The 57,671-nt window shown below is 58.1% G+C and carries 53 protein-coding genes and 1 tRNA gene (1 of these 54 running past the window's edge); 22 read left to right on the top strand and 32 right to left on the bottom strand.

Annotated features, from left to right (window positions below; genetic code table 11):
- The 9 genes from Absy_RS01410 to Absy_RS01370 all read right to left on the bottom strand — a co-directional run.
- Window positions 1-529: the 5' portion of an ion channel gene (locus Absy_RS01410; RefSeq protein ID WP_084596789.1), read on the bottom strand. It extends 479 nt beyond the left edge of the window; the window shows 529 of its 1,008 coding nt (coding positions 1-529); its start codon is at window positions 527-529; its stop codon lies beyond the left edge, outside the window.
- A 240-nt stretch (window positions 530-769) separates the two neighbouring features.
- Window positions 770-1,708, bottom strand: a complete 939-nt coding sequence (locus Absy_RS01405; RefSeq protein ID WP_048852949.1) for a hypothetical protein — start codon at window positions 1,706-1,708, stop codon at window positions 770-772.
- Window positions 1,705-2,655 carry an MlaD family protein gene (locus Absy_RS01400; protein ID WP_048852948.1) on the bottom strand — a complete coding sequence of 317 codons (951 nt, stop codon included), beginning with the start codon at window positions 2,653-2,655 and terminating at the stop codon, window positions 1,705-1,707. Before Absy_RS01400 ends, Absy_RS01405 begins: the two co-directional genes overlap by 4 nt.
- Window positions 2,655-3,356 carry a P-loop NTPase family protein gene (locus tag Absy_RS01395; protein WP_048852947.1) on the bottom strand — a complete coding sequence of 234 codons (702 nt, stop codon included), beginning with the start codon at window positions 3,354-3,356 and terminating at the stop codon, window positions 2,655-2,657. Before Absy_RS01395 ends, Absy_RS01400 begins: the two co-directional genes overlap by 1 nt.
- Before the next feature lies 1 nt (window position 3,357).
- Window positions 3,358-4,257 (bottom strand): MlaE family ABC transporter permease, encoded by a 900-nt coding sequence (locus Absy_RS01390; RefSeq protein WP_084596787.1) that lies wholly within the window; start codon window positions 4,255-4,257, stop codon window positions 3,358-3,360.
- Window positions 4,254-6,572: an adenylate/guanylate cyclase domain-containing protein gene (locus tag Absy_RS01385; protein ID WP_048852946.1), complete on the bottom strand. Its 2,319-nt coding sequence runs from the start codon at window positions 6,570-6,572 to the stop codon at window positions 4,254-4,256. Before Absy_RS01385 ends, Absy_RS01390 begins: the two co-directional genes overlap by 4 nt.
- Before the next feature lie 174 nt (window positions 6,573-6,746).
- A complete protein-coding gene (locus Absy_RS01380) occupies window positions 6,747-8,237 on the bottom strand; it encodes a Ppx/GppA family phosphatase (RefSeq protein ID WP_048852945.1) in 1,491 nt (496 codons plus the stop codon).
- A gap of 90 nt (window positions 8,238-8,327) precedes the next feature.
- Window positions 8,328-10,616, bottom strand: coding sequence for an RNA degradosome polyphosphate kinase (locus Absy_RS01375; RefSeq protein ID WP_179287779.1), 2,289 nt, complete (start codon window positions 10,614-10,616; stop codon window positions 8,328-8,330).
- Window positions 10,617-10,773: 157 nt separating this feature from the next.
- Window positions 10,774-11,550 carry a P-loop NTPase family protein gene (locus tag Absy_RS01370; protein WP_048852943.1) on the bottom strand — a complete coding sequence of 259 codons (777 nt, stop codon included), beginning with the start codon at window positions 11,548-11,550 and terminating at the stop codon, window positions 10,774-10,776.
- A 106-nt stretch (window positions 11,551-11,656) separates the two neighbouring features.
- Here Absy_RS01370 and purM point away from each other — a divergent pair, with 106 nt between their 5' ends.
- The 6 genes from purM (at window position 11,657) to Absy_RS01340 (ending at window position 18,585) form a co-directional block, all read left to right on the top strand.
- The gene (purM, locus tag Absy_RS01365) at window positions 11,657-12,739 is read left to right on the top strand and encodes a phosphoribosylformylglycinamidine cyclo-ligase (RefSeq protein WP_048852942.1); all 1,083 of its coding nucleotides are present in this window, start codon (window positions 11,657-11,659) and stop codon (window positions 12,737-12,739) included.
- Entirely contained in the window at window positions 12,736-13,359 is a 624-nt protein-coding gene (gene purN / locus Absy_RS01360) for a phosphoribosylglycinamide formyltransferase (RefSeq protein ID WP_048852941.1), read from the top strand. Before purM ends, purN begins: the two co-directional genes overlap by 4 nt.
- A 42-nt stretch (window positions 13,360-13,401) precedes the next feature.
- Window positions 13,402-14,727: an RsmB/NOP family class I SAM-dependent RNA methyltransferase gene (locus tag Absy_RS01355; RefSeq protein ID WP_048852940.1), complete on the top strand. Its 1,326-nt coding sequence runs from the start codon at window positions 13,402-13,404 to the stop codon at window positions 14,725-14,727.
- 92 nt (window positions 14,728-14,819) lie between these two features.
- Window positions 14,820-15,482, top strand: a complete 663-nt coding sequence (rpe, locus tag Absy_RS01350; RefSeq protein WP_048852939.1) for a ribulose-phosphate 3-epimerase — start codon at window positions 14,820-14,822, stop codon at window positions 15,480-15,482.
- A 104-nt stretch (window positions 15,483-15,586) separates the two neighbouring features.
- Window positions 15,587-17,446, top strand: coding sequence for a heparinase II/III family protein (locus Absy_RS01345; RefSeq protein WP_084596785.1), 1,860 nt, complete (start codon window positions 15,587-15,589; stop codon window positions 17,444-17,446).
- 8 nt (window positions 17,447-17,454) lie between these two features.
- Window positions 17,455-18,585 carry a glycosyltransferase family 4 protein gene (locus Absy_RS01340; RefSeq protein WP_048852938.1) on the top strand — a complete coding sequence of 377 codons (1,131 nt, stop codon included), beginning with the start codon at window positions 17,455-17,457 and terminating at the stop codon, window positions 18,583-18,585.
- 15 nt (window positions 18,586-18,600) lie between these two features.
- On the opposite strand, the gene Absy_RS01335 is transcribed toward Absy_RS01340, so the two are convergent.
- The 6 genes from Absy_RS01335 to Absy_RS01310 all read right to left on the bottom strand — a co-directional run bounded on the left by Absy_RS01335 (window position 18,601) and on the right by Absy_RS01310 (window position 22,509).
- Window positions 18,601-19,086, bottom strand: coding sequence for a hypothetical protein (locus tag Absy_RS01335; protein ID WP_048853049.1), 486 nt, complete (start codon window positions 19,084-19,086; stop codon window positions 18,601-18,603).
- A 95-nt stretch (window positions 19,087-19,181) separates the two neighbouring features.
- A complete protein-coding gene (gene dnaQ, locus Absy_RS01330; protein WP_048852937.1) occupies window positions 19,182-19,859 on the bottom strand; it encodes a DNA polymerase III subunit epsilon in 678 nt (225 codons plus the stop codon).
- Window positions 19,856-20,443, bottom strand: coding sequence for a dephospho-CoA kinase (gene coaE / locus Absy_RS01325; RefSeq protein ID WP_048852936.1), 588 nt, complete (start codon window positions 20,441-20,443; stop codon window positions 19,856-19,858). Before coaE ends, dnaQ begins: the two co-directional genes overlap by 4 nt.
- A gap of 39 nt (window positions 20,444-20,482) precedes the next feature.
- The gene (locus tag Absy_RS01320) at window positions 20,483-21,352 is read right to left on the bottom strand and encodes a shikimate dehydrogenase (RefSeq protein ID WP_048852935.1); all 870 of its coding nucleotides are present in this window, start codon (window positions 21,350-21,352) and stop codon (window positions 20,483-20,485) included.
- Entirely contained in the window at window positions 21,349-22,119 is a 771-nt protein-coding gene (locus Absy_RS01315) for an N-formylglutamate amidohydrolase (RefSeq protein WP_048852934.1), read from the bottom strand. Before Absy_RS01315 ends, Absy_RS01320 begins: the two co-directional genes overlap by 4 nt.
- Before the next feature lie 81 nt (window positions 22,120-22,200).
- The gene (locus Absy_RS01310; RefSeq protein WP_048852933.1) at window positions 22,201-22,509 is read right to left on the bottom strand and encodes a hypothetical protein; all 309 of its coding nucleotides are present in this window, start codon (window positions 22,507-22,509) and stop codon (window positions 22,201-22,203) included.
- Window positions 22,510-22,767: 258 nt separating this feature from the next.
- On the opposite strand from Absy_RS01310, the gene argH reads away from it, so the two are divergent.
- From argH to Absy_RS01285, 5 genes are all read left to right on the top strand, one after another.
- On the top strand, window positions 22,768-24,219 hold the full coding sequence (argH, locus tag Absy_RS01305) for an argininosuccinate lyase (protein ID WP_048852932.1): 1,452 nt from the start codon (window positions 22,768-22,770) through the stop codon (window positions 24,217-24,219).
- A 5-nt stretch (window positions 24,220-24,224) separates the two neighbouring features.
- Window positions 24,225-24,365 carry a hypothetical protein gene (locus Absy_RS01300; RefSeq protein ID WP_173957317.1) on the top strand — a complete coding sequence of 47 codons (141 nt, stop codon included), beginning with the start codon at window positions 24,225-24,227 and terminating at the stop codon, window positions 24,363-24,365.
- Between the two features lie 108 nt (window positions 24,366-24,473).
- Window positions 24,474-25,817 carry a diaminopimelate decarboxylase gene (lysA, locus tag Absy_RS01295; RefSeq protein ID WP_048852931.1) on the top strand — a complete coding sequence of 448 codons (1,344 nt, stop codon included), beginning with the start codon at window positions 24,474-24,476 and terminating at the stop codon, window positions 25,815-25,817.
- Between the two features lie 3 nt (window positions 25,818-25,820).
- Window positions 25,821-28,619, top strand: a complete 2,799-nt coding sequence (locus tag Absy_RS01290) for a DUF4175 domain-containing protein (protein ID WP_048852930.1) — start codon at window positions 25,821-25,823, stop codon at window positions 28,617-28,619.
- A 203-nt stretch (window positions 28,620-28,822) separates the two neighbouring features.
- Window positions 28,823-29,806, top strand: coding sequence for a zinc-dependent alcohol dehydrogenase family protein (locus Absy_RS01285; protein WP_048852929.1), 984 nt, complete (start codon window positions 28,823-28,825; stop codon window positions 29,804-29,806).
- On the opposite strand, the gene Absy_RS01280 is transcribed toward Absy_RS01285, so the two are convergent.
- Window positions 29,803-30,117: an ArsR/SmtB family transcription factor gene (locus tag Absy_RS01280; RefSeq protein ID WP_048852928.1), complete on the bottom strand. Its 315-nt coding sequence runs from the start codon at window positions 30,115-30,117 to the stop codon at window positions 29,803-29,805. The genes Absy_RS01285 and Absy_RS01280 overlap by 4 nt on opposite strands.
- Window positions 30,118-30,216: 99 nt before the next feature.
- On the opposite strand from Absy_RS01280, the gene Absy_RS01275 reads away from it, so the two are divergent.
- Window positions 30,217-31,308 (top strand): NADH:flavin oxidoreductase/NADH oxidase, encoded by a 1,092-nt coding sequence (locus Absy_RS01275; protein WP_048852927.1) that lies wholly within the window; start codon window positions 30,217-30,219, stop codon window positions 31,306-31,308.
- Between the two features lie 94 nt (window positions 31,309-31,402).
- Here Absy_RS01275 and panB read toward each other — a convergent pair whose 3' ends face one another.
- Complete coding sequence (panB, locus tag Absy_RS01270; RefSeq protein ID WP_048853048.1) at window positions 31,403-32,221, bottom strand: 3-methyl-2-oxobutanoate hydroxymethyltransferase; 819 nt, start codon at window positions 32,219-32,221, stop codon at window positions 31,403-31,405.
- A 215-nt stretch (window positions 32,222-32,436) separates the two neighbouring features.
- On the opposite strand from panB, the gene Absy_RS01265 reads away from it, so the two are divergent.
- Window positions 32,437-32,522, top strand: a tRNA-Tyr gene (locus Absy_RS01265).
- Between the two features lie 167 nt (window positions 32,523-32,689).
- Here the strand turns inward: Absy_RS01265 and Absy_RS01260 are convergent.
- The 3 genes from Absy_RS01260 to Absy_RS01250 are packed head-to-tail and all read right to left on the bottom strand — an operon-like array spanning window position 32,690 to window position 35,500.
- A complete protein-coding gene (locus Absy_RS01260) occupies window positions 32,690-33,577 on the bottom strand; it encodes an S-methyl-5'-thioadenosine phosphorylase (protein ID WP_048852926.1) in 888 nt (295 codons plus the stop codon).
- Window positions 33,564-34,325: a cytochrome c1 gene (locus Absy_RS01255; protein ID WP_048852925.1), complete on the bottom strand. Its 762-nt coding sequence runs from the start codon at window positions 34,323-34,325 to the stop codon at window positions 33,564-33,566. The genes Absy_RS01260 and Absy_RS01255 overlap by 14 nt, the downstream gene beginning before the upstream one ends.
- On the bottom strand, window positions 34,322-35,500 hold the full coding sequence (locus Absy_RS01250) for a cytochrome b (RefSeq protein WP_048852924.1): 1,179 nt from the start codon (window positions 35,498-35,500) through the stop codon (window positions 34,322-34,324). Before Absy_RS01250 ends, Absy_RS01255 begins: the two co-directional genes overlap by 4 nt.
- Window positions 35,501-35,667: 167 nt before the next feature.
- Between Absy_RS01250 and hemF the strand changes: the two genes are divergently transcribed.
- On the top strand, window positions 35,668-36,582 hold the full coding sequence (hemF, locus tag Absy_RS01245; protein WP_048853047.1) for an oxygen-dependent coproporphyrinogen oxidase: 915 nt from the start codon (window positions 35,668-35,670) through the stop codon (window positions 36,580-36,582).
- Window positions 36,583-36,656: 74 nt separating this feature from the next.
- Window positions 36,657-37,826 carry a hypothetical protein gene (locus Absy_RS01240; RefSeq protein ID WP_052945673.1) on the top strand — a complete coding sequence of 390 codons (1,170 nt, stop codon included), beginning with the start codon at window positions 36,657-36,659 and terminating at the stop codon, window positions 37,824-37,826.
- Here Absy_RS01240 and Absy_RS01235 read toward each other — a convergent pair.
- The 4 genes from Absy_RS01235 to Absy_RS01220 all read right to left on the bottom strand — a co-directional run bounded on the left by Absy_RS01235 (window position 37,803) and on the right by Absy_RS01220 (window position 41,663).
- A complete protein-coding gene (locus tag Absy_RS01235) occupies window positions 37,803-38,507 on the bottom strand; it encodes a Smr/MutS family protein (protein ID WP_245614654.1) in 705 nt (234 codons plus the stop codon). The two genes, Absy_RS01240 and Absy_RS01235, sit on opposite strands and share 24 nt — an antisense overlap.
- An 80-nt stretch (window positions 38,508-38,587) precedes the next feature.
- Entirely contained in the window at window positions 38,588-40,006 is a 1,419-nt protein-coding gene (locus tag Absy_RS01230) for a cytochrome-c peroxidase (protein ID WP_048852923.1), read from the bottom strand.
- Window positions 40,007-40,128: 122 nt separating this feature from the next.
- Window positions 40,129-40,986, bottom strand: a complete 858-nt coding sequence (locus Absy_RS01225) for a DNA-methyltransferase (protein ID WP_048852922.1) — start codon at window positions 40,984-40,986, stop codon at window positions 40,129-40,131.
- Entirely contained in the window at window positions 40,983-41,663 is a 681-nt protein-coding gene (locus tag Absy_RS01220; RefSeq protein ID WP_048852921.1) for a Tim44/TimA family putative adaptor protein, read from the bottom strand. Before Absy_RS01220 ends, Absy_RS01225 begins: the two co-directional genes overlap by 4 nt.
- A 181-nt stretch (window positions 41,664-41,844) precedes the next feature.
- On the opposite strand from Absy_RS01220, the gene Absy_RS01215 reads away from it, so the two are divergent.
- Window positions 41,845-42,363 (top strand): histidine phosphatase family protein, encoded by a 519-nt coding sequence (locus Absy_RS01215; RefSeq protein WP_048852920.1) that lies wholly within the window; start codon window positions 41,845-41,847, stop codon window positions 42,361-42,363.
- Between the two features lie 137 nt (window positions 42,364-42,500).
- Window positions 42,501-42,998 (top strand): protein-export chaperone SecB, encoded by a 498-nt coding sequence (gene secB, locus Absy_RS01210; RefSeq protein ID WP_048852919.1) that lies wholly within the window; start codon window positions 42,501-42,503, stop codon window positions 42,996-42,998.
- Window positions 42,999-43,065: 67 nt separating this feature from the next.
- Here secB and Absy_RS01205 read toward each other — a convergent pair whose 3' ends face one another.
- Together Absy_RS01205 and hemC are read right to left on the bottom strand one after the other, a co-directional pair.
- On the bottom strand, window positions 43,066-43,779 hold the full coding sequence (locus Absy_RS01205) for a uroporphyrinogen-III synthase (RefSeq protein ID WP_048852918.1): 714 nt from the start codon (window positions 43,777-43,779) through the stop codon (window positions 43,066-43,068).
- Between the two features lie 12 nt (window positions 43,780-43,791).
- Window positions 43,792-44,868, bottom strand: coding sequence for a hydroxymethylbilane synthase (gene hemC / locus Absy_RS01200; RefSeq protein WP_048852917.1), 1,077 nt, complete (start codon window positions 44,866-44,868; stop codon window positions 43,792-43,794).
- Window positions 44,869-45,014: 146 nt separating this feature from the next.
- On the opposite strand from hemC, the gene tsaD reads away from it, so the two are divergent.
- Window positions 45,015-46,121 (top strand): tRNA (adenosine(37)-N6)-threonylcarbamoyltransferase complex transferase subunit TsaD, encoded by a 1,107-nt coding sequence (gene tsaD / locus Absy_RS01195; RefSeq protein WP_048852916.1) that lies wholly within the window; start codon window positions 45,015-45,017, stop codon window positions 46,119-46,121.
- On the top strand, window positions 46,118-46,939 hold the full coding sequence (locus tag Absy_RS01190; RefSeq protein ID WP_048852915.1) for a 23S rRNA (adenine(2030)-N(6))-methyltransferase RlmJ: 822 nt from the start codon (window positions 46,118-46,120) through the stop codon (window positions 46,937-46,939). Before tsaD ends, Absy_RS01190 begins: the two co-directional genes overlap by 4 nt.
- Window positions 46,940-46,954: 15 nt before the next feature.
- On the opposite strand, the gene Absy_RS01185 is transcribed toward Absy_RS01190, so the two are convergent.
- From Absy_RS01185 to Absy_RS01175, 3 genes are read right to left on the bottom strand one after another with little or no spacing between them, the layout of a single operon-like run.
- Window positions 46,955-47,698, bottom strand: coding sequence for a MarC family protein (locus tag Absy_RS01185; protein WP_048852914.1), 744 nt, complete (start codon window positions 47,696-47,698; stop codon window positions 46,955-46,957).
- Window positions 47,699-47,752: 54 nt separating this feature from the next.
- Entirely contained in the window at window positions 47,753-49,819 is a 2,067-nt protein-coding gene (locus tag Absy_RS01180) for a lysylphosphatidylglycerol synthase domain-containing protein (RefSeq protein WP_048852913.1), read from the bottom strand.
- A gap of 17 nt (window positions 49,820-49,836) precedes the next feature.
- Window positions 49,837-51,456, bottom strand: coding sequence for a lysine--tRNA ligase (locus tag Absy_RS01175; RefSeq protein ID WP_048852912.1), 1,620 nt, complete (start codon window positions 51,454-51,456; stop codon window positions 49,837-49,839).
- A 155-nt stretch (window positions 51,457-51,611) separates the two neighbouring features.
- Between Absy_RS01175 and Absy_RS01170 the strand changes: the two genes are divergently transcribed.
- Window positions 51,612-52,367 (top strand): competence/damage-inducible protein A, encoded by a 756-nt coding sequence (locus Absy_RS01170; protein ID WP_048852911.1) that lies wholly within the window; start codon window positions 51,612-51,614, stop codon window positions 52,365-52,367.
- A 63-nt stretch (window positions 52,368-52,430) separates the two neighbouring features.
- On the opposite strand, the gene Absy_RS01165 is transcribed toward Absy_RS01170, so the two are convergent.
- The 3 genes from Absy_RS01165 to Absy_RS01155 all read right to left on the bottom strand — a co-directional run bounded on the left by Absy_RS01165 (window position 52,431) and on the right by Absy_RS01155 (window position 54,657).
- Window positions 52,431-53,387 carry an acetyl-CoA carboxylase carboxyltransferase subunit alpha gene (locus Absy_RS01165; RefSeq protein ID WP_048853044.1) on the bottom strand — a complete coding sequence of 319 codons (957 nt, stop codon included), beginning with the start codon at window positions 53,385-53,387 and terminating at the stop codon, window positions 52,431-52,433.
- 80 nt (window positions 53,388-53,467) lie between these two features.
- The gene (locus Absy_RS01160) at window positions 53,468-54,397 is read right to left on the bottom strand and encodes a site-specific tyrosine recombinase XerD (protein ID WP_048852910.1); all 930 of its coding nucleotides are present in this window, start codon (window positions 54,395-54,397) and stop codon (window positions 53,468-53,470) included.
- Window positions 54,397-54,657, bottom strand: a complete 261-nt coding sequence (locus Absy_RS01155; RefSeq protein WP_048852909.1) for a hypothetical protein — start codon at window positions 54,655-54,657, stop codon at window positions 54,397-54,399. Before Absy_RS01155 ends, Absy_RS01160 begins: the two co-directional genes overlap by 1 nt.
- Window positions 54,658-54,722: 65 nt before the next feature.
- On the opposite strand from Absy_RS01155, the gene aroB reads away from it, so the two are divergent.
- Both aroB and Absy_RS01145 read left to right on the top strand, forming a co-directional pair.
- Entirely contained in the window at window positions 54,723-56,456 is a 1,734-nt protein-coding gene (gene aroB, locus Absy_RS01150) for a 3-dehydroquinate synthase (RefSeq protein WP_084596797.1), read from the top strand.
- 354 nt (window positions 56,457-56,810) lie between these two features.
- On the top strand, window positions 56,811-57,671 hold an 861-nt coding region (locus Absy_RS01145), incomplete at its 3' end, for an outer membrane protein (RefSeq protein WP_048852908.1).

Here is a 57,671-nt window from a genome sequence, read left to right as displayed (position 1 = left end):
GGCGCGCAAACCGAGCAAAAACCACACCAGTTGCAAGGGCTGTGAGCATCATGCCTACAAACACTTCAACCGAAACAACCGCGTTGGCGTACGCGCCAATCGGGCTCATGGTGCCGTAACCCACGGTGGAGAGTGTTTGAACGCTAAAAAAGAACAGGGATAACAGCTTGCCGTGCGACAGGCCCGTAATCTGGTCTGGTGCAACCAGATACAGCAGGGCAAACACAAGATTGATCACGATGTATGAAACAACGGCAATGGCCGCAAAAGCGGGCCAGCTTGCCGTAAGCGCATGGTGGTAAAGGTCCGCCCACACGCTATCTTTCAAACCGACACGCACAACATCGCGGTGGTTTTTTTCTTCCACCAGCGCATGGGCACGAAAACGCCTGACCGCCTCCTTGGTACTCAGGTGGAAACGCCCATTCCCTTTGCCACTGGGTTCTGGCGCCACATCCTCCAGTTTGGTATGGCGCTCCGCTTCTCCCTGACGGTTACGTTTTCTGTAATGGTGGAAAAGTCTTTTCATAATCACCGCTCCGTGCGCACAGCCATGCACATGGACCTGCGCTTAGGTTGCGGTGTTACACAGCAAATGGTCCCTGTGATCCATGGATTCTGCATGGAAGACCTGCTTGACCTGCGGTTATTTTAAGCTGGTGCCCGTTTTGCAGGAAACGCCTGCAAAAACACGCAGGCAACCCGGCCAGCAATACACCGCAACTTGATCCACCACCCCATGCACCCGGCCCACTACAGCGGGAGAGGTTTAGTTGCTGGTGTCGTTCTGGTCGAATGGACGCAGCACAATGTTGCCTGCGTTGCGCGCCCATATCTGCGCATCATCCTCAGGCGGAGCGGCATTGCCTTTGGTCAGATTACCATGAGCCAGCGTTTGCGCATCCATCCTGTTGAGCTTGCCAGACTGAGCAGCTGCACTCTGGGCAGCCCGTGCCCAAAGTGCATGAGCACGGGCCTGGTCACCCTGGCTGCCAGCAATCTGGGCGGCAAGGGCCAAAGCACGCGTCATGTCATGGTATGCGCCTTCGCTCTGGCGCAGGCCTGCTGCCGCCTCAGCCAACTGCTCTGCCTGTGCCGGACTGGACTGGCGGATAAGCCGTGCCTGAATTTCCGCCTTATCCGCCTGCTGCGCGGGGGTAAGAGGCGGCTTAAGGCCGTTCAGGTAAGATGCAGCCAGTTGCAAGGCGCTACGATCACCCTGCGCATCCGCAGCAAGGCCCAGAACAAGAGCGGCCCGTGCACCCACGGCGGGGTCTGGCGCTTGCATGGCATGTTGGGCCAGCGGCAGAGCCTGCGCATACTGCCCTAACCGATAGTGGCTTGCGGCTTCCACCAGATCAAGCGAGAACTGATCCTGCCCGCCACGCAGTGCCACGGCCTGCCGGGTTGCCTGCGTTGTTTGCAATGCCTCCGCTGGCGTATTGGCTGCCAGTTGCGATACCGCAAGGTCATACCCCGCCTCTGCCACGGCATCTCCATCATCACGCACAAGGGCAAGGTTGGCCGCCTTACGGTACTGGGATACAGCTACCGTATAACGCCCAAGCTCAAAAGAATTCCGCCCGGCCGCCATAGCCTGATCCCACGCGGCATCATCCTGCGCTGTCGGTTTGGTCTGGTCAGCTCCACCACACCCGCCAAGCAGCAGCGGCGTTGCCAGAACCAGAAGATGTGTGAGCCGTCTCATGGCCGCACCTGCTGTGGTGCCAGACGTTTATGGTGCGTAACCTTATGCCCCCCCAGCAGCCACATGCCACGCAACTGATCGGTCAGTTGTTGCAGACCATAAAGAGTGGTCTGGGCCTGCGCCAACAGGGCTGGCAGGTCGGATGTGCTGGCCTCCACATTGCTGGCAATGGCTGGCAGGTGTGGCGTGGCGTTCTTAACATCTCTGGTTGCCGCATTCAGGTTGCCCATAGTGGCGTCCGTTTTGTTCATGATCCCTGAAACCTGCTTTTCAATCGGCTTAAGCCGCTCGATCACCGCATCCAAGGACGCAATCGTGGCTTCGGACTGGCGGATAAGCTGGTCGTTGGTCATAAGCTGCCCGATTGTGCCTTTACCGGCGTGCATATCGGTTATGGTGCCATCCAACTGCGCCATCATATGCCGTGCACTCGCCAGTGCAGGCATAATTTCGGCCTGAATACTGTTCAGGGTTGCGGTAATCTGGTCCGCAGGGTTAGGCGCAGGCGTTGCCGTAACAACAGCGTAGCTCCAGTCCATTGGATCGCCATGCCCGCGACTGAGATCCAGATAGGATGCACCGGTCACAATAAGCTGTTTGCGAATAAGAGCCGTACTATCGCGCCGGATAAAAGGTTTTGCCTGTGGGTCCAGATCGACCATGGCGTACATGTTGCCCGATGGATTGAGCTTGATACTGCGAATAGTGCCCGCATGGGCCCCCATAAGCTGCACATCGCCCCCAACGGTTAACCCGCCCACACCAGAGGCCGGCAACACAACCCGTAGCCGTGCTGGAGGAGTCAGCCAGTCACGCAGCACGCCAGCCTCGATAACCGCGCCCCCGAATATGAGTATGCTCAGAAGCACGAGAAAACCCACCCATTCATCTGCATAACGCAGAGAAATCAATGGTTTTACTTTCTGTCGTATGCGGAGTTGGAACATTATCCCATCCGTACTGCTACAAGACCATCATCTGCAAGCCGCCAGGTTGCCGTAATACCCTGCCGATATTCCTGCCAGACTGCGTTATTCCTTACCAGCCAGATAACCCCGGCACCTCTATCGCGTGCTTCGGTTATTGCAGCCAGAAAAGAATTGCTCAACTCTGCCGGGCCACCCTCAAGCGGGTCTTCCAGCAGCAACAAATGGGGTTGGCCCAGAAATGCCCGTGCGCAACTAGCGCGCAGCAGATCATCCTCCGGCAAAAAACTGGGGTTTTCTGTTGGCAGGCCAGGCAGGCCAAACCTTTCCGCCAGATTGGCGGCATCCTGCACCAGATCATCAATCGGGCGGGTTGTATGGTGTAACTGCTGCAACACAATGGCAAGGTGAACAGGCACAAACTCCGGCCAGCTTGCCCTATGGGTTACGCGACCAATGCGGCCACGCAGCGCATTCAACTCCCGGTCACCCAATTCGGTCCAGTCCAGCCCCATAAACCGGACCGATCCATCATCGAGTGGAATAAGGCCACTGCACAGATCTGCAAACATGGTTGCGTGCCCCACATCGCGCGCTTCCACCACCATGCAGTCGCCGGGCATCACTTTCATGCTGAATGGCACGGGTGGCAGACCACTTTCATCAAACGATGGAACGGCCTTGTTCAGTTCAAGCAGTGGGCCTGCGGCATAGACTTCCATCTTATATATCCAGACTGAACAGCACGCTCACCACCATCACAATCAGCATCCCGCGCGAAAAGCCACGGGGCAGTAATGTGCGGAGTGAATCCTCGTTTGTAGCGGTCAGTCCGGTAATGCAGCCACCAAGCCCCACAACAAACCCGACAGTAATGAATTTGAGCGGGATAATAATGTAATCCGTGCCCGACATGGCCGTTGCCACATCATCCAGAAAAACCCAGACAGGGTTGTTAATAACCCCGGACAGGCGGCTCATAACATACCCTGTGACCAGCGATGCGAACGAAAACAGAATGCCCAGCGTAAACCCGGCTACGGTAAACGCCAGTGTACGGGGCAGAACCAGCAGCAGGAACGGGTCTATGCCCACAGCCTGCATGGAGCGGATTTCCCCCCCTATGCTCAAAAGCCCCAGTTCCGTGGTGGACAACATGCCGTTACGCCCCAGCAGGAGCATTCCCACCAGAATAGGCGCAATTTCGCGCACGACCACATTGATCAGGATGGAGCCTGTCATGGTGGCAAGGCCGGTCAGCCCCAGCCAGTAAATAACCTGAGAAACCGCAGCAACCCCGGTTAGGACCCCCGCAAACATGGTCGCAATCAGCCCGCCACGAATGATGTTGTTCATGGTGCTGATAAATTCGTACCGGACCGTCCTGCGCCATGAGTGAGCGCGGAAACTCTCGAAAATAACCCCCCACGAAGCACCAAGCATGATCAGCAGAAAACGCGCCTGCCTGCGTGTTAACCGTCCAAGCCAGCCCAGCTTGCCTACCGCCCACTGGGCAGGTGCCACCGCCGTCCCTCGCTCGGTCTGCCCGGCCAGCACGGGGTCGCGCGTTGTATCGGTTGGTGGCGGAGGGGTCTGGGCGGGGCCGGGATCACTCTCACTCATCGGCGTGCCGCCAGAGTATACGCCCGTCCAAGCCCCAGATGCGGTACAAAGAACGCCCCACGACTGCGGAACAGATACCGGTCACGCAGATTGGCGTACACGCGCTCCGTTACCTGAATGGTACCGGGGTCAATCGCACTTTCGGCCATCAGCTCGGCCAGCGAGACGGTTTGCCCCCACAGGTTGAACACCGTTGGCGACTGCCCGACTGCACCACCAAAAGCAGGTCCATAATCCATACCCATGGTAAAGACCGGCTCCAGATCCGCAGCGGCAAGAGCACCCATAAACGTTTCGCGCATTTTAAGCGCCGCATTGGCAAGGCGGAACAAGGCTGTGGGGTCAGGTTCTGTTGTGCAGCCCGCCATGCAGATCATGCGATGACCGGCCACTTCCACAGCAAAAAGCTGCTCTTCCTGTGCAACGGTCTGCACCTGTGTGGCCAACTGGTTGATCAGCGCAATAAGAGTTGCGGTCTCCTTGCTGCCTTCCACCACCGGGTCGGCAAAACTCACCACAAGCACAGCCACACTGGGGTAAATACTCGCACCAGTAACTGCGGCCATTTCCTCCGCGTGCATGAGCAGATTATCAGATTTTGGCGCACCAAAGGCCTGCACGGGCGCAAGTGCCGTATTTTCCACAGATGTTGTCTGCTGGGCTTCAACCGCGCTCTGCGCAGCAAAACGCGTGCCAGCAATACTGGCCATCAGCTCCACAAAATACAGAAGATGCGGCAGCATGACCGGCTCTTCCAGCGCAAGCATTCCCAACGCGCCATGGGGGCCATGAACCGGATAAACTGCCAGAGCGTGCGTCCCCACTTCCCGCATGACCAGCCGTTCAAAACGGGTTGTCCGCTCATCCGTTGCGGCATTACTGACGGAAAAAGGTGTGCCTTCTTCTATGGCATCAAAGAACTTGCCCAGTTCCTCACGCCCCATTTCAAACCCACCGGAATGGGTATTCTGGGTACGGTCGTAAGTATCATCGCACACCATGGCGGCACCATCGTGGAGGAACCGCCACAGGCTGGCCCTGCGCGCACCTGTAACCTGCGCCAGTTGCTCGGTAATGGCCAATGGCTCTGCAGAAGGATCAAACAGGTTGGGTGCAATGGCAACCTGCTGCAGGGCTCCGCTCTCCTGCGCAAGCTGGGACTGCTGCACGGCCAGCCTGCGGTTACCTGCCTCCGTCCTGCGGAGCTGGCGAATGTATAATGCCCCCAGAGTGAGGGAAAACACCGTTACAATCCCGGCAAACTGGAGGCTCTGCCGGCTGCTTTGGTGGGCAAAGCTGCCAAAATCATTCTCGGGGGCAACAATCAGCAAAATCCAGCCCTGCGAATAGCGTGGCAGGGCCGATGCCATGGCAATATAGGTTTTACCGTCCCATTCCACATGCTTGGGGCCAAAGCCCCGTACCCTGTAATGGTCATACCCCAACGCAAAAATCGGATAGGTTTTAGGGTCCAACACCATTTTGTTGGGGTCCCACCCAGCCGCCTCGGCATGTTGCATCAGATTACGACCGGCAATAACCCGACCGTTCGCATCCACGATCATGGCGCTGCCGGTCTTGCCGATCTTTATTTTATCCAGAAAAGCGCTCAGCTCATTCAACGAAATGTTGGTGGCAAAAACCATTTCGTGCCCATCATCACGCTTAAAGCGGAGCGAGCTGGTCATGACAAACTGCTTATCGGACGGAAACAGGTAAGGCTGTGTCCACTGGATGCTGTCTTTTTTTTCCGTGTTTTTATACCACGGGCGGGTGCGCGGGTCGTATTCGCCTGCGGGGGTCTCAAACTCCCGAAGCTTCTGCCCTGCCTCATTGAAAAGACTATGATGGAAAGACTTTTTGCCATCCGCCCCAACAACAAGACGCTCACGGTCCTGTACGCCTTTGTCGGGCGAGCGGGTAATGAGCGTAAAATTCCCCTGATCATCCGCCAGGTAAAAAGACTGCAACTGGGGAATTTTTTGCAGCATGACGCTGCCGTAGGAATAGAACACCTTGTCCGACACAAGAGGCGGGGCATGTTCGATCATCCCGCCAGCAATCAGATTCCCGGCGGCGGATGGGGCAATGTAATCTCCCACCTCCTGCCCAATATACTGCTGGGTTGCCTCCATAAGCTCGCGGGTCAGAACGGATACGCCCTCGCTTGTGGTGCGGTATGAATTAATACCCACCCACGCAATAGCGCCCACCGTCATAATGATCAGAACAAAAGGGAGGACCATGTGCAGCAGCACCCGACGAACGGATGCATCATGCTGGACAGTCGGGTCTATGATCTCTTCAGAAGACACGCACCAAATTCCACTGCCTGTTGGTCAGGAACAACCCCGTCCATGCCACCATTGTGCCCCTTGACCGGATGGCACAATGACAAAGACAAAAAAGTTATCATACAACAGAGATGTATAATTGGTAACGTGCCTGCCAGCGCATGAGTTGTCCACCCCCTATTGGGGGGAGGCAGATCAGACTGCCAGTTCCACCTCAAACCGTGTTTGCACGCCTAGCGCCTGCCCCAGCCGCTCCAGCCCACGGCGCACACTTTCGCCTTTTACGGCGACACGGGCGGATGTCAGGGTCAGCACCAGTTCGGCTCCTTCCCACGCCAAAGACGTGCCTTCCAGCAGACTCCCTGCCCCGCCGGAGAGCGAATAGGCCAAACGTAACGCCAGACCACATGCCACGGCATCACGCCTCTCTTCATCTGTCAGCAACGCAAAAGACGGCATAAGTGCTGGCGAACTCATATCCACCGAATACCGGACAGCAAGCGCCAAAGACAGCCAGACCCGTGCGCGGTGGTCAAAACCGGCACCCTGCACGCGCAGGATCCGCAGGTATGTCTGCTCCGCACGGTATTCCGGGTGGTCGTGACTTCCAATATCGGACAACCAGCAGGCTATGCGGCGCAGGCGCTGCTCCTCTGGTGTTTCCTCCGGTTTGATAAAGCCTGTCCACGTCCACAGCACTTCTGGCAGCGTATTGCTACGGCCAAAGCGGGCGCACATATCGCGCGCAACGGTTTCCATCGGGTCCTGCGGCAGGCAACTCGGGGCCACGTTCATCATGTACCAGCCTTCACGCAGGCCATCCACGCAGAACACAATTTTGCTGGGCTGCACCTTTTTCATCAACCGGCGCAGCACTACGGCAGCAAAGGGAATATCATCCAGCCGTTTGCGGGGCGCGCCGGGCAGGCGTTCAAGGCTACGGCGGGAGCTGTTCTGGAGCCAGCCCGTCATCTCGCGCGCTTCCTGCACATCCAGCGTGTAATAATGCACAATATTGAGCGGATACTGGGTCCGGGCAATCTGGAGGCGTGCAAGCGCACGGAACGCCCCACCAACCAGATACAGCGGCCGCCCCTTGACCCCGGACAACCATTCCACACCATCAATATCCTGATCAGTCAGGAGTTTGGCTGCGTCCAGATCCCCTTCCGAGCGGTCTGCAAGCCGGATCATGCCCAATGGCAGGGTTGTGGCATCATGCCGCCCGGTCTCGGTCAGATGAATAAGCTCAAGCGATCCCCCGCCTACGTCCGCCACCAGCCCGTCAGCACCGGGGATGCCGCACATAACGCCAATGGCCGAATGGTCAGCCTCTTCCTTACCGGAGAGAATACGCACCGGCACACCGGGCATACTCTGGCGCAGCATTTCCACAAATGCGGGACCATTGGTGGCATCACGCACGGCGGCGGTCGCCAATACCTCAAACGGGTCAGCCTGCATGGCCCGTGCAATGGCATGGAAGCGGCTGAGCACCTCCATGGCCATGCCCACGCCCTCTTCATTCAGGCGGCCTGTGGTTGTTAACCCACGCCCAAGCCGCAGCACGGCTTTTTCGTTAAAAATGGGCAGCGGATTGCGCGATACCCCTTCGAACACAACCAGACGGACCGAATTGGACCCAAGGTCAACCACCGCTGAACGACGCTGCATGTCCGTCTCCATTACCAGCCGTTCCCGGACAGGCCATTATGCTGCCCGGCAGTACGAAAGCGCACAGACATACGCGACATGCCGGAAAAATAAACCCCGTTTTCAATCATCCAGCATCAGGTCTTTTGCCTGAGACAGGGATGCCGGTGCTCTGGAGAGCGTCTCATGCGCAGCAGAACCCCGCCCGGAAAGGGAGGGATGGGTCATAAACCATTCATGGGCGGAAAAAGGCTTGGCCCCCGCATGTAACCTGCGCCACACACCATTTTGTTCCAGCAGCCATGACTGAAGGGTGTCACGCATGTTGGAAACCATGATCTGGTCCAACACCTGCGCATGAACCGTGGGGTTGGTAATGGGCACCATGCTCTCCACCCGCCAGTCCATATTACGGGTCATCCAGTCCGCGGAAGAAATAAAGACCTTGGCATGGCGCGAGGGCACGCGGTGCCCGTTGCCAAAGGCAAAAATGCGCGAATGTTCCAAAAACCGGCCCACAACCGATTTAATACGGATATTCTCCGACAAACCGGGAACACCCGGTCTCAGGCAGCAGATACCGCGTATAACCCCGACAATCTTAACCCCCGCGCAAGAGGCACGGTAGAGGCAGTCGATCAGGTCCGGGTCCACCAGCGCATTCATTTTAAGCCAGATCGTACCCGACCGGCCTGCTTTGACATGCGCAATCTCCTCCTCAATCAGTTCTTTGAGGGTGCTGCGGATGGTCATGGGGGAAAAAGCTATTTCCTCCATCTGCGCTGGCATGGCGTAACCCGTTACATAGTTGAACAGGCGCGCCGAATCCCGCGCCAGCGCCGGATTGCAGGTAAAAAACGACAAATCCGTGTAAATACGGGCCGTTATGGGGTGGTAGTTTCCGGTACCAAAATGGGCATAGGAACGAACCTGCGCCCCCTCCCTCCGCACAACAAGGCTCAGCTTGGCGTGGGTTTTAAGGTCGGCAAAGCCAAAGACCACCTGCACACCCGCCGCCTCAAGCGCACGGGCCAGACGGATATTGGCTTCCTCATCAAAGCGCGCACGCAACTCCACCATCGCCGTTACGGACTTACCGGCTTCAGCCGCTTCGATCAGTGCTTTAACAATGGGTGAATCGCGCGATGTGCGGTACAGGGTCTGCTTGATTGCAATAACATTGGGGTCAAGTGCAGCCTGCCGCAGGAACTGCACCACCACGTCAAAACTTTCGAACGGGTGATGCACCAGCAGGTCCTTGGCCCGAATGGCCGCAAAGCAGTCTCCGTTAAAGTCGAGTATCCGTTCGGGAAAACGCGGCGTATAGGGGGGGAACAGCAGGTCGGGGCGGTCATCCACGATCATCTGCTTCAGGTCCACCACCCCGATCATGCCTGAATGCACGGCAATTTCTTCAGGTGGTAAATCCAGATCGGAGGCAATGGCTTCCGCCAGTTCGGCAGGAACACGCTTTTCCATATCCAGATGGATCACCACGCCACGGCGGCGGCGCTTGAGCGCCGTCTCGTACGAGCGGACCAGATCCTCTGCTTCGTCCTCAAATTCCACGTCCGTGTCGCGCACAACGCGCAGCACACCGCTCTCCCCCACAACCAGCCCGGCAAACAGCCGGTCAATAAACAGGGAGATCAGATCTTCCAGACGAATAAAGCGCACTGCGGCGGGTTCACCCGCCACCTGCGGCACATTCGATGGCAGGCGAATAAAGCGTTCAACCTGCGCAGGCAGCAGAATAAGCGCGTTCATGGCGAACAGGCCCGTGCCTTCGTATAAAAGGCGCAGCCCAAGTGCCAGCCCCATATTGGGAATAAAGGGGAGCGGGTGCGCCGGATCGACCGCCAGAGGCGTCAGCACCGGAAAAATACGATCCATAAAGCATTTTTGCAGCCATTCGCGGTCCGTATCGTCCAGATCCTGCGTTTCGCACAGGGTGACCTGGGACTTGGCCAGCAGACCGCGCAGTTCCACCCATATCCGCTGCTGTTCGCGCAGCAGCAGGGCACAGCGTTCCCGCACGGCCTCCAGCTGCTGGGCTGGCGTGCGCCCATCGGGCGAAATTTTGGTCAGTCCCTCACGGACCTGCCCTACAAGCCCTGCTACACGCACGGAATAAAATTCGTCCAGATTACTGGCACTGATGGACAAAAAGCGCAGGCGTTCGAGCAGAGGGTTCCGGGCGTTGTCCGCCTCTTCCACCACGCGCTGGTTAAAATCGAGCCATGATAGTTCCCGATTGATAAAGCGCGAGGGCGTTTGCAGGGTTACTTTTGGCTCAACCACTTTTTTGGCACGACTGCCAGCAGTGGGTGTTCTGGTACGTGAAGGTGCTCGTTTGGCTGGCGCACGGGCACGACTGACGGGAGTTGTCTTCTTTTTATCCTGTACCGCCACTGGCTTGCGCTCCCTCTCCTGCATCACTCAATCCGGTCGTTTGCTCAAAAAAACACACAGACAAACCGTATATCCGTCAACATATCCCAAACATGGTAGCCCCGGAATGTTAAGGAGCTTCAAATCGGCATCATGTCATAAAACTGAAATAATCTTTTCATGCTTCACCATCGTGCGCAAAAAGCCCGTCCATAACACTGGCAGCCAGCGTACGCGTGACTTTGCCGCCTGAGGCCATGGCCGCGTGGTCCAGTGCAGCAACGCAGTCCCGCACCGCGCTGGCTCGGCGTGGCAGATGCCGGAGCAGCCATTTGGTTACCTGCGGCGCCACCACAATCTGCCGCTCTGCAAGCAAACGCAACAGCAGCCGGTGCAACAGATCTTCCTCCGCGCGCCCCAGCGGTACGGAAGAGGTTGCCCGCAAACGACTCTCCAGATCCGGCAGGGCGGCAGGCCAGCGTGCAGGGGGCAAACGGCCTGCCATAAGCAGCAGTACCCGGCGCTCGCGCACCAGATTGATCAGATGCAGCAGATCATGCTCGCAAGGCACACAGTCCGCATTGTCCAACGCCACGGCGCGGAACCCACCCTGTTCGAACAAAGTGGCGACCTCGCGCTCATTCAGCCGCTCCCCGGCCATAACCGGTGCGCCATATCGCCCCGCCCATATGGTGAGCAGGTGAGTCTTGCCTGTTCCGCCTTCTCCCCATAACGCCATGCGTCCTTCCGGCCAGCGGTAGGGGGCCTCCGCATCCAAAACCCATGCACGTGCGGCCGCGTTGGAGGGGGCTGCGACAAAGTCCGACCGCCCGAATCGGGGGCGGTATATAAATGGCAAAGCAATCTGCGCCACCCCGTCACCTTCGCTTATACGCCGCTTCCAGCCCTTTTTTGTGGTGCCGGAAGATGCTTTTGTTTCATCAAACCGTGTCATGCCGCTTTGCGCGCCGCGTCTCCTGCCGTAAAGACTGTTCGCGGGAATCCTAACTCACCCTGTTCCCGGCATCGACCTTATTCTCATTCTGACCAAGAGCGCACCCATGACGTCTTCTCCTAGCACCCCTTCCTCCGGCCTCACCTACCGTGATTCCGGCGTGGACATTGAGGCAGGCGAAGCCCTTGTTGACGCCATTCGCCCGGCAGCAAAAGCCACGGACCGGCCCGGCACCATGGGTGGTCTTGGCGGCTTTGGCGCTCTGTTCGACCTAAAGGCCGCAGGCTTTACCGACCCGGTTCTGGTTTCCTGCACCGATGGCGTTGGCACCAAGCTGACCGTGGCCATTGATAATGACCTGCACGAAACCGTGGGCATTGACCTTGTTGCCATGTGCGTCAACGACCTGATCGTCCAGGGTGCGGAACCGCTCTTCTTCCTCGACTACTTTGCCACGGGCCGTTTGTCTGTTGCATCCGCTGCCAAGGTTGTCCGTGGCATTGCCGCAGGATGCGAACAGTCCGGCTGTGCCCTTGTGGGCGGCGAAACGGCAGAAATGCCCGGCATGTATGCCGATGGCCACTATGACCTTGCAGGCTTTTCCGTTGGTGCAGCAGAGCGCACGGCCCTGCTGCCCGCAGGCATTGCTGCAGGGGATGCGCTTATTGCCCTGCCCTCCTCTGGTGTGCATTCCAACGGCTTTTCGCTCGTGCGCCGCATTGTTGCAGATGCCCACCTGACATGGACCGACCCGGCAGCCTTTGCCGCTGGTCGCACACTGGGCGAAGCATTCCTTGAACCCACCCGCCTGTACGTGCGCCCGGTACTGGCCCTGCACAAGGCCGGTCTGCTGCATGGTGCAGCCCACATTACAGGTGGCGGTCTGCCCGGCAACCTGCCCCGCGTGCTACCGAACGGGCTGGATGCGGTTATTGACCAGACATGGCCCATGCCGCCCGTATTCAAATGGCTGGCCCGCACCGGCAATGTGGACGGGGCGGAAATGCTGCGTGTGTTCAACTGCGGAATTGGCATGATCCTGATTACCCCTGAACCGGACAAGGTTCTGGCCATGCTGGCCGAACAGGGCGAGCAGGCCTTCCGTATTGGTTACATTGCCAACGCCGAAAGTGCGGACAGCAAACCAGACCTTAAAATGCTGGCAACCCCGGATTTTCGCGCAGTATGAGCATGGAAAAAACGCCTGTCGCCATTCTGCTCAGCGGCCGGGGCAGCAATGCCACGGCTCTGATTGAAGCTGCGCGGGACCCTGCTTTTCCCGCCCGGATATGCCTTGTACTCAGTAACAACCCCGATGCTCCGGGGTTGGACATGGCACGCCGGGCCGGCCTGCCCGCACAGGCCATTGACCACCGCAGCTTTGGCAAAAACCGCGAAGCCCATGAGCGCGCCATTGATGCTGCCCTACAGGCCGCCGGAGCAGAGGCCGTGTGCCTGGCAGGGTATATGCGCCTGCTCACCCCGTACCTGACCACCGCATGGGCGGGACGGATGCTCAATATCCACCCCAGTCTCCTCCCCTCCTTCCCCGGCCTGCATACGCATGAACGCGCGCTGGATGCGGGTGTACGCCTGCACGGCTGTACGGTGCATCTGGTCACCGAAGGTATGGATGAAGGCCCTATTCTGGGGCAGGCCGCAGTTCCTGTTTTACCCGATGATACAGCCGACATGCTGGCTGCACGCGTGCTGGAGCAGGAACATCGACTTTACCCTCTGGCCTTGCGGCATTTTTTAACGCAAAACCCGGCAACGGCGGCCAATGGTGCCGCGCTTGTGGTGGCGTAAGCTACCTTATACCCTGCTTTCCCGAACGGTTTTCCTGCACCTATGACCACACCTGCGCGCCCATCCTCTTCCAAACAGCGCGGCAAGTTCCGCCCCGCACCACCCCAGCCCGACGCAACACGGGATGTGGCGTTTGATATTCTGTGTGGTGTGGTCGAACACCGCCGAATGCTGGAAAACAGCCTTTCCCGCTCGGCAACGGCGCATCAGGCCGAAGCGCGCGACCGTGCGGCCGCCCACCGGCTGGCCGCAGCAACCCTGCGCCATATGGGAACCCTGCGCACGGTTCTGGAACCGTTTTTGAAAAAAGAACCGCCCGAACCGGTACGGGTAGCCCTGATGATGGGGTGCGCCCAGCTCCTGTTTCTGGAAACACCACCCCATGCAGCCGTTGGCACCACAGTCTCCCTTTTACGCAGGCGCAAGCTGGCTCCGTTTGCCGGGCTGGCCAACGCGGTGCTCCGCCGCATAGCGGCCAATGGCACCAGTGCGCTGGACGGGCTGGACCAACCCCGGCTGGACATTCCGGCATGGTTGTGGAGTTCCTGGACCGGGCTTGGCAAAGGCGTGCCACGCGCCATTGCGCAGGGAATAAGCCATGAAGCCCCGTTAGACATTACCCTCCGCCCCGGCGCGCAGGCACCCGAGGGTGGTGTTGTGCTCCCCAATGGTTCCGTCCGTCTGCCTGCTGGCACAAGGGTTGCGGAACTGCCCGGTTACGAAGAGGGAGCTTTTTGGGTGCAGGATGCCGCCGCAACCCTGCCTGCCCGCCTTTTGAATGTTCAGCCCAACGAGCAGGTCGCCGACCTGTGCGCGGCTCCCGGTGGCAAAACGGCCCAGCTTGCCATAACTGGCGCAAACGTGACTGCGGTTGAAAATAACCCGGCCCGCCTGCTGCGCCTGAAGGAAAACATGGCACGCCTTGGGCTGGCAAATGTCCGCACTTTGCAGGCCGATGCCGCCACATGGCAGCCCGATGCACCACTGGACGCCATTTTGCTGGATGCCCCCTGCTCTGCCACAGGCACGGCCCGCCGCCACCCGGATGTGCTGTGGGTCAAACGCCCGCGGGACCTGACCAACCTGACTGCCATGCAGGACAAGCTGTTGGCCGCGGCAAGGGATATGCTCCGCCCCGGCGGCAGACTGGTTTATGCCGTATGCTCCCTCCAGGAGGAGGAAGGGCCTGCCCGCGCCCGTGCTGCACAAGCCATGGGCCTTATTCCCGCTCCCTTTACGCCGGAAGAACTCGCCTTTTTACCGGAGGCACTTACACCCGAAGGCTGGCTACGCACCCACCCCGGCCTATGGCTGGACAAAGGCGGCATGGACGGATTTTTTGCCGCCCGCTTTACCCGCGCAACCTGAGCCACCCCCTGCGCACCCTGCCCTGGCATTAAAAGCGCACAAACCGTTTTTCTCCAGTTGCGCAGGCGGCTGCTATTGCGGATAAACGGGGAATGAGTTCTGCACCATTCCCCCTGATTGCCCCAAGTATTCTGGCTGCGGATTTTGCGCGGCTGGGAGAAGAAGTCAAAGCCGTTGCACAGGCCGGAGCGGACTGGATCCATCTGGATGTGATGGACGGCCATTTTGTGCCAAATATTTCCTTTGGTCCGGCTGTTGTTCAGGCACTGCGGGGGAGCACGACCCTCCCCTTTGACGTGCATCTGATGATTGCACCTGTTGACCTTTATCTGGAAGCTTTTGCCAAAGCCGGGGCAGACCAGATTCTCATTCACATAGAAGCCGGACCACACACCCACCGCTCGCTCCAGCTTATTCGCCAGCTTGGTGCAAAGCCGGGCATTGTGTTGTGCCCTGCTACACCAGCCGAGGCTATTGCTGAGGTTATGGACCTTGTGGATGTCATTTTGGTCATGACCGTAAACCCCGGATTTGGAGGGCAGAAATTTTTGGCCAGTCAGTTGCCAAAAATTACCCGCATCCGGGATATGATCAGCCAGAGCGGGCGCGATATCCGTCTGGCGGTCGATGGGGGGATAGATGCCACAACAGCCCCTCTGGCCGTAAAAGCGGGTGCGGATGTGCTGATCGCGGGGAGTGCTGTTTATGGCAAGCCCGATTATACGGCTGCCATTGCATCGCTCCGTGCCATTTGACCTATCACATGGTCCTTAACGCAAAATCGTACCAAATGATGTCATAAAGTGTGGGTAGAGTTGCTACCTCAATAACGACCCAGCCTTGGAGTCACATTCATCTAATGCCCCTTCGCCGCTGGACCCGTGGACCCCGCCTTGCTTATGCCATGCGCAATCCGCTTGGTGGATTTGCCCGTGTTCCTGCCGCACCAGCCGTGGTCCTGCGCGACCTGTGGCCGGGCAACGCCATGGTGGGGGAAAAGCTGGTCCGCAACCGGACCGAGTTTGATGGCACCCCGCGCTCGCTCCAGTCCGGCATATGGGAGGACCCCACATGGCCTGCGGCTTACCGGCGCTGGTTGCAGGGTTTTGGCTGGTTACAGGACCTACGCGAACTGGGAGCAGAATCTGCCCGGATCAAGGCGCGCACGCTCGTATCGCACTGGATCCGCCAGCCTGCGGCTGAGCGGGCAACCATGGACCCTTCCATAACCGGAGCCCGTCTTTGCGCATGGTTGGGCTGTTACGAATTTTTTGCCGCTTCCGCGGATGATACTTTCCGCCAGAACCTTATGGCCTCCCTTATTATGGAAGCCCGCTCCATAATGGTGCTGATGCCCGAAGCGGTTTATGGCTGGCAGGCTTTGTGCGCACTCAAGGGCCTGCTTGCGGTTGCCGTGTCCATTCCTGATTATCCGGAATTTCTGACCCGGTATTTACGCCTGATTGATGAGGTCATAACCAGCCAGATTTTACCAGATGGTGGTCATATAACGCGCAATCCTGAAGACCTGTTCCTCAGCGTAAAGGAACTGGCGGAAATGCTTTATATTCTTCAGGTCGCACGCCTGCCTCTGCCGACAACACTGGTCGATGCCGCCAACCGGACCGTACCAGCCCTGCGCGCCATGCGGCATGGAGATGGGGGGCTGGCCCTTTTTAACGGCAGCAAAGAGCGGGACCCACAACTGGTGGAGCTTGTGCTCAACCGCGCATCCCGCGCACGGGTCGTTGCCGCGGGACTGCCAGAAAGCGGGTTTGCCCGTTTGAGTAGCGGTCGCGCACTCCTTATTGCCGATGCCGCGGCACCTGCCCCCAAAGGGTTTGACCATACAGCCCACGCGGGCATGTTATCGTTCGAGTTTTCGTCCGGTAAACAGCGGCTGATCGTTAATTGTGGCAGCAGCACGCAAAAAGGCTGGGCAGAAGCACTACGCTACCCTGCCGCGCATTCCGTGCTGGAATTGGGGGGCATGTCCCCCATGACATTCGAATCCAACGGTACCACCAGCAGGCCGCCCCACGTCACCCGCACCCATGCAACGCAGGATGGGGCGCACTGGCTGGACATGACCCATAACGGGTACGAAAGTCAGGGGGGTGGCGTGTACCACCGTCAGCTTTATCTGGGCAAAGACGGACGAACACTCCGCGGAGAAGAGCGGCTGGAAGAGGCAACTCTGGTGCGCTCGCCCTGCGTGCGCTTCCACCTCCACCCGGACATTATGGTTGAACCCACCGAAAATGGGTACCTGCTGCATAGCGAGGAAGAAAGCTGGCTGTTCCAATCCGATGGCCACATCAGCGTGGAAGAAAGCGTCTATCTTGGGCAAGGCACCAAAGAGGCCACCTTGCAACTTGTGCTAACCCCGCCTTTGCCGCCACGGCAGGATGCCCCTTTGCCCGAAGCAACGCAGGAATCAGCCTCCACATCCATACCGGAGGATGCACAGACCAGAGCTACGGCAGAACAGGATGAGGCCCAGACACAGGAACAATCTGCCGCCACCACAGAACCAGAAAGCACAACGGCAGACCCCATCCCCACCCCGCAGGAGGATGATTTTGCGGCGGAAGCTGCCAAGGCTGATGTGGCTTTACCACAGCCCCCCATTCCTGCGGTACCTCAGCCCCTACCGGCTGCCAGCCAGCTGACTCCGCCGCCTCCCCTCCACTGGGCCCTGTCTCTGATCAGCGAATAAGTCACACTGTGAAAATACTCGAAATTACAAACGTCGATTTTGCACTCGTCCATTTTTTGCTTCCCCTCATGCGTACCCTCCGTGCGGATGGACATGAGGTTGTCGGCGTTTGCGCGGATGGTCCTTTGCTGGAAAATGCGAGAGCTGAGGGTTTTCGTGTTGAAACCCCGCCTTTGGCACGCTCTTTTTCCCCCATCGCCCAGACCCGTGCCCTATGGGCGCTCATTCGACTTATCCGGCGGGAAAAACCGGATATGGTTCATGCGCACATGCCCATTAGCGGTATTCTGGCACGGGTAGCGGCTAAAATCTGTGGCGTGCCGTGTATTGCCTACACGTGCCATGGTTTTTTGTTTAACCAGCCTGGTTCACGGGCGCGGCACCTGCTGGCAAAACTGCTGGAGCGCGGCTGTGGGGGCATTACCGATATTTATATGACCGTCTCGCAGGAAGAAGCGGCGGATGCCAAACGCCTGCATATCCACCCCCATCCCATAGCCATAGGGAACGGGCGTGACAGCAGTGTTTTTCATCCCGATGAACAGGCACGCACCCGTATTCGCGCGGAAGTGGGAACTGACCCGCAAGCTGTGGTCATTATCGCTGTCTCCCGCCTTGTACGCCACAAGGGCCACCCCGAACTGCTGGCAGCCATGCGGGACGTACCAGATGCGGAACTCTGGATTGTTGGAGAACGCCTTGCCAGCGATCACGGCGTATCGTTGGACGAAGTTTTGGCGCAAGCCCGCAAAGAGCTTGGCCCCCGGCTTAAATGCCTTGGCTACCGGACCGATATTCCCGCCCTTTTGGCTGCTGCGGATATTTACACCCTGCCCAGCCATTTTGAAGGGCTGCCCATGTCTATTATCGAAGCGATGATGACAGGCTTGCCAGTTGTGGCCACCGATATCCGTGGTTCGCGGGAACTTGTTGTGGAAGGCAGGACTGGTTTGCTGGTGCCTCCGGCAACAGTAACACCGCTTGCCCGTGCGTTACGCAGCCTTGTAAACCAACCCGACCTGCGCCACAGCATGGGCAGAAGTGGCCGGGCGCGCGCACTCGAATTTTATGAAGAACGCAACATCCTGAACAGAACGGTACAACTGCTCACGCAGGGGAAAAATATCCCCCGCGGATAAGCAGTAAACGCGAATTTAGTTCTTTTTGGCTGCTGCGTCCGTAATGGCTTTTTTGGCTTCGGGTAAAAAACGGATGGTCAGGCGTGAGGGAGAGGCAGCAAGGCGGCCCCCTGTCCGGATTTCGTCCAGACGGATACGCACACCCGAGTCATTTTCCATCAGATGCCCGGCAACACCTTTGCCAACCGTGGTCTCGCCCGAGAGAGACCAGTAAGTCCCGGCAAAATCTTCCAGTCGCTGAAGGTTATAAACCTTGCCAACGCTATTACCGGAAGAAAAGCCAATGGCTGCGGCCGAAGCACCACTGACTTCAAACGGATAATCATGTCCGCCATAGGTCAGCACACCGTTACCCCATGTGTACCCCACACCCAGATCGGCAGAGCGGGTTTTAAAGGTAACCTCCGCCATGGGATCGCCCAGAACGGTTTCCGCCCCTGCGGGTATGGCCCACACGGACAGAGCCAAAGCAGCAAGAAAACGGCAGGATGCTAAACGCATCAAAAATGCTCCTTGTATTCGGGACACTTCAAACATGGCATAGGCTTTTGCCGCTGCATAGCCTTTTCGGCCATGCTCTGTCATGGTTGACTGGCTTAGCTGTTCCAGATCGGGTCTTTAAGCTTTTCCACAAAACTGGCGTGTGCGGCCAGTGCTGCGGCACTGGGGTGGACCCGCACTACCGTGCGCTCAGCAGGTCCATCGTACACGACTGCGGGAGCCTGCTCCCCATCCGCCATAAGCCCAAGGCCATGCTGGCGTCCCCCCATAAGCTCCACATACACTTCGGCCAGCAGCTTGCAGTCCAGCAGGGCATTGTGGGTTGTACGGGCGGACAGATCCACGCCAAAACGGCGGCACAAGGCATCCAGACTGTTGGGCATACCGGGAAAGCGCTCACGCGCCATATCCAGCGTATCCACCATACGGTCCATATCCAGTGGTTTACGGCCTGCACGTTTGAGTTCGGCATTTAAAAAGCCAAAGTCAAACCGGGCATTGTGCGCAATCAGCGCATCATCGTCCCCCACAAACGCCAAAAACTTGTCCGCAACATCGGCAAACTTGGGTTTGCCTTCCAAGTCCGCGCGCGTAAAGCCATGCACGCGGCTTGCCTCTTCCGGCACGTCGCGTTCGGGGTCGAGCAGCACGTGGTAGCTTTTGCCTGTTGGCAGGTCGCCCACCAGTTCAAGGGCTGCAATTTCAATCACCCGGTCCCCGGTTGCCGGGTCCAGACCTGTCGTTTCCGTATCAAACAGGATGGATCGTTTCATGCCCTCAAACTCCTGATAAAGCGGCGGACCTGCCGTTCTGTTTCCTTCATGGACAAGCCGGTACGAATGACCGCATCCGCTTTTTGCACCCTGCGGGCATCTGGCATCTGGCAGGCAATCAGGCGGAGCACCTGCGCATGGGGCATTCTGCGCCGGAGCGCCACACGCCGGCACTGCACCCAGTAGGGGGCGGACACCACAACAACCTTATCGCACAAATGGTCGGCTCCTGTCTCAAACAGGAGCGGTATATCCAGCACAACCCAAGGTGCACCCAGCTTGCGGTAATGCTGCAAAAAACGGGCACGCTCGCGGCGCACCAAAGGGTGCATAATCGCTTCCAGCTTTTTTAACAGACCGGGTTGGCCCAGCACGACCTGCCGCAGCGCCGCCCGGTCCAGACATCCATTCCTGACTGCATCGGGCACAAGCCGGGCAATGGCTGGCAGAGCCTCCCCCCCCTGCGCCTGAAGGCGGTGGACCACTGCATCCGCATCAAACACCGGCAGACCAGCGCGGCGCAACAAGGCTGCAACCGTGCTTTTGCCCATACCCATACCGCCGGTCAGGCCCAGAACCCGCATTATGCAACCCCGCCGCAATCCGTGGAGGTCAATGTGCCCTCAAAAGCTGTTCAGAACATATTTTTGTGTTGCATCATCCACTTGCGGGTCAACGCCAAACCATTCCCTAAACCCCAGACGGGCCTGATGCAGCAGCATACCCAACCCACCAACCGTCCGCAGGCCATGCTGCCCCGCACTGGCCAGTAATGGTGTTATCTGAGGCACATACACGATATCCGCCACCACCAACTCGGGTGCGGCCTGCCCCAGATCGGGGCAGAATAACGGGTCCGGCCCCCCTTCCATGCCAAGCGAAGTCGTGTTGACCAGCAGGGAGAACATGCCAAGCTTTTGCTCCCACTCGTTCCATGGCAGCACCTCAACGCCGGGCAAGGTTTTGGCCAGAGCCATGGCACGCTCCTGCGTCCGGTTGGTTATGGCAACCTGTATTCCCCGGTCCTGCAAGGCCGCTGCCACGGAACGGGCTGCTCCGCCAGCACCCAGCAGAATAGCCCGACTTTGCGGTTGTGGAAGCATCCCGCAGGCTTCCAGACTGGCAAGGAAGCCATCCCCATCCGTGGACAGGCCAAGAATTTTTCCATCGTCGCGAAAAACAAGCGTGTTAACCGCCCCTGCCCGCCGGGCAGAATGATCCAGCTCATCAGCCAGCCTGTAAGCGGCCTCCTTATGCGGGATGGTCACATTAGCACCCCTAAAGCCCGCCGCCTTCAACCCCATAACTGCTGCCACAAAATTCTCCGGTGTGGCGGGTAACGGCACATAGGCTCCATCCACCCCATAGCGCCGCAACCAGTAATTATGGAGTGCTGGTGAGCGCGAATGCCCAACTGGCCAACCCAGCACACCTGCCAGCCGGGCCTTGCCTGTAATGATCTGCGAAGGTGGCGTGTTGGAAGATTGGGTCATGAGGAGTGAGGGTACCTTGTGCAAAAAATCTGCCATGCTTGAGGGAGCAAACGAGCCAGCAAAGCAGCCCATTCCGCCTGCCCCTGCGCATGGACGATCAGATCCTGGCGGATTTCAATTTCAATATACGGCAAGGAGCGCCGCTCCCCATGGAGGGGAACCGTATAATCCGATGTATCGGTCAGCGCATATGGCTCGTTATCCCCCACGACCAGCCCCTCGGCCCGTAGCAGATCGATCATGATATGGGCCAGACGGGGGTCGTGGTTGTGCAAAAGCCCCACATGCCACGGTCGCGCTACGCCACGCATAATGGGCGTAAAACTATGCAGCGCCACAACGGCAGTGAGTCGCCCCTGCGCCAGACGCACATCAAGCTCCTGCTGGATGCGCTGATGGTACGGGTGCAGAATGGTCTGCTCGCGCCATGCAACGTCCGCTGCACTTATGCTCTGGTTCCGGGGCACTGGTGTGCCATCGCTTTGCGCCACAATGGAAGTTGGGTGGCCGGGGGCACGGTTACAGTCAATCACCAGCCGGGAATAAACCTGCTCGATCAGAACTGCAGGCAGGGTTTGAGCCAGTTGCTGGCCTACACCATCGATACCGATATCCCACCCGATATGGCGGGCACGCTCTTGTGCACTCAGCCCCAGACCATCGAGGGATGAGGGAATAGCCTGCCCGGCATGGTCGCTGACCAGCACAAACGGCCCGCCCTGATCCTGCCCGTAAACTTTAAAACTCTCAGCCAAAACGTTTGTCATCAGCGTTTAGCATGTGCCCTGTTTTGGCGCAGCTAGGGGGGAAGGGTAATCCCCCCAGCCTGCCTGAATACAAAAAAGCGTTTATTTGACGGAGGATACAATAACCGCAGCCAGCTCTGCCTCAGCCCTGACGCGCCCGGCGTCTTCACCGCTCAGACCTTCCGCATCCAGCCCGCTGCCATCCAGCCTGTAAACCAGATAAGCCGGATCTGTGCCATCGAGCGATTCTTCACCGCCTTCAATATAGCTACGTGCGGCCACGTATTCTGGCCCGCGCATCTTTTCTTCCAGCCGACGTACGGCAGTAAGGGGATTTTCTGCCCGGATCACTTCGAGCAGCACATTTACCCCCGGATCGATCACACCAAAAGTTGCAAGTTCGTGAGACATGGTCTTTTCCTGAACTCCTTGTAATTTACACACTTTATAAGCAGAGAATTGCTCAGGCAACCACCCCTGCCAGCGCTTTGACGAGCAGAAAACCCCCGCCCACACCGCAGCACTGGCATGACCTGCCACCCCAGCCTCCCCCCATCGCGGTTTGCGCGCCAAAGAATGCGCCGGTAGGATGGGCTTTGCATTCAGCCCGCTCCGGTATTATGGCTGCGGCACAAAACGATACCATGCAAACGAACAGGTCAGCCAACCATGTCTTTGAAGAACCAGCCTCCGGCCCAAGCCGCCACCACAGCCAATGCCAACGTGCAGTGGGGCGGACGATTTGCAGGTGGACCTTCTGACATTATGCAGGCCATCAATGCCTCCATCAGCTTTGACAAGGCTTTATGGAAGCAGGACATTGCAGGCTCTTTGGCCCATGCCGCCATGCTGGCCCACGTTGGTATTATCTCCGGGGAAGATGAAGCCGCAATCCGCAATGGGCTGACCGAAATAGGCGCTGAAATTGCTGCTGGCGATTTTCCTTTTTCTGAAGCGCTTGAAGATATTCACATGAACATCGAAGCCCGCCTGTCCGAACGGATTGGCGAGGCTGGCAAGCGGCTGCACACCGCCCGCTCCCGCAATGACCAGGTCGCAACCGACTTCCGGCTCTGGGTGCGCGATGCCATAGATGGGCTGGACCAGCAGGTAGCCTCACTCATGCGCGGGCTGGCGCAGCGGGCACTGGAGCACGCAGCAGACCCCATGCCCGGCTTTACACACCTGCAAACAGCCCAGCCCGTTACCTTTGGCCACCATCTGATGGCCTATGTGGAAATGCTCGCCCGGGACCGCGGACGTCTGGCAGATACCCGCCGCCGTTTGAACGAATGCCCGCTTGGCTCTGCCGCATTGGCTGGCACATCCTTCCCCATTGACCGGAAGATGACAGCCGAACTCCTGCACTTTGACCGCCCGACCGCCAATTCGCTCGATGCCGTCTCTGACCGGGATTTTGCACTGGAATATCTATCCGCCCTGTCCATTCTGGCCATGCACCTCTCCCGCATGGCGGAAGAAATTGTCATCTGGTGCTCATCCCCCTTCTCGTTCATCCGCCTGTCGGATGCGTTTACAACCGGCTCTTCCATTATGCCGCAAAAACGCAACCCGGATGCTGCGGAACTGGTTCGGGCCAAAACAGGCCGCATTAACGGCAGCCTGATTGGCCTGCTGACGGTTATGAAGGGTCTGCCGCTGGCCTATGCCAAAGACATGCAGGAAGACAAAGAACCCGTTTTTGCCGCAACCGATGCCGCTGCCCTCTGCCTTGCCGCGTGCGACGGCATGGTGCGTGACATGACCGCCAACACGGAGCAGATGCGCGCGCTGGCCGGTTCGGGCTATTCCACGGCAACCGACATAGCGGACTGGCTGGTCCGTGTGCTCAAAGTTCCTTTCCGCACGGCGCACCATGTTACCGGCCGCCTTGTCGCCCGCGCAGAAGCCAGAAATGTTGGTCTGGCAGACCTGACTTTAGAAGAAATGCAGGCCGAAGAACCCGGCATTACGCAGGATATTTACTCTGTTCTAACGGTTGACGCCTCCATTGCCTCGCGCACAAGCGAGGGGGGAACAGCCTCCAGCAATGTTGCAGCGCAGGCCACACGCTGGCTGGATACGCTGGGTTCTCCTGCTTCTCGTTCTTCAGAAGGCTGAGCGCCATGACCTTCCGCCTGTTTGTTGGCCTGCTTGTGGCAACATCCCTGTGCCTGCCGCTGGCTGCCTGTGGCAAAAAGGGGCCTAATCAGGCTCCGGGACCACAAAACAAGATTACCTACCCCCGGATCTATCCACCGGAATAATCAAACCGGCCTCGCCCTCCCTGCATCTGCACGCAGGGAGGGGGAGGAGCCAGCCTTTCTGCTCCGCATCACATCCCACCCTCTCTTTTCCAAGGCTCTGTTCGCCTCATGGCTGACTTACCTGTTTATACCGACGCTGATCCCTCCATGGCCGAACTTCTGGCCACACATCCGCACCTGACCACAGACCCCATGTGCGGACTTATGTTTGAGGGCGTTCCCCTTAACGCCATTGCAGATGCGGTTGGCACTCCATGCTGGGTACTGGGCGCTGGCACGCTGCGCCAGCGCCTTAAACGGATGCAGACCGCCATGGTGGACGCCGGGCTGGATGTGAGCATCCATTACGCGGTCAAGGCCAACGACCACCTGTCCATTCTCTCCCTTATCGGGCAGGAAGGATATGGCGTGGATATTGTGAGTGGTGGTGAACTGGCCCGCACACAAAAAGCGGGCATTCCTGCAAACCGCGTCGTTTTTTCCGGCGTTGGCAAAAGCGATGCGGAACTGGAATATGCCATTGGTCTGGGTATTGGCCAGATTAACGTGGAAAGTGCCGAGGAACTGGGCATTATTTCTGCCATTGCAACGCGCCTTGGCAAACAGGCCACCATAACACTGCGCATCAACCCCGATGTGGATGCCAAAACGCACGCCAAAATTACCACTGGCCTTGCCGCCAACAAATTTGGCATTCCGTTTGATAACGCAGCCGCTCTTTATGCCCGTGCCTTTACCCTGCCGGGGCTTAAGCCGGTTGGCTTTGCCACCCACATTGGCAGCCAGATTGTTTCCACCGCTCCTTACCATGCCGCTTACGCCCGCGTAGCGGAACTGGTACGCACTGTCCGCGCCAGCGGCCTGAGCGTAGAGGCCGTGGACTGCGGTGGCGGTCTGGGCATCTGTTACCGCAACGAGGTGGAAGGGCAGCCCGAAGCACTGGCCGGTGCCATCCGGGCAGAACTGGGCGAACTGGGTGTACGCCTGAGCATTGAGCCGGGGCGGTGGCCTGTGGGGCCAGCCGGTGTGCTGCTGAGCAGCGTCGTCCTGCGCAAGCAGGAAGGGCTACCCGCCCCGTTTGTGGTGCTTGATGCCGCTATGAACGACATGGTCCGCCCCAGCATGTATGACGCATGGCACGGTATTCTCCCCCTTGCTCCCCAGGCTTTCAACCAGCCCGTAACGCCCACACATGTAGTTGGTCCGGTGTGTGAAAGTGGCGATACATTTGCGCGGGACCGGCTGTTGCCACCGCTTGAACGCGCATCCCGTATAGCCATTCTGGACACGGGCGCTTATGGTGCAGTCATGAGTTCCACCTACAACAGTCGCCCGCTGGCAACGCAGGTTCTGGTAGAAAACGGCCAATGGACGGTTATACGCCACCGGCAGACACTGGAAGAATTGTGGCAGGATGAAACCATACCAGCCCACCCGACCGGAAAAGCATGACGCATGGGCGGTCTGAAGCATGATCTGACCGCGTCAACCGCGCAGGACGGTGCACTGGCCGTCCGTCTGGCCCATGTGCGCCGCCAGGCTGGTCTTGTGCTGCATATTGAACAGCTTTGGCCTGCGCTCCAGCCAACGTTGGCCATGCTGGGCCTTTACACGCTGGCAGGCCTGCTGCGCCTGCCCCAGCAACTCCCCGATGGGTTGCGCCTGGTCGGCGTTGCGGGCTGGCTGAGCCTGTGCGGATGGCGGCTCCACACCGACCTTGGCCGCTTGCATAAAGCAACCCCTGAGGAGATTGACCGCCAGATTGAACAGGCCTCCCGCCTGCCCAACCGCCCCCTTGCCAGCCTGACAGATACTCCCGCTCCGCTCCCCCACACCAGCAGCACCATATTGTGGCAGGCCCACCGGCAGCGCCTGCTGGCATCTTTGGGCACCTTGCGCGCAGGCTGGCCGGCCCTGATGCCCAAAGGCCGTACACGCCGCATTACAGCCGCACTGCTGGTTGCAGGGCTTGGTATTGGCACAACACTCGCTGGCTCCTCCGCACCGGGGCGCGTTCTGGCAGCCTTTATTCCCGGCCGTGACGATCCGGACGTTCCCCTACCCCACATTGATGCGTGGATTACCCCGCCAGCCTATGCCCCGGACGCTCCGGTGTTTTTAAGTGCAGGCCACCCTGTTCCACAGGTGCAGGAGGGGGCGCGGTTGAGCGTTATTGTCAACGGTCTGGCCTCCCACCCGACCCTGCAGGCCATGCAGGGCCTGATTGCGCAGGACGAAAAACGCCAGAAGCTGGACGCTCATAGCTGGAAGCTGGAGGTTACCTTAACCCACAGCGGGCTCCTTCGCCTTACAGGGCGTGGGCGCACTCTTGCCCGCTGGCCCATTACCGTTCTGCCAGATCTGGCACCACAGGTTGCATGGGGGCCATCCCCCGGAGCACCCCAAAAAGGGGACTGGCACACACGCCTGCCCTACGCGGCCAGCCATGCGTATGGCCTGTCGGATCTGCATGTTGTGCTGCATGCAGCCCACCCTGCACGTGGAGCAAACACCAAGCGTGAACTGAGCATTCCGCTCCCGCTGAGCGGTCACCCAAAATCCGTTAAAAACATGGTTGCCCCTGACCTGTCGGAAGATCCGTGGGCCGGGCAGGAGGTCACGGGGCAAATTGTTGCAACCGCCACAAGCGGCCACAAGGCGGAAAGTGCCTCTGCCACATTCAGGTTAGGTGGGCGCGTTTTCCATTCTCCCATCGCCCGCGCCATTCTGGATGTCCGCAGGCGCTTTGCTCTGGAACAGGAAAAACGCGAAGATACCGCGCAGGATCTGGAAGCTCTGGGCGAGGCACCGGGCCCTGTGCGGGACCATACCGGCATGTTCCTTAACCTGACCAGCATTGTCGCCCTGCTGGACAATGCGGATATAGACACCCCGACCGCCCGTACCAGCGCAACCAACCTGCTGTGGGATCTGGCGTTAGATATAGAGGACCGACGCACGGGCGATAACGCCAGTGCCCAGGCCTCGATAGATGTCCGGGCCGCGCAGGCGGATGTGGCACAAAAACTGGCCAGAATGAAACACGATGGCACACACAACCAGCAAGCGCAGGAAGCACTGGAACAAAGCCTGAAGGAACTCCAGAACGCCATTGCCCGCAAAATGCAGGCACTGGCCGATGCAGCCCTGCGCAACCATACCGCTATTCCCGACCTGCCCGGTTTTTCCTCCGCCGGGAACAAGGCATTTGAACGGCTGATGAAGCAGTTGCAGGCCGATGCCGCCAACGGGCGCGAAGGTGATGCCATGCAACGCCTGCAGGAAATGGAAAACGCCACCGAGCGTATGCGCAACGCCACCCCGCAGGACCTTGCAGCCTTGGCCCAGCAGATGCTGGCCCAGCAGAAAGCCCGCGAGCAGGCCGCCGCCCTGCATGACCTGACAACCAAGGAATCCAGCCTGCTGGACCACGCCCAGTCCCGTCTGGACGAACATTTACGCAACCTGTCCCAACAGCAGAGCGATCTTGCGGATGATGGCGATGGCGAAGCTGCGGAATATGCCAACCTGCCCACATCCGAGCTGTTGCGCAGGTTGGGGCTAAGCGCGCCACCGGATATGGGAGCACCCCCACAGCCTGCCCCCAGCGGTACGCAGCCTCCTGCGGGGAATAGCAATATGCCAGACCCGGCCAAGGCCGAGGCTCAGGCCGCAGCACGCCGCACGGAACGGGCCACCCAACACGCGCTGGAACAGGCCCTAAGCGAGTTAAAGGACGAATTTAAGGAACTCACGGGTAAAACGCCCGATGCGTTTGAAGAAGCCCATAAAAACATGGCCGCAGCCCGCAAGGCGCTAGCCGATGGAGATGATGCCGCCGCCGCTACAGCGGAAGAAAAAGCGCTTGAATCCCTGCGTAAAAGCCGCAAGCAGATGCAGGAGAGCATGAAGGGCAATGGCCAGAACAGTACGCCCAGCTTTTTGCCGTCTTTTGGGGGTAAAAGCGAAGGATCGTCTGGAACAGGCAGTACCGGGTCTGGCGAAAACGGCAATGGTCAACCATCCGATGAAGCAGACGATGCGGGTGATGACAACACGACAGGCAAAGACCCGCTTGGCCGCAAACAGGGCGAAGGTGCTGACCAGAATAGCGATGACAGCACCCATATCCCCGACACGGTTGCCCGCCAGCGCGCGCGTGAAATCGAGCAGGAATTGCGCCGCCGCGATTCAGACCGTACCCGCCCACAACAGGAGCTGGATTATCTGGACCGCCTGCTTAAACCGTTCTGATACCCTGCCATTTTTGATAAGCCGTTACCGGATTGCAAGCCGGGTTATGCTGTTACAGTGACCCCGCAATGCGCAACATCCCTCTTCCCGCATCATGCAGCACTGCGGCACATAAAGAAGCAGGCCACCTGAACGCGGCTTAACAGATGGGTGCGGCGCACCTGACCCGCAGGCCCACTGACCCAGCAAGGGAGAGAACCTTCATGTTCGCCATGCGCCTGCACAGCCCACGGACCCCACTCCAATGGGAGGAACTGCCAGACCCCACACCCGGTCCGGGCGAAATACGGGTCAAGGTACTGGCCTGCGGCGTATGCCGGACCGACCTGCATGTGGTCGATGGCGATTTAACCCACCCCAAACTGCCCGTAACACCGGGGCACGAAATTATTGGCCGGATTGATATGCTGGGCAGCGGCGTAACCGACCTTAAGGTTGGGCAGCGCGTGGGTATTCCCTGGCTGGGTCATACATGCGGCCACTGCCCCTATTGTGCCAGCCAGCACGAAAACCTGTGCGACCACCCCATTTTTACTGGCTACACGCGCGATGGTGGTTACGCCACCATGGCAGTTGCCGATGCTCATTTTGCATTTCCAATGGGGGAGGAAGGGTCGGATGTCTCGCTTGCTCCCCTGCTTTGCGCGGGGCTGATTGGCTGGCGGTCACTGGGTAAAACCGGTAATGCCCAAAAAGTGGGCTTATATGGCTTTGGTGCGGCTGCACATATTATTGCGCAGGTGCTGGTCTGGCAAAAGCGGCAGGTTTACGCCTTTACTCGCCCGAACGACACAAAAACGCAGGAATTTGCCCGCTCGTTAGGCGCCACATGGGCTGGTGGCTCAGATGAACTGCCACCAGAACAACTGGACGCCGCCATTATTTTTGCGCCCGATGGTGCGTTGGTGCCAGCAGCCCTTAAAACCCTGCGCAAAGGCGGACGTGTGGTTTGCGCGGGCATTCATATGAGCGAAATTCCCGCTTTCTCCTACGATACATTATGGGAAGAGCGCGATATTGTCTCTGTTGCCAATCTGACCAGAGAGGATGGGCTGGATTTTCTCTCCCTCGCGCCCAAAATTGGCATTCGCACAACTACCACAACCTATGCACTCAAGGATGCCAACAAGGCGTTGGATGATTTGCGCCATGGTCGGTTTGACGGTGCGGCCGTGCTGGTGCCCTAAGGCTGGGGCACCTCAAGGGCTGCCAGAATAGCGCTCAACACACCGGGGAAGCGACTTTGCAGCTCCTGCTCACGCAGGGAGTTCATGTGCGTGACCCCCACGACCTCCGTGCGGATAACACCAGCCTTACGCAGAACAGAAAAATGGTGGGACACGGACGACTTGGGCCGACCATCCTGCAAGGGCGCGCACGGCTGAGGCTGGCAAACGGCCAGCTTACGCACCACTTCCAGCCGGAACGGGTCGGATAACGCGTACAAAAGGCAGGACAGTTGCAGGTCTTCCGCCAATGGATGGTCATAATGCTTCATGTTTATCCTTGACTGGCCTCATCATCTTGCTTTGCCCATTAGTTCGACTATAATCGAACTAATGGGGCTATGGTGCCCTACATAACAGGAGCATGGTCCATGCCAACGCTTTTTGACCCTTATACCCTAAAAAGCATCACACTGCGCAACCGCATTGCCGTTGGTCCCATGTGCCAGTATCAGGCGCACGATGGTATGCCAAATGACTGGCACAGTGTGCATTATGCCTCCCTTGCCCGTGGTGGGGCCGGACTGGTCACGCTGGAAGCGACCGCTGTCTCCCCCGAAGGCCGTATTACCCCGAACTGCCTTGGCCTGTGGAACGACGAGCAGGCGCAGGCCTTTGCCCCCATTGTTGCAAGCATCCGCAAAACCGGAGCAACACCGGGCATTCAGATCGCCCATGCAGGTCGCAAGGCCAGCGCCAATGTTCCGTGGGAAGGCGATGACCATATTCCCGCCTCCGACCCACGGAGCTGGCAGCCCATAGCCCCATCCCCCATTGCTTTTGGCCCCGACCTGTCCCGCGTCCCGCACGAAATGAGCCTTGCGGATATTGAGCGCGTTAAAAATGATTTTGTAGAAGCCGCCAAACGTGCACGCGATGCCGGGTTTGAATGGCTTATGCTGCATTTTGCACATGGCTATCTGGCACAGAGCTTCTGGTCCACGCATTCCAACAAGCGTACGGACCGTTATGGTGGCTCGGCTGAAAACAGAGGTCGCTTTTTGCTTGAAACACTGGCAGCCGTAAGAGCCGTCTGGCCAGAAGACCGCCCCCTTAGCGCACGATTTGGCGTGATCGAATTTGACGGCAACGATGAGCAAACGCTTGAAGAATCCATAACCCTTGTTCGTAAAATGAAGGAACACGGTCTGGATTTTATGGATGTCAGCATCGGGTTTTCCACCCCTGACGCCACCATTCCATGGGGTGCTGGCTTTATGACCCCCATTGCCAGCAAGGTCCGGCAGGAAGCGGGGCTACCGGTCACCACCTCCTGGTACATCAGCGAAGGTCGGCAAGCGGATGGGTTTATCCGCAACACTATTCTGGACGTGGCCACACTGGGGCGGCCATTGCTGGCCAACCCGCACTGGCCGCACGAGGCAGCCCGCATTCTGCACGCCAAAAATGCGCAGTCTGTTCTGCCACCGTCCTACGCATGGTGGCTGTCGCGTTACCAGTAACACGCCCGCACCATACCGGACACAGACCGCCTACACATAGGCCACCAGCACTTACCCAGCACTTTAAAAGAGCTGGGTAAGTAACAGCCTCATGTTATTCCGGCTTGGCCATACCCACACATTCCGCCGGGCCGGGAAAACTGCGTGTGCGCACCGCATGGGCGTAATCCGCCACGGCACGGTCCACCTCCTGCCCCAGATTGGCAAATTTACGCACAAACCGCGGTGTAAAATCCGGGAACAGACCCAGCATATCTTCCGCCACCAGAATCTGCCCATCGCACAAGGGCGAGGCCCCTATGCCAATGGTCATAATGCTCAGCGCTTCGGTTATCGCGCGTGAAAGTGGCTCCATTGTGCTTTCGATCACAACGGCAAAAGCCCCCGCTTTTTCCACTGCCTGTGCATCTGCCATAACCTGATCGGCCTCATGACCACGCCCAACGGTACGGAACCCGCCATGCGCATGCACAGCCTGCGGTTTAAGCCCGATATGCCCAATAACCGGAATGCCCCGCTGGACCAGAAAAGCAATGGTTTCCGCCATTTCCTGCCCACCTTCGAGCTTGACGCACCCTGCCCCGGTTCTGGCCATAATATCCGCCGCCACCCGGAATGCCTGCTGTGGACTTTCCTGATAACTGCCAAAGGGCATATCCACCGCAACACAGGCTTTTTGGCTGCCGCGCACAACTGCCTGCCCGTGGGCAATCATCATCTCCACACTGACTGCCAGCGTTGAGTCCATGCCATATACCACCATGCCCAAAGAATCTCCGACCAGCAGCAGGTCGCAATGGGGGTCCAGCAGGCGCGCCATGGGCGTTGTATAGGCGGTCAGGGAGACAATGGGTGTATCCAGCGCGGCCAGCGAACGGGGCGTGTGCCGCCGGACTGTGTGGTGTTTACTCAAAACCTGAACTCCCCGTAACTCTCGGATGGTCAAAAACCGGGTGCAGCTTTTCCCCGAACCCGTGCATCTGTCCACCCCACAGCCCATAAAACTTTTGCCAGGCCATACCCCCGACACGGCATGGAAAAAGCCTTCTAACCCACCAAGGGTAAAGAATATTCATCAAGGCCATTGACAACCCCCGGCGCAGGCTTTAGGTCAGTGCTCAACAAGTCGGAGGGGTGCCCGAGTGGCTAAAGGGGGCGGACTGTAAATCCGCTGGCGTACGCCTACGTTGGTTCGAATCCAACCCCCTCCACCATGTTTCCTAAAAATAAAAAACGCTTTTACAGCCTGTTACAGGTTTTCCGTGCTTTTTGCGTGCGAAGCTGGAGCATGGACGCGCAGACCTGTGCAATACAGGCAAGCTGCCAGCCTGCCCGTTATTGCGCCCTCCAACGTTATGCAGAGGGCGCGTTTAGTCACATATTAAATAACGCGCGCTGCAATGGTTTTCAGCTTGCTCATCAATTCCGGGTCACGGGCCTCTGGGGCGGTAATCAGTGCATATTCCAGCGCACGGTCACACCCTGCGCTGCACAACCCACGCTTTTTGCCACCCAGTGCTGGAATAACGGCCTTAACCAGCGCTTTGGCTTTGGCGGAATTGGCTTGCATGATTTTAACAACGCTCTCCACGGTCACGTTATCATGCTCGGTGTGCCAGCAATCATAATCTGTCACCATGGCCACGGTGGCGTAACAAATCTCGGCCTCACGCGCCAGGCTGGCTTCGGGCATATTGGTCATCCCAATAACCGAGCAGCCCCATGTGCGGTAAAGTTCACTCTCGGCACGGGTGGAAAACTGCGGACCTTCCATAACCAGATACGTGCCTTTGCGGGTCGCCTCGATCCCCAGCTTGTCCGCCTCGGCCTTGAGCACATCGCCCACGCGGTTGCACAGCGGGTCTGCCATGGAAATATGGGCCACACATCCCGTATCAAAAAAGCTTTTGTCACGCGCTATGGTGCGGTCAATAAACTGGTCAATAATAACAAACCGTCCCGGCGGCAGTTCCTCCTTGAGCGACCCAACGGCGGAAAGGGAGACGATATCCGTCACGCCAGAAATTTTAAGTGCTGCAATATTGGCCTTATAATTCAGGCGGGACGGCGGAATGGGGTGGCCACGACCATGGCGGGGCAGAAACACGCATTTTACGCCATCCAGCCGACCAAACAGCAACTGGTCGGAAGGCAAGCCCCACGGGGTTTCCACCGTGCGCCATTCCTTATCTTCCAGACCATCAATATCGTACAGACCGGACCCGCCAATAAGACCAATAACGGGTTCCACAACTTCATTTTCTGACATCAGACCAGATTCTCCGGTTTAAAATCGCAAACAGCACGGCAAGAAAGCACAGATACAGCCCCACTCCCACACCCAACCTGCGCCGCTGGTCCTGATGAGGGGCGGAAACCCATGCCAAAAATGTTGTAACGTCCCGCGCTTCGGCCTGCACATCCGGCACGGTACCATCTGCATATTTGACTTCGTTGCCATGCAACGGCGGAGGCATGGCCGTAAAGTGGCCAATGGCATAGGGATTAAAAAAACCACGCCCCTTCTGCCGTTCGCTCTGTGGGCCATAACCGCACAGCAGGGCATACAACCTGTCCGCCCCACCCGGATAAACCTTGAGAATACGGGACAGATCAGGTGGCACAACGCCCTGATTGGCGAGCAGAGCCGCCTCTGGCCCAGAATAGGGGGATGGCAACGCATCGTCCGGGCGCGCAGCCCGATGTTTTAATCGCCCCTCCGCATCCAGCCCATCAGGCACCTGCCATGTTGCCGCCAGCGCCACCACCTCGGGCGTTTGCAACCCCATCCCAGCAAAATCGGAAAAATGCAGTTGGGATAAGCTATGGCAGGATGCGCAGGACCCGGCAAACACGGCATAGCCACGTTGCACCGCTGCCAGGTCAAAATGCCCTAACGGAGCCGCAAAGGACCAATGCTGGCGCGCAGCCTGTGCAGGCATACCCGCAGGTTGCGCCAAAACCGAACTACCCCACAGCAGCCCTGCCGCCATGGTCAGGAACATGCGCGCGCTCATGCTGTTTTGCCTTGCTGCCAGCGGCTACAAAGCGGCAGGTATAATACAAAATAAGCGTAGTACCCCACCATACCCAGCCGGGCCACCAGCAGCCAGCCCCCCTGCATATGGTGCAAACCCGCACATGCCGTTGCCACAGCAGACACGACAAGCAAAAACAAAGCACCAGCTTTGACCATAGTGGGAACAGGCCGCAACGACCCGGCTGCGCGGTCCAGCCATGGCACGGCAAACAGAACGGCCACCGCCCCCCCCGAGAGTAGCAGCCCCCCCAGTTTGAACGGCACAGCCTGCATCATTCCGTAAAAGGGTAAAAAGTACCACTCAGGCTCAATATCCGCAGGCGTATGCAGCGGGTTAGCCGGGCGATAATTAGCGGATTCCACAATAATATCTGGCCAGAAGCACAGAACCGCAACAAACCCCAGCGCCACCAGCACGGTGGCCAGCATATCGCGCACGGTAAAGTAAGGATGAAAAGGCAGCGCACCCGTTTGCGTGATTGGGCGACCGGATGGGCTGGAACTCCCCCGCGCATGAACAGCAGTAATATGCCCCACCACCATAGCCATAATCAGAAAAGCCAGACCAAAATGTAGCGCAAACATGCGGTGCAGGGTTGGTGTACCCGGAGTATCCCCTCCTAAAAAAACACCTTCCAGCCACCCGCCAATCAAGGGGAGCGCACCCACGGCTTTACCTGCCACATCCGCTCCCCAATAGGACATCTGCCCCCATGGCAGCACATAGCCTGCAAAAGCCGTAACCATGGCCATAACCAGCAGAACGCACCCGCTAATCCACACTCCCATACGGGGCGGCTGGTAAGACCGGTAATAGAGCCCCCGCAGGAGATGAATATATAAAGCCAGCATAAAAAAAGAGGCGCCGGTCATGTGCATGGCGCGGAGCAGCCAGCCTGCTGGCAGGCGGCGCTCAATCCCCTCGACCGAGCCAAAAGCCAATGTAGCATCGGGCGTGTAAGCCAATGTCAGACTCAGGCCGGTCAGCACCATAAGGGCAAGCACGGCGCACAGCACCGCCCCAACAACCCACAGCCAGTTCAGATCCGCAGGAAGTGGCAGGCGTCCATAAGCCATGGCCCGCGCGCCAAGACCGCTTTGCGCTGCCTGTTCCGTATCCTGCCCATTCTGGCAGAAGGGTTTGCCCGCCATACCGCTTTTCCTCCATGGCCCACCTGACCCGGATGGTCACGGCTCCCGTTTAACGATGAACCGGGTGATCTTGCAATGACCGCCCCTAAGGCGCACCCCTTGAAAAAATGCCCAAAGCCGATTCTCTGCTTGCCGGGCAGCAGACCTGTATGGAAAGAGCTTTATCTATGACGCCAACCAAGCCTGCCTCCGTTCCCTCGCACGACAAGCTCAAGGAAGCAGCCCGCGCATGGTTTGAAAATCTGCGTGACCAGATCTGTGCCGCCTTTGAGGCGATAGAGGTGGATGCCGCAGCACAGAACAGCCCGGTCCTGCGTGACCTTGATCAGCCAGGCCAGTTTGAACGCAAAAGCTGGAACCGCCTGAATGAGGATGGAACCCCCGGTGGTGGTGGGGTCATGAGTCTGATGCGGGGCCGGGTGTTTGAAAAAGTAGGCGTTAACGTCTCCACCGTAGAAGGTACATTTTCCCCCGACTTTGCAGGCTCCATACCCGGAGCGTTGGAAAACCCGCATTTTTTTGCAACCGGAATCAGTCTGGTTGCCCATATGTGCAACCCGCTCGTTCCTGCGGCCCATTTTAACACCCGCATGATCATTACAACACAGGGCTGGTTTGGTGGGGGGGGAGACATTACCCCCATGTTCCCCGCCAGTGCAGACGCGATTGATGATGCGACAACCTTCCACGCGGCTTTTGCGCAGGCGTGCAATGCGCATGACCCGGAATACTATCCCCGTTTCAAGGCATGGTGCGACAAATACTTCTATCTTCCCCACCGCAACGAACCTCGCGGCCTTGGTGGCATTTTTTACGACCGGCTGGATAGCGGCAACGCAGACGAGGATTTTGCTTTTACCAGGGATGTCGGGCTGGCTTTTCTGGACGCGTACCCGCGCATTATCCGTGGCCGCATGATGGAAAAATGGACCCCTGAGCAGCGCGAAGCACAGCTTGTTCGCCGTGGCCGCTATGTGGAATTCAACCTCCTGCATGACCGGGGCACCCTGTTTGGGCTCAAGACCGGTGGCCATACCGAAGCCATTCTGATGAGTATGCCCCCAGAGGTTAAATGGCCGTAATAAATTGGCCGTGTTTCTGCCGTTAATTACGCATAGTATATAACGGCGATAACCATAATGAAGGCTATTGGTGTTTGTCTGACCTCCTCCACCCCACTTCTGCAATACGCCAGCACCAAGGCGCTTCCCTCTCCCGCCGTCTTTTTTTAGGCGGCGCGCTGGGGTGTTTGTCCACAACCGGCATCGCCCATGCTGCGGATGATATTCTGGTTGGCCCGATTGCCACCCCAACATCCGAGCAGACCACAAAACTGATCGTGGCAGGCAGCGCGGAAACGCCCTGTGGCACATGGGCCAGCCGCCTTGCTCCGGATATGGCAGAAGAACTGGGGCAACCCCCTTTTGAACTTGCCTACACCACAGGGTGGGATGGAGTAACAGGGGCCAACCTGTTTGACGCGCAGGAGCAGCTCAGCAGTGCTTCCAGCACGCTCCTGGTCCCCGGCACGGCACTTCTCGCCGCCATGACCGGAGATAGCCGCGTCCATTATGCTTACCAGCGCTGGCTACCGGTCCTGACCATGTTCCAGCCGAGTCTTGTTGTGGGGCATGTTAACCTCCACCGCTCAATCGGGGCCATTCTGGGGAACAGAACCACACGGGTTGCGGTTTCCACCCCAACGGGGCCGGAACTCCCTACTCTGCTTGCCTTTGACCTTCTGGCTTTGCGGCCTCTGCCTGTCAGTGGTTATGCAACGCCAGATGCTGCCATGGCAGCCCTGACCGGTGGGTTGGTTGATGCCATTCAGCTTCCGGTGGATGCCGCACTCAAAGACCGGCTGAATATGCTGGGTGCAAAAGGGTTTATACCGCTTTTCCTCAACAGCACGGCACCACAAACGCCTGCACAGGCCGATATGGCACTCCCGCCCATATTCCCCAGCATATTGCTGAGGGAGCGCAGAACATCCACACCGGCATTTTTGCCACTTGCATGGCAGGCACTGGCTGCGGCTACCAGCCTTAAAGCCGCTCTGGTTCTGCCCTTGCTGACCCCGCCAGCCAAAGTGGCACGCTGGCGCCACGCGGCAGATAACTGCGCAACCAAACTCGGCATCCAGCAAATAGCGTTAGCCAATGGCCTGACCGTACTCTCGGGTGCAAAATGCATTACGGCGTACAGCATGACCATGCCGGATGTGAATGTGGGCATGGCGCTCCGTCGCTGGCTGGCACTCAACCTGCCCCGCTGGAAAAGCACTACTCCGCCCGTGCGCGCCCTACCGCCTGCGCTTGCGCAGTAACACCCGGACGGATCCTTTATTACTCATATGGGGGTATGCCAGCCCCAGAATGCGGGAGCGAATTTCCGGTTTTTCCAGCCAGTGAGGAAGTTCGCGGCGCAAAATACCCCCCTCCTGCCCGGTACCCAGACCGGTAATAATTTCCACACACCGTAAACCACGGTGCGCTGCAACATCCATAAACTCCATCAGACGCACATAGGCTTCCTGCGCCACCATACCGTGCAGGTCGAGGCGTTTTTCCACCCGCATGTCCCCCTGATGGAAGCGCCGCCAGCTGTAATCATCCACGCCGGGTTGCCGCTGGCCAATTTTTTCCGCAACCGGGGGGGCGCGATGAACCCTCATGGAAGCTGGTGCGGGTGGCATGGGTGCATGAGTCCACAGCAAACTCCCCCCGCCGCTAACCGGAACCGGCTGTTTTTTATAGTTTTTTTGTGGAATGGTCTGCCCTGCATCTGCTGGTTCTGGCTCATCCACCACAAACGGCGCATCTGCTGTGGGGGGCACAAGGCTGGCACTGGTCAAGGGGGCAACATCACGCACCACCAGCGCCCAGAGCTGCTTTTCCGCCTCCTGTAACTGCCGCCGCCTTTTTGCCACCCTGTTCCCTACCGTTTTTATGCCAGCAGATCTGGCCTGTGCAAAATACCCTGCAAACACAAACGGCCTGCTCCACAAGCTTTATCGCCTGCGCGCAAGCCGTTATTCAAGCAAAGAAAGCAGGTATCTGATCCGATACCCGCCTCCGTTACGCTGCTTTACTGTTTAATATCCGTCAGCACGTGACCGTCATATTTGCCAGTCAATGTCTGAAGGAAGGCAACAATATCCGCCACATCCTGATCGGACGGATTGCTATCCGGCGTCTGGTAATGCGCCATTTTACGCACGGCCTCGTCCAGCGTTTTAACACTGCCATCGTGGAAATATGGCGCACTCAGGGCAATGTTACGCAAGGTTGGCACCACAAAGCGGTTGCGGTCTGCGGTATTGTGGCTAATTGCGTAAATGCCTTCATCCGCGTCTGTTTCCTTGCCACCACGGTCTTTGAAGTAATCGGACTCCAGCCCCATCACTTCATAGCCACCGCCGCCAACACCAATACCGCTATGACAGCCCGAGCAGCCAATGGCCTTAAACCGCTCATACCCCCGCTTGGCCTGCGCACTAATCGCGTCCTGCTTGCCCTTCAGATATTCATCAAACGGGCTATCTGGCGTGATCAGGGTTTTTTCAAACTCGGCAATGGCGGCCGTAATGGTCTGCTGGCCAACCTGCACATCCGGCCCGAATGCAGCTTTGAACAGGCCTGCATATTCCGGATCTGTCTCCAGCTTGCTGGCAACCTCGGACCAGTCGTGCGAACCCATTTCCAGCGGGTTCATAACCGGACCAGCCGCCTGTGCGGCCAGATCGGGTGCACGGGCATTCCAGAACTGGGCTACTTTAAAGTACGCATCGTAAACGGTTGGCACGTTGATCGGGCCTTTTTGCCCGCCAATACCAGTGGCCGTAACCAGATTATCCACACCACCCTTATCCAGCCCATGGCAGCTGGCACAGTTCAATGTGTTATCGCCTGACAGTTTTTTATCAAAAAACAGCTTACGGCCCAGCGCCACTTTTACCGGATCAACCGGCACACTTTCTGGCACAGGCCGCACAGGCTCGGCTGCCAGAGCTTCGGTCGCACCCGTATTGGCATAATATTTGCGGCGGGTCTGCTGCACCCATGTCAGAATGGCCTGCCGCTCGGCATTGGACAGATGGGCATGCCAATGCAGCAGCAGGTACTGCGCTGGTGGCATCCGGTTCTGCACAATGACTTCCTCAATACGAGACAGTTCCTCCTCCGAAGGTGGCGTACCGTGCTCAAACGCGGACAAAACCGGCTCTATACGGAAGTGGCGCAAGCCTGCATTAAGGTCTTTTTCCATAATGCTGTTTGCAACAGGCAGGTGGAAGTAAAACGGCAGGTCACGACCAGTTGCGTGGCAGTAATCGCAACGCGCTTCGTTAAGCGCATTAAATGCAGCCAAAGCAACAGGGTCTTTATGTGTTGGTGAATTTTCCACCAGAACAGTTGCCGTTACATGGTCGTAATGCTGCAAAAATGCAACTGTACCACCATAAGCCAACAAACCTGCGCCTGCCAAAGAAACTAATATACGCTTCAAACCCCGATCCCCCGGTTATATTTCTTTCTCTTATACGTTTTATTCATTCTTGGTCTTGTTGTGTTTGATGCACATCAAAATGTCAAAGCGATTATTTTTATCGTAATAATAGATAAAACCGATCAGCCTAATGGGCTGTTCACCAGGTCATGCATCAGCCGGGCGCGGGCAATGGCTACGTATTCCGCATCAATTTCCATACCCATGCCACTGCACCCAAGGCGCTGTGCTGCAAGCAGGGTGGTGCCTGTCCCCATGAACGGGTCAAGCACTCTGGCTTTCTGTTTGCCGTGGAGCAAAATGCACTGTTCGGGCAAAGCAATGGGGAATGTCCCGGGATGGTCAAATTTTTCGGCCCTCCCCCGCACGGTCTCATAGGGGATAAACCACGCATCTCCCCTGCACCGGCGGTCCTGCCTGTGGCCACGGCGCGCGATGTTGGTTTTATCCTTGTAAGGAACACCCGCACTCAATCGGTCGAGTGCCACATCGCCTTTAAGGGTAAAATGAAAAAGATGCTCGTGCCCACGGTGCAAAAACCGCTGGCTGTTCATGGGCTTGAAATGCCCGAAACTATCCTCCCCAACCGAAATCGACTTGACCCATGCAATATGATTTTGCAGCACAAACAGGTCGCGCAAACGCACAACCAGTTCAAACGGTAGCCACGGCTGGGCAGAAGACCCCGAGATATTCAAAAAAAACGACCCATCCGCCTTGAGCACCCGCTGCAACTCGGTTGCAACCTGCACCATCCAGTCCAGATAGTCGTTTTCCTCCCGCCGGTCGGGGTAACTCCGATAGGACAGGCCTATATTATAGGGAGGGGACGTAACAATAACATCCACACTTTCGGCCTGCATACGCCGCAGCGCACGCAGGCAGTCGCCCAGAACAATGTCCTGACGACCGACCTTATACCGTTTTGCCCTTAAGGGAGGCGTTACTGCGGAACCCGCGACCGGTTTGTCCGCGCTCACGCACTACGCGCCGCCGCAAGACGCCAACCACTCCCACCAACACCCAGCAGGCGTTCCAGCGTCCACATATCTGAAAACTCGGTAACCGCATCCGTGCCGGTTACAGGCTGACCGGCCTGATCTTCCACCAGACTGATCTGGTCGGAAACAATCCGGACATCTATGGCCGCACCCGTGCCAACCTCCAGCTGGGTTAAGCGCACGTCCTCGATTGCCAGTGAACGCACGGCCTGAATTTCGGTCCGCTGTTTGTGGCCTGCGGCTTCACGCTCGGTAATGGCGGCATCAAACGAGGCATAAACAGCCGGGGTCAGGTAGGTTTTCAGCACATCGCGGTTACCCTGCGCATATGCACCAACAACCTGTGCAAAAACGGTCTGCACACTCATCAGGAACTGCTGGGGGTTAAAGCCTGAATCCTGCTGGTGGATATTAACCAGCAACTGCCCAACGCGCGTACCGGGGGCCGGTACATCGTACTCAACCGTGGGGCCTGCTGGTTCCACCTTGTTTTCCACCACACGTGGCGCAGCTTCCGCACGTGGGGGAACCGGCATGGTGGGGGGCTGGATGCCAACGCGCTTACCCAGAACACTCCGCAACCGCAGAGCCAGAAAAGCGGCTACCAAAGCCAGAAGAACCAGATCGACCGGAAAGTGGTCGAGAGAAAAATCCATCTGTTGAACGTCCACCAAGCTGCCTGCACAAAGCTTTTGCAGGTTTATATATTGTCAGGGAAACCTGCTTTCCCTTGGGCTGTCTTTATTACATAGTCATGACCGACTGCGGTTACAATGAATACCAGTCTGTCCGCCCTTGTAAAAGACCATTCCTGTTTTAAAAACCAGCCCGGAAACCATGATCATACTCCGCCACTGTGAAAGCGAGTTCAACCGCCTGTATAATCTGAGCGGACGGGACCCTCATGTTCCTGATCCGGCCCTTTCCGCCCAAGGGCAGGACCATGCTTACGCTTTGGTGGATGAACTCAGCCACAAAGGCATTAACCGCATTCTGGTCTCGCCTTTTACGCGGGCTTTGCAAACAGCTACCCCCATTGCCCGTGCACTGGGCCTTACCCCCCAGATTACGCCGCTTGTGCGCGAACGGGGCATGTACTCGTGCGATATAGGCTCCCCCGCTTCCACTCTGGCGCAGGACTGGCCCGATCTGGATTTTGCCCATGTGCCCGAACAGTGGTGGTCTCCCCAACCTGAGCCAGACCACGCCCTAAGCCTGCGTGCACGGCAGTTCCGCCAGACCATGCGCCAAACCCGCCATGACGGGCAGACACTTGTGGTCTCCCACTGGTGGTTTTTACTCGAACTCAGCGGTCAAAGTTTGGAAAATGGGGACTGGCTCCATCTTTCCCCATAAAATCAGAGCAGGATGAAGCTAGGCCCCGCAAGGCAATTCCTGCCCAAAATCAGCCGATTGGAGTGTTGGCTAACCCCGCAGGTCATGCTACCGCGTTAGGGGAACCCAATACGTTTGAGAGCAGGAAGCTGTCATCAATGTCCGATACTGCCCAGTCCGTTCCGCCCGCCCTGCCACTGGCCATTAATCTCCAGTACACGCGCGATCTTTCCTTTGAAGTGCCCGTTGGGGCAGAAATTTTTGCCACCCTGCGCGCCCAGCCCCAGATTGGTGTGAACATTGATGTGCAGGCCAACCGCCTGCAGGATGACCAGATGATTTACGAGGTCACTCTGAGCATCAAGGCAGAAGCCAAAGAAGCGCCAGAAACCGAAAACGGCCCCGCAGGCCGCACCGTGTTCCTGACCGAACTGGTTTATGCTGCCGTGGTCACCCTGACCAACCCACCGCCCGAACTGGTCGAACCGATCCTGCTGGTTGAAGTGCCCCGGCTGATCTTCCCCTTCGCCCGCAACATCATCAGCGATGTTACGCGTGACGGTGGTTTTCCCCCCATTGTGCTACAGCCGATCGACTTTGTGGCTCTGTGGCAGAGTCGCCGTGCAGAGTTCCCCGAAGCTGCAGGCCACGCATAAGCGTTTCTGCTTTTTTGGTGATCCCTGTAAAAACCCGGTGCTTACCAGCACCGGGTTTTTTTATGGCTCAAACCCTGCCAAGAGCTGCCAGCATGGCAGGAGCATCCGGCCTGGCAGCAACCTGCACAGGGCCAGTCCATCCAGCTTTATGCAGCGTTTGCGCAACAACGGCAGAAATGACCACCGCCCGCAAAGCCAGAAGCTGATGCCACATGGAACTCTGGCGCACCATATTCAACCAGCTCTGCGCACTCCGGGCCGAGAAAAACAAAATGGTTCCAAGCTGCTGCGCCTGTAACCCATGGCAAACGGATTCCGGGCACTCCACAACCGGAGCGGTCCGATAGGCCACCCTCCGCACCACGGCAAATCCGTGCACACGCAGACTTGCCGCCAGTTCCACCCCCTGCCCCGCACCGGACAAAAGCAGCAGAGACCCCCGCACAGGCGCACACTGGCGAACCAGCATGGCTGCCAGATCCTGCGCATTACCCTGCGCACTCCACACTGTGGTAAATCCCGCCATGCGGGCTTTATGGGCCGTGGCATTGCCAACGGCAAAAACTGGCACAGATAACGCAACCGATTGCGCCGCAGCCGCCACAGCCTGCCCGCTGGTCAGCACTACTGCGGCAGACTGCTTGGGCAGTCCCGTTAGCACACACTGGCGGACATGCAGCGCAGGGGCCAGAACAGGCACCCAGCCAAGCCGGGCAACATCGGCAGCACTCTCGCTCAACCCCGGCTCTGGCCGGGTGATAATGACGCCACGCGGTTGCATGGAAAGAGCCTGTTAAGCGTTTTCCTCAAAAATATCGGCAGGGCTATCCTTGCGCAGGCTGCACCCAAGCTCGCGGCCAAGGCGTGCTGCATCTTCGGGAGCGCCACTAATGCTGCGCTTGAGCAGGAATGACCCATCCTCCCGCGCAACAAGCCCGGTTAAGTGCAGCTTGGGCGTATCCCCCGCTACAACCGGAATCATCTGGGCATAGCCACCAATAGGTGTCCGGCACGAACCATCCAGCTCTGCCAGCAGGGCCCGCTCGGCTGTAGCCACGGCCCGGGCCTCGTAATCCTCAATAGCGGCCAACAGTTCGCGCAGTTCAACATCATCCTCACGCACTGTAACACCAACAATGCCCTGCCCTGCGGCTGGCACCATAACTGTGGGAGACAGCACAATACTGGCCCGCTCGGCCATGCCCAGACGCCGCAGGCCAGCAAGGGCCAGCAAGGTGGCATCGCACTGGCGGGCTGCGAGCTTATCGAGTCGGGTTTGCACATTGCCGCGCAGCAGACCAAATTTAAGGTCCGGGCGGACATGCAGCATCTGCGCCTGCCGACGTACAGACGCACACCCGACCAGCGCACCCTGCGGCAGAGCCGAGTACGGATCATCCGGATCGGACTGCTCCAGTCGGGGTCCGAGGATCAGCGCATCCCGCGCATCTTCGCGCTTGAGAGTGCAGGCCAGCACCAGACCGGGAGGCAGGGTTGTTTCCAGATCCTTGAGGCTGTGAACGGCAAAATCAATCCGCCGGTCAGCCAATGCCTCATGAATTTCCTTTGCAAACAGCCCTTTACCGCCGATTTCCGCCAGACGCCGGTTTTGCACCTGATCACCCGTGGTGTTAATCTGGTGTTCCTGAAAAGCGTTCATGTCCCGCAATATGGGGCAAAAGCGTGTCAGCGTTGTCAGGAACGCGCGTGTCTGCACCAGCGCAAGTGGCGAGCCCCGCGTGCCCACGCGCAAAGGCAGGGAATGACGTCCCGAATGACTGCCTGCCTTTTTCTGGCGTGCAGCAGCTTCCGCGGCAACCTCCTGCAAAGCGGGAGAAAGGACGGATGAGGAAGGGTAGGCTGAATCCATAAGATGTGTCTATTACCGGGAATGGAGAAAGGACAAGATACGATGAAGCCCGGCTGGTCTGAAAAACTTGCGCGACCGGAAAAACATTCCGCCCCTCCCCATCCGTTGCATCCTTGCAAGAATAACGCTTTTTTGGCGGGGCGTCCATGAGGGACTCTTTGACCCGGAATCAACCCCATGGCCCTGTTCTGGCCATCGAATCCTCCTGTGATGAGACCGCCTGTGCCATTCTGGCACCCGATGGTACCTGCCTTGCCCAGAGAGTTGTGTCCCAGGATGGTCATGCGGACTTTGGGGGCGTGGTGCCAGAAATTGCCGCCCGTGCCCATCTGGCTCTGTTGCCGGGGCTGGTAGAGGCTACATTGCGGGATGCCGGACTGGCCACAACAGACCTTGCTTTTATAGCCGCCAGCACCGGACCGGGTCTGATTGGCGGGTTAATTGTAGGCACGAGCTTTGCCAAGGGGCTTGCACTGGCGCTGGATATTCCATTTGTCGCGGTTAACCACGTGGAAGCTCACGCCCTGACTGCCCGCCTACCCGGTATTGTGGCGGATGGTGCGCCTTTTCCCTACCTGCTGTTGCTGGTTTCGGGCGGGCATTGCCAGTGCATTGCTGTAGAAGGTGTCGGCCATTACCGCAAACTCGGCGGCACCATAGACGATGCCGCGGGTGAAGCATTTGATAAGGTTGCCAAAATGCTTGGCCTTGGCTGGCCCGGTGGCCCTGCATTGGAAAAACTGGCCAAACAGGGCAACCCTGCGGCCATTGCCCTCCCCCGCCCACTGTTGCACAGACCGGGGTGTGACTTCTCCTTTTCTGGCCTCAAAACCGCCATTGCCCAAAAGCTGGCTCCATTTGGCGCCCAGCCGCTGCCCCATCAGTTTGCAGCAGACCTTGCCGCGTCCTTCCAGCAGGCGGTGGCCGATGTTGTGGCCGACCGCATAAACCATGCTCTGGATATGATGCCCCAGGCCCGCCTGCTGGTGGCGGCTGGTGGCGTTGCAGCCAACACAACCCTGCGCGCCAGACTGGAAGATGTTGCCCGGCGCAGAGACCTGCGTTTTGCGGCGCCACCGCTCAGGCTTTGCACGGACAATGCCGTCATGGTCGGCTGGGCCGCCCTTGAAACATGGCGCGAAAGTGCCGAACGCAACCTCTCCCCGCCCAACGACACAACCTTGCGCCCACGCCCGCGCTGGCCACTGGAAGATATGGCGCAACGTTTTGAACCCGGTCAGGCACCAGCATGAACTATCGACACATCTACCACGCGGGCAATTTTGCCGACTGTATGAAGCACGCCCTGCTGGTCAGTCTGCTCCAGCATTTTTTGCGCAAGGACTCGCCTTTTCTGGTGCTGGATACGCACGCAGGCATTGGCCGGTATGACCTTGAAAGCGCTGAAGCTGAAAAAACGGGGGAATACCATGATGGCATAGGCAAACTGTGGAACCAGCCACCAGACAGCCCATTAGCCCCGTGGCTGGAACTTGTGCACAAGGCTGGCGGGCCACGCTTTTACCCCGGTTCACCTTTACTCACATCACTCATGCTCCGTCCGCAGGATCTGTTAATCTGTTGTGAAAAACACCCGGTGGATAAACGCACCCTGTATCGCCTGTTTGCGGGCCAACCCAATGTGAGCGTCCATGAGCGTGATGCGTACGAAAGCCTGCGCGCCCTGCTCCCCCCCAAAACTGCCAGACGCGGCCTTGTGCTGATCGACCCTCCCTTTGAAGAACCGGGAGAGTTCGACAGGCTGGCAACGGCACTCCAGACCATTCATTCCCGCTTTGCCGCTGCAATGGTGGCTGTCTGGTACCCGATCAAGCACAGAACACCCATCAGACAGTTCCATAACAGCGTGGAGCAGGCCGGATACCGCAATGTGCTGGTCGCGGAACTGCTGATGCGCGCCCCCCACAACCCCGATACGCTGAATGGCGCAGGACTACTGGTTATTAAACCGCCTTACGGTTTTGCAGAGCGGGCGCAGGACCAACTGAACTGCTTAAAAGCAGCACTGGGAGCACATGAAGCATTGGTAAGCGAACTGGTGCCGGAATAAGGCTTACCATCCCTTTCAGTTCATGTGGCGTGCAGCTTCCTTAAGGATGTTCTGCCACATATCCATAGCAAACCCCTGCACGCCTGCTGCCAGAATCTGCACCCCAATGCACAGCAGAACCAGTGCCGCCATACGGCTTACAATGCGCGTGCCGGTCACTCCAAGCATGGAAACCAGTTTTTCCGAGCTGGAATAAGCCGCCCATACTATCAGCACCACCCCAACCGCAGCCACAGTTGTCCCTACAGAATAGGCCCAGAATGACTGCCCGGATGGACAGCCAGAACCCAAGGCAATCGCTACGGCAATGGTGCCCGGCCCTACGGTAAAAGGCATGGCTAAAGGGAAAAAAGCGGAATCTGCCCAATTAGGGGCCATAACGGTGCGCCCACCCTGTAGAGCCTGTTTTTCCTTTTGGGCTTCCACACTCTCCGGGCTTTGCAGCAGATCCCACGCACGCACGGCTACAACCAGCCCGCCTGCAACCCGCAGCGCGTTAACGGTCACGCCAAAAAATGCCAGAACGATGCCGCCCAACCAGAGCGAAACAATGACCAGCATAAAAGAGTAAAAAGAAACCAGACGGGCAAGCGCCATAATCTCCCGTTGGGAACGACCAGCGGAAGCCTGCGCAAAAATAAGGGCCGCACCAAACGGGTTGACTATGGAGAACAGCGCGGGAAACGCCAGCAAAAATGACGAAACCGCAGTTCTGACCATGCCGCCGCTTAGCAGAACTTCGGGAAAATGAACCGACATAACCCTGCCCAGAAAACCAACATAAAAGGACCATCCCTGACCAGAGACAGCCTGTTAGAGAGGAACGTTCGTTACGCTCGCGTTGTCTTTATATGTTTTTACAAAACGCGATACCAGAGCAATATCGCCCGGTGGGTAACAAAGGTTGGCATTGCTGCCATCTTCCAATGGCCAGACGTTCAACCCGATATCGTTATAAATCCGGACAAAACTATCTCCCACATGCCAGAAGGCAAACCTTAACCCCTGCTGCAGAGCCAGATCGCGCAAGCGCCAGATGGCGGAAATACTGTCGTCCTCCCCACCAGCGGGGTCCCCCAACCCGATCAGCAGGTTTTTGCGGCTGATAAAGGGAATAACCGCCTCCCCCGCCTCGCCTTCCACAAAGCCGGATGGCTTCATGCCATCTATATTGGGCAAGGCATGTTCGAGTGTGCGGTAATGTTCAGCCACCTCTTCCGTCCATGGCTGAATGGGAATACGGGCAGGCCACATAAGGCGGGCCAGCACAACCAGCGCCAGCAGAACAGATAGAGCCACCGTCCAGCGCACGGCCCCATGTGCGGGCGAGGCAAGCATAAGCTGCCACCAGCTCCCCGCCCCGGCATGGCGGGTGGACAAGGCAAGAATGCACCCAAAAAATAACAGCAGACACAAGAGGTTGGACAGTGAAAGCGGTTCGCTCAGCAACTTGGCGCGCCGATAATAACAGTTCCGGAACGGCGCAATAAACAGCGCGGACAACCCCAGCATAAGGGGTACAAACAATGTGTTACCCCGCAGGAAGGTCATAACCGTTGCAAGCAGCAACAGCCCCAGAGCGCCACGCCATGCCAGTGTCACCCGCTGCGACAGACCAATAGCCAGACTGATCAGCGCAACCCCCATAAGGGAAAGCAGATAGTTCCCTCCCACATGCACCAGCCGTGCAAATGTATCGGGGAGCATGGAAAACTTGGGAACTGGCTCCATCAGCACAAGGCAAAGCAGCAACACCCCACACAGCGAGACCGTACCCGTTGCTACGGCAACGGAAAAAGCAGCCTCGCTTTCCCGCACAACCTGACTGGGCCTGCGCTTTGTAACCTGCGCGTCCACACTGCGGTTGCGGTTCTTCTTTTTGGCCAGAGCCGCATCGCCCCGCAGAAAAAGCTCATGCCCGGCGAACATGATCCCCGCCAGAAAAAGAGGAATAATATAGTAAAAAAGGCGGAATATCAGCACCATGCCCAAAATCTGGGGGGCAGGCATATAAGGTGCCAAAGCCAGCAGCATGGCGCCATCAAACACACCCAACCCACCGGGCACGCTGGCAACAAGCCCCGCCGTGTAGGATGCAATATAAATTGCCAGAAAAGACCCAAAATCCACCGGGCAGCCTTTGGGGAGCAGCACAAAAGCTATGCTGGCCGTAGCGGCCACCTCTGCCGTTGCCACCACAGTCTGCATAATGGCCATACGGGGAGATGGCAGTTCAATGACCCATTTACGGAACCGGAATTCGCGCACCCGAAAAGCCAGCCCAATATACCCCGCAACCATCAGCCACAGCACAACGCCAACAAAAGCCAGCACAAATTGGGGGACGCGATTGCCAATACCGGGCAGAACCGAAGGTTCCAGAATAAGGACCGCGCCAATAAGAACCGCAGCACCAAGCAGATAGGTAGCCGAGCAGAAGGCTATGATCTGTGTAATGGCAAAGGCGTTAACACCCCAGTTGCGGTACAGCCTGTAACGGACAGCGGCACCAGACACCGCAGAAAAACCCAGATTATGCGACAGCACATAAGAACAGAACGCCGCAAAGGCCGACCTGCGGAATGGCAACTGGCCATAACCAACCTGTATGGCTGCCAGACGGTCGTAAAAAGAAAGAATAAAGTAGGAAAGCAGCGTACACCCAACAGCCGCCCATAACTGGGAGGTGGGAATAGCCTCCATGGCCTGCCGTATGTCAGCCATGCTCAGGTGCCGCACCTCATGCTGCACCACGGCAATGGCCGCGACCATAAGCAGCAGCCCAACCAGATGAGGCAGATGCTTCAGCCTTTTTTTCCATCCCTTTTCTCCAGCATGGAGATCAGGCTGCTGGCTGGGAGGCTGAACCTTCTGCGTCATCTGCTGCCGGGCCCTGCTTAAGCCTGCGTGTCTCGCAGGAGGGCAGCATCGATCAGCGCGATTGTCTCCGGCACGCCGTACAGGGCCACAAAGCCACCAAACCGTGGCCCTTCCTTTTGCCCCAGAAGCACTTCGTACAGGCAGCCAAACCAGCTTCTCAGCGGTTCAAACGCATGTCTTTTGCCTATTTCGAACACCAGATTCTGCAAGGTTGAGGCATCGGTTGCCTCTCCTTCAAACCCACGCAGGGTTTCCGCCAGATCGACCAGTGCTGCCCGTTCCTTGTCCGTAGGGGCACGGAAGGTTTTGGCGGGGCGTACAAAATCCGCGTAATAGGCAATAGCGTGCTTGACCAGTTCTGCCAGCATCGGATGCGTTTGTGGCGAAACAGCCGCATCGTACCGGCGGATAAAGCCCCACAGCACTTCAGGCGTATCCGCATTGGCCACACTGGCCAGATTAAGCAGCATTCCAAACGGCACCGGGCTTCCGGCATCATCGGGGATGATCCCTTTGTGAATAAACCACGCCGGATTCGCCCGCAGGTCGTTACCGGTGGGATTATCGGACTGCAACACACGGGCTTTGTCCGCATGGGTCAGATAATCGTCCGCCGTTTTGGGAATGACATCAAAATACAGCCGCTTGGCACGTTGCGGCTGATTGAACATGAACTGACCCAGGCTTTCCGGCGGAGCGTAACGCAGCCATTCCTCCACCGACAGACCATTGCCTTTGGATTTGGAAATTTTCTGCCCCTGTTCATCCAGAAACAGTTCGTAAGTCAGCCCGGCAGGTGGTGTGCCGCCCAGAATTTTGCAGATCCGGCCAGACAGACGCACGCTATCAATCAGATCCTTGCCGGACATCTCATAATCAACGCCCAGCGCATACCACCGCATGGCCCAGTCGGCCTTCCACTGCATTTTGGCATGACCGCCGGTAACGGGCGTTTCGAACACCTCACCCGTTGCAGGGTCGGTCCAGCGCACCGTGCCAGCTACGGGGTCAATCCCATCCATTTTAACCTGCATGACCTCCCCCGTATGGGGGTGCAGGGGCAGCACGGGGGAATAGGTCGCCCGGCGGTCCGGCCCCAGCGTGGGCAGAATGACAGCCAGAATCTGGTCATGAACTTCCAGCACCCGCTTGAGCGCGGCGTCAAACCGGCCGGAAGTATAATACTGCGTGGAGGACGCAAACTCGTATTCAAACCCAAAGCTGTCCAGGAATGCACACAGACGGGCATTGTTATGGGCTGCAAACGACTCGTGCGTGCCAAAAGGATCTGGCACGCGGGAGAGTGGCTGACCTATGTATTTTTGCAGCATGTCCCGCTGGGGCACGTTATCGGGCACCTTGCGCAGGGCATCCATATCGTCCGAAAAAGCCAGCAGGCGCGAAGGGCGGCCAGTCAGCGCCGTGTAGGCCTGACGTACCCAGGACGTGCGTGCAACCTCACCAAAGGTGCCAATATGCGGCAGGCCCGATGGGCCATACCCGGTTTCCAGCAGAGCCGGGCGCTCATCGGCACCAGTGCTGCTACGTGTTGCAACATGATCGGCCAGTTTGCGCGCCTCTTCAAAGGGCCATGCGCGAGGAAGATCGGAAGCGGATGCTGTTTGGCTATCTGACATGCGCGGGAAGCTATGAATTGCGTGGCACCCGGTCAATGCAAAAACGCGCAAGACAGCCTTTGAGGTGTAATTTTTACGCCCATTGACCCCGCAAACACTCCGCTCCATCCTTCCCTCCAGTCAAGAAGCCCAGAACAAAAGGTCAAACCCGAGTCATGCGCCGCACTTCCGCACTCATCCTTATTGGTAACGAAATCCTTTCTGGCCGCACACGGGACGACAACATCCAGTTTTTAGCCCTCCGGTTAGGGGAGCTGGGTATTCCACTGGTCGAAATCCGCGTGATTCCCGATGTCAAATCCACCATCATCACCACGGTCACAGAGCTGCGGGCCCGTTTTGACGAGGTTTTCACAACAGGCGGCATTGGCCCGACACATGATGACATTACCTCCCCCTGCGTAGCAGAAGCCTTTGGCGTACCGTGGGAAATTCACCCCTCCACCTTCGCCCTGCTGGAGGAACGCTTTGGGAAGGATAACTTCAATTCCGCCCGCCAGCGCATGGCCAAACTTCCCAGAGGGGCAACCCCTATTGCCAACCCCGTGTCCATTGCGCCGGGCTTTAGCATTGGCAATGTGCACGTTCTGGCAGGTGTACCGCGGATTATGCGGGCCATGTTTGAAGAGCTGGCTCCCTCCCTGCAAAAGGGAGCTCCGGTTTTTTCACGCACATGGCACACCACCTCCCTTTACGAAGGCGCACTGGCAGATGGGCTGGAAGCTATTCAGGACCGTTTTGCGGATCTAGATATTGGCTCCTACCCATTCCATCGTGAGGATGGCCGGCACGGCGTAGCCCTTGTTGCCAAGGGGCAGGACCTCCAGCATGTCAACGAGGCCGCACAGGCCATTCATGATCTATTGGAAAAAAAAGGCGGCTCACCCGTGGAGGGGGAACCGCCAGCCTGATCTGGGAATCAGGTTTGCAAACGCACGGGCCAGCAACACAACTGGCTCGTTGAGGGGATCAGGTTAGTGCAGGGCCTCGCGGCCCATGGCCAGAAACTTCTCGCGTCGCAGGTTTTTCAACTGCTCTGGCGCAAGTGGCAGTAGATCCTTGAGAGTGGCGGCCAGAACGCCACGCACGGACTCCATGGCTGCTGCGGGGTCACGCTGGGCACCACCGACTGGTTCAGGAATAATCTGATCAATCAGCCCAAGGCGCTTGAGGTCCTGTGCCGTCAAGCGCAGGGTTTCCGCCGCGGTGCTGGCCTGTTTGGGGTCGCGCCACAAAATGGAAGCACAGGCTTCGGGCGAAATCACGGAGTAAATCGCGTGCTCGAGCATAAGCACCCGGTCCCCCGCACCCAAGGCAACGGCACCACCTGACCCACCTTCCCCGATCACCGTGGCAACAAGGGGTACCGGGGCATCAAAACAGGTCGCAATGGAGCGGGCAATGGCTTCTGCCTGCCCACGCTGCTCGGCATCGATCCCCGGCCATGCACCTGCGGTATCGATAAAGGTCAGAATCGGCAGTTTGAACTGGCCAGCCATTTTCATCAGGCGCTGGGCCTTCCGGTATCCTTCTGGCCGGGCCATGCCAAAATTATGCTGTAGTCGTGTTTCCAGGTCCGAACCACGTTCGGTCCCGATCACCACCACGGGCATACCGTCAAAACGACCAATGCCCCCAATAATGGCCTTGTCATCCCCGAACAACCGGTCACCGGCCAACGGAGTAAAGTCCGTTATGAGCCGACCAATATAGTCCTGCGTATGCGGACGCTGGGCATGACGGGCCACCTGCACTTTCTGCCATGGCGTAAGCTTGGCGTAGATCGTGCGCAGGTGCTTTTCCGCCTTTTCAGAAAGGCGGGCCGTTTCTTCTTCTATATTGACCCCTTCGGGGTCGGTCATCTGCCGCAGCTCGTCGATCTTGTTCTCAAGTTCGGCGACGGGCTTTTCAAAATCCAGGAACTGACGCATGAGCAAAGCCGATAGCACAATGGCAGTTAAAGCCAAGTCACTTCGTGCAACCAAACGTGTTCTGGCGTGCTTTTTAGCCCTTAATCGTCACAAAGATCGCTTTGGGAGGTCGCCAGAGGGTGATGCTGAGCCACAGCCTGCTTAAGCCGCTCGGTCTGCACATGGGTATAAATCTGAGTTGTCGCAATGTCCGCATGTCCAAGCAGCATTTGCAGGGCACGCAGGTCCGCACCATGCGCAAGCAGGTGGGTTGCAAAAGAATGCCGCAACACATGGGGGGACAGGCGCGCTGGGTCTAACCCGGCCTTTAGCCCCACATCATGCAAAATCCGGTCAAATGCCTGCCGGGTCATGGCCCGTGTGGGTTCCCTGCCGGGAAAAAGGTAGGGGCTGTTCAAAGCCCTATCAACCTGCACAAGAGCCTGCACCGCCTGACGCGCACTCTCGGACAGGGGCACAAGTCGTTCCCGCCCCCCTTTGCCACGCACGCTTAACATTCGCTGCTCGCCCGCCAGAGCCTGCCGCGGCAGTACCAGCAGTTCGGAAATACGCAGCCCGGACGCATACAAAAGCTCCAGCGCTGCACGCGCTACCAGTGCACGGCGTTTTTTGGCGGCCGAGGCATCTGGCGGGGCCACACAGGCATCCAGAAGAGCCAGCACTTCCGATTCGGACAAAAAGCGCGGCAGACTCTGCTCGGCTTGTGGAGAATCGAGGTGCTCGGCAGGATTATCCGTGCGAATCCCCTCACGCAGCAAAAACAGGTAAAATTGCCGTATGCAGGACAGACGGCGCGCAACGGTCCTGCGTGACTGCCCCTGAGCGGAAAGATCCGCCAGCCAGTCACGCAAGCCATCGGCACTGGCCGTCTGCAACGTCTGGCCCACGCGTAGCAGGCTCTGCGCACAGGACTCGAGGTCGGATTGATACGCGGCTAAAGTATTGGGGGCGGCAGCCCGTTCCGCGGCCTGCATTTCCAGAAAAAATTCAACGCCCCCTGCCCCACTCATCACGGATGAGCAGGTTCCGGCGCGGTGGAAGAAATAACGGGCTGGGCCGGAGCCGCAGGCACAACTGGCGTTACAACAGGCGCCGCCGGAGCCGGAGGCACCGCAACGGATGTGGCTGCCACCTGTGCATCGGCGGCAAACGGCAGTTCATGATGGACCGCCTGCTGCACAGGAGGGTGGCCCGTAAGCCCAAGAGCGGCAAAGCCAGCCAGCCCACCAATAACAAGAACGGCAAAAACGATCAGAACCATACGGCTCATACAGGTAGGCTCCCCTAACAACAGATATAGGTGTGTTCTTTCTGCTCTATGTTAAGCTAGGCTTTATGTCATCACGTATATCCTCCCCCCCCCTCCAAACCACGGACCCGCCGCCCATCCCGCTTGATCTGGAACGGATTGTGCGCAACCCCGCCCCTAATGGCATGACGTCAGGACGCAGCATTGTGCTGGTCGGCCTTATGGGTGCTGGCAAAACAACCGTTGGCCGCCACCTGGCCACCAGACTCGGCCTCCCTTTTGTTGATGCCGATGTTGAGATTGAACGGGCGGCAGGCTGCTCCATTGCCGATGTTTTCCAGCTTTATGGCGAAAGTGCGTTCCGCGATGGTGAGCGCCGTGTGATCCGCCGCCTGCTGGAAGGCCCCCCCATGGTGCTGGCAACTGGCGGCGGCGCGTTCATGGATTCCCAGACAAGGGCTCTTGTTCGCAAGCAGGCTGTTTCGGTCTGGTTGCGCTGCCCGCTGCCTGTTCTGCTCCGCCGCGTGGTCGGGCGCACACACCGCCCCCTGCTCAACACCGCATCGCCGCGGGACGTGCTGGACAGGCTCATGACCATCCGCCACCCCATCTATGCCGAAGCCGACATTATAGTCGATTGTGGAGAGAACAACGTGGAACACACCACAACCCGCGTCATGGAGGCCCTCGCCCTGTCCCGCCGCCCGCTCAGGCTGCCGGTCTCGTTGGCCAGAGCGTCTTACGATGTTGTGATTGGCACAGATCTGGTTGCGCGTGCCGGTGCCCTTCTGGCCCCTGTTCTACCGCAGAAAAACGCCATCATCATTACCGACAATACTGTTGCTCCGCTTTACCTGCAAAAGCTGGAAGACTCGCTCCACGAAACAGGCGTTCGGACTCGCAGCCTGCGCGTAATACCGGGTGAACAGAGCAAGTGCCTGACTGTTTACCAGAAGCTGACAGATGCCATTCTGGAACAGGGGGTGGAACGGCGCACCACCATTATTGCCCTTGGTGGGGGCGTGGTGGGGGATCTTGCCGGGTTTGTGGCAGCAACAACCCTGCGTGGCCTGCCTTTTGTGCAGATTCCTACCACCCTGCTCTCTCAGGTTGATTCCTCAGTAGGTGGTAAAACCGGCATTAACACACGCTGGGGCAAAAACCTGCTTGGAGCCTTCCACCAGCCCCTGTGCGTTCTGGCGGACGTAACCACGCTCAACACCCTCCCCCGGCGCGAGTTGGTGGCTGGTTATGCCGAAATTGTTAAATCCGGCCTGATTGGTGACCCCGCACTGTTTGACTGGTGCGAAAAACACGGTGCTGCCGTGCTGGAGCAGGACCCCGAGGCTCTGGCAGAAGCCGTCCGGCAGGCGTGCGCCTTTAAAGCCCGCGTTGTGGCCGCAGATGAGCGCGAAGAGCAGAAAAGCAACGGCCGCGCACTGCTCAACCTTGGTCATACCTTTGGGCACGCGCTGGAGGCTGAGCTTGGTTACGATGGCCGCCTGTTACATGGCGAGGCCGTCTCCATTGGCTTGAATCTGGCTTTTGCGCTCTCGGTCAAGCTCGGGCTTTGCCCGGCGGAAGATCAAATCCGCGTCACCCGACATCTGGAGACTCTGGCTATGCCCGCGCATATCCACGACCTCCCCCAGACCTTTAACGTGGACGATCTGATGGCCCACATGCAGCGTGACAAAAAAATGCAGGATGGCCGCCTGTCTTTTGTACTCGCTAACGGAATCGGTCGCGCCTTTACCACGCAGGACGTACCGACAGAGGCGGTAAGGGCAATTCTTATTGCCGATGGCGCGCGGGGCTAGATCCGGGCTACATGCGCATGGGTTGAGTCTGGGTTGCAAATTTGCAACCCGGCCTCAATTCTGCCTCATTCCAGAGCGAGACCATGCCCACATCTGCGGTTGCAGAGCGACAAGACACATCAATCAAAACAACAGCATGGCACATGCAGTCAGGTCATATTCATACTGCGAAATGATCTGTTGCAACGAAAACACTGCTGTGTCTTTTAGTCGACACGCGTATGAGCGGTTCGCTTGGCCATAAAGAGTGGTGGAGCAACCTTTTTGTACGAATTTTGGTGCATCGGGTGATTTGCCCCCGCCAAGCAATTGGCAGATCAGGTTTTCACCTAGATGAAATATTGAGGGCAAAAAATGCGTCTCCGCACGGCGTTACTCGTAACAACACTGATGGCAGCGGCTCCGGCGGCCGCATCTGCCACCACCATCACCGGTCCGTATGTTGACATTGGCGGCGGCTACGACCTGACCCAGACCCAGACGTTCAAGAGCAAAGGTGCAAACACCAGCAGCCCGGGCGACTACAAAGTCGGGCATAAAAGCGGCTGGACCGGCTTCGGCTCCTTTGGCTGGGGCTTTGGCAACGGCCTGCGCGCTGAAGTGGAAGGCACCTACCTGCGGTCCAACCTGAGCGGCAGCACCGGTCAGGGCGGTCGTGCTGGCGGCAAAGACTCTTCTTATGGTGGCTTTGTTAACGCTCTGTATGACTTCGACCTGAAGAAGTTCGGCATCAACAACGTTCCGGTTACGCCGTTCATCGGTGCTGGTGCAGGCTACCTGTGGACGCAGGAACATGCCCGCTTCAGCAACGGCGGTGGCATTAACGGCACCAAAGGCGGTTTTGCTTACCAGGCCATTGCCGGTGCTGCGTTCGATACGGGCATCCCGGGCTTTCAGGTCACTGCACAGTACCGCATGATTGGCCAGCCGGGTTCCTTCCGTAACGGTCAGTACGACATCAACGGCAACCACCAGACCAGCGTTGACCATCGCTTCAACCACCTGTTCATGGTTGGCCTGCGTTATGCGTTCGACACGGCTCCCCCGCCCCCGCCGCCAGCAGCTCCGGTTATTGCTGCCCCGGCTCCGCTGCCCGCACGCTCCTACCTCGTGTTCTTTGACTGGGACAAAGCTGTCCTGAGCACACGCGCACGTCAGATCGTGGCAGAAGCGGCTCAGGCTTCCACCCATGTGCAGACAACCCGTATCGAAGTT

Origin of the sequence: Acetobacter syzygii, from assembly GCF_000964225.1 — a bacterium.
Lineage (GTDB): Bacteria > Pseudomonadota > Alphaproteobacteria > Acetobacterales > Acetobacteraceae > Acetobacter > Acetobacter syzygii.
Note: the sequence above shows the minus strand (reverse complement) of the source record. Positions and strands in the feature narration are given on the sequence as shown.

Excerpts from the sequence above, each read along its gene's own strand:
- Absy_RS01405 (WP_048852949.1), bottom strand. The coding sequence starts at position 1,708 with ATGAGACGGCTCACACATCTTCTGGTTCTGGCAACGCCGCTGCTGCTT.
- Absy_RS01400 (WP_048852948.1), bottom strand. The coding sequence starts at position 2,655 with ATGTTCCAACTCCGCATACGACAGAAAGTAAAACCATTGATTTCTCTG.
- Absy_RS01395 (WP_048852947.1), bottom strand. The coding sequence starts at position 3,356 with ATGGAAGTCTATGCCGCAGGCCCACTGCTTGAACTGAACAAGGCCGTT.
- Absy_RS01390 (WP_084596787.1), bottom strand. The coding sequence starts at position 4,257 with ATGAGTGAGAGTGATCCCGGCCCCGCCCAGACCCCTCCGCCACCAACC.
- Absy_RS01380 (WP_048852945.1), bottom strand. The coding sequence starts at position 8,237 with ATGGAGACGGACATGCAGCGTCGTTCAGCGGTGGTTGACCTTGGGTCC.
- Absy_RS01370 (WP_048852943.1), bottom strand. The coding sequence starts at position 11,550 with ATGACACGGTTTGATGAAACAAAAGCATCTTCCGGCACCACAAAAAAG.
- purM (WP_048852942.1), top strand. The coding sequence starts at position 11,657 with ATGACGTCTTCTCCTAGCACCCCTTCCTCCGGCCTCACCTACCGTGAT.
- purN (WP_048852941.1), top strand. The coding sequence starts at position 12,736 with ATGAGCATGGAAAAAACGCCTGTCGCCATTCTGCTCAGCGGCCGGGGC.
- Absy_RS01355 (WP_048852940.1), top strand. The coding sequence starts at position 13,402 with ATGACCACACCTGCGCGCCCATCCTCTTCCAAACAGCGCGGCAAGTTC.
- rpe (WP_048852939.1), top strand. The coding sequence starts at position 14,820 with ATGAGTTCTGCACCATTCCCCCTGATTGCCCCAAGTATTCTGGCTGCG.
- Absy_RS01345 (WP_084596785.1), top strand. The coding sequence starts at position 15,587 with ATGCCCCTTCGCCGCTGGACCCGTGGACCCCGCCTTGCTTATGCCATG.
- Absy_RS01335 (WP_048853049.1), bottom strand. The coding sequence starts at position 19,086 with ATGCGTTTAGCATCCTGCCGTTTTCTTGCTGCTTTGGCTCTGTCCGTG.
- dnaQ (WP_048852937.1), bottom strand. The coding sequence starts at position 19,859 with ATGAAACGATCCATCCTGTTTGATACGGAAACGACAGGTCTGGACCCG.
- coaE (WP_048852936.1), bottom strand. The coding sequence starts at position 20,443 with ATGCGGGTTCTGGGCCTGACCGGCGGTATGGGTATGGGCAAAAGCACG.
- Absy_RS01320 (WP_048852935.1), bottom strand. The coding sequence starts at position 21,352 with ATGACCCAATCTTCCAACACGCCACCTTCGCAGATCATTACAGGCAAG.
- Absy_RS01315 (WP_048852934.1), bottom strand. The coding sequence starts at position 22,119 with ATGACAAACGTTTTGGCTGAGAGTTTTAAAGTTTACGGGCAGGATCAG.
- Absy_RS01310 (WP_048852933.1), bottom strand. The coding sequence starts at position 22,509 with ATGTCTCACGAACTTGCAACTTTTGGTGTGATCGATCCGGGGGTAAAT.
- argH (WP_048852932.1), top strand. The coding sequence starts at position 22,768 with ATGTCTTTGAAGAACCAGCCTCCGGCCCAAGCCGCCACCACAGCCAAT.
- Absy_RS01300 (WP_173957317.1), top strand. The coding sequence starts at position 24,225 with ATGACCTTCCGCCTGTTTGTTGGCCTGCTTGTGGCAACATCCCTGTGC.
- lysA (WP_048852931.1), top strand. The coding sequence starts at position 24,474 with ATGGCTGACTTACCTGTTTATACCGACGCTGATCCCTCCATGGCCGAA.
- Absy_RS01290 (WP_048852930.1), top strand. The coding sequence starts at position 25,821 with ATGGGCGGTCTGAAGCATGATCTGACCGCGTCAACCGCGCAGGACGGT.
- Absy_RS01285 (WP_048852929.1), top strand. The coding sequence starts at position 28,823 with ATGTTCGCCATGCGCCTGCACAGCCCACGGACCCCACTCCAATGGGAG.
- Absy_RS01280 (WP_048852928.1), bottom strand. The coding sequence starts at position 30,117 with ATGAAGCATTATGACCATCCATTGGCGGAAGACCTGCAACTGTCCTGC.
- Absy_RS01275 (WP_048852927.1), top strand. The coding sequence starts at position 30,217 with ATGCCAACGCTTTTTGACCCTTATACCCTAAAAAGCATCACACTGCGC.
- Absy_RS01260 (WP_048852926.1), bottom strand. The coding sequence starts at position 33,577 with ATGTCAGAAAATGAAGTTGTGGAACCCGTTATTGGTCTTATTGGCGGG.
- Absy_RS01255 (WP_048852925.1), bottom strand. The coding sequence starts at position 34,325 with ATGAGCGCGCGCATGTTCCTGACCATGGCGGCAGGGCTGCTGTGGGGT.
- Absy_RS01250 (WP_048852924.1), bottom strand. The coding sequence starts at position 35,500 with ATGGCGGGCAAACCCTTCTGCCAGAATGGGCAGGATACGGAACAGGCA.
- hemF (WP_048853047.1), top strand. The coding sequence starts at position 35,668 with ATGACGCCAACCAAGCCTGCCTCCGTTCCCTCGCACGACAAGCTCAAG.
- Absy_RS01220 (WP_048852921.1), bottom strand. The coding sequence starts at position 41,663 with ATGGATTTTTCTCTCGACCACTTTCCGGTCGATCTGGTTCTTCTGGCT.
- Absy_RS01215 (WP_048852920.1), top strand. The coding sequence starts at position 41,845 with ATGATCATACTCCGCCACTGTGAAAGCGAGTTCAACCGCCTGTATAAT.
- secB (WP_048852919.1), top strand. The coding sequence starts at position 42,501 with ATGTCCGATACTGCCCAGTCCGTTCCGCCCGCCCTGCCACTGGCCATT.
- Absy_RS01205 (WP_048852918.1), bottom strand. The coding sequence starts at position 43,779 with ATGCAACCGCGTGGCGTCATTATCACCCGGCCAGAGCCGGGGTTGAGC.
- hemC (WP_048852917.1), bottom strand. The coding sequence starts at position 44,868 with ATGGATTCAGCCTACCCTTCCTCATCCGTCCTTTCTCCCGCTTTGCAG.
- tsaD (WP_048852916.1), top strand. The coding sequence starts at position 45,015 with ATGAGGGACTCTTTGACCCGGAATCAACCCCATGGCCCTGTTCTGGCC.
- Absy_RS01190 (WP_048852915.1), top strand. The coding sequence starts at position 46,118 with ATGAACTATCGACACATCTACCACGCGGGCAATTTTGCCGACTGTATG.
- Absy_RS01185 (WP_048852914.1), bottom strand. The coding sequence starts at position 47,698 with ATGTCGGTTCATTTTCCCGAAGTTCTGCTAAGCGGCGGCATGGTCAGA.
- Absy_RS01180 (WP_048852913.1), bottom strand. The coding sequence starts at position 49,819 with ATGACGCAGAAGGTTCAGCCTCCCAGCCAGCAGCCTGATCTCCATGCT.
- Absy_RS01175 (WP_048852912.1), bottom strand. The coding sequence starts at position 51,456 with ATGTCAGATAGCCAAACAGCATCCGCTTCCGATCTTCCTCGCGCATGG.
- Absy_RS01170 (WP_048852911.1), top strand. The coding sequence starts at position 51,612 with ATGCGCCGCACTTCCGCACTCATCCTTATTGGTAACGAAATCCTTTCT.
- Absy_RS01165 (WP_048853044.1), bottom strand. The coding sequence starts at position 53,387 with ATGCGTCAGTTCCTGGATTTTGAAAAGCCCGTCGCCGAACTTGAGAAC.
- Absy_RS01160 (WP_048852910.1), bottom strand. The coding sequence starts at position 54,397 with ATGAGTGGGGCAGGGGGCGTTGAATTTTTTCTGGAAATGCAGGCCGCG.
- Absy_RS01155 (WP_048852909.1), bottom strand. The coding sequence starts at position 54,657 with ATGAGCCGTATGGTTCTGATCGTTTTTGCCGTTCTTGTTATTGGTGGG.
- aroB (WP_084596797.1), top strand. The coding sequence starts at position 54,723 with ATGTCATCACGTATATCCTCCCCCCCCCTCCAAACCACGGACCCGCCG.